The organism is Rhizobium sp. 10PS4 (genome assembly GCF_032464805.1).
In the GTDB taxonomy this organism is placed as follows: domain Bacteria; phylum Pseudomonadota; class Alphaproteobacteria; order Rhizobiales; family Rhizobiaceae; genus Rhizobium; species Rhizobium laguerreae.
Window position 1 is genome coordinate 395,234 of the sequence record NZ_JAWDIW010000004.1, and the last position, 55,221, is coordinate 450,454.

General features: G+C 58.9%; 59 protein-coding genes (1 of these 59 running past the window's edge). 30 read left to right on the top strand and 29 right to left on the bottom strand.

All coding sequences use genetic code 11. The features are described 5' to 3' along the window. The first annotated feature begins 48 nt into the window (after positions 1-48). On the top strand, positions 49-825 hold the full coding sequence (locus RWJ89_RS10055; protein ID WP_020049619.1) for an SDR family oxidoreductase: 777 nt from the start codon (positions 49-51) through the stop codon (positions 823-825). 7 nt (positions 826-832) lie between these two features. Here the strand turns inward: RWJ89_RS10055 and RWJ89_RS10060 are convergent, their stop codons facing one another. From RWJ89_RS10060 to ilvA, 3 genes are all read right to left on the bottom strand, one after another. Then, entirely contained in the window at positions 833-2,104 is a 1,272-nt protein-coding gene (locus RWJ89_RS10060; protein WP_316030895.1) for a GGDEF domain-containing protein, read from the bottom strand. A 235-nt stretch (positions 2,105-2,339) separates the two neighbouring features. Next, complete coding sequence (locus tag RWJ89_RS10065; protein ID WP_077981226.1) at positions 2,340-2,666, bottom strand: HlyU family transcriptional regulator; 327 nt, start codon at positions 2,664-2,666, stop codon at positions 2,340-2,342. A 37-nt stretch (positions 2,667-2,703) separates the two neighbouring features. Then, a complete protein-coding gene (ilvA, locus tag RWJ89_RS10070; RefSeq protein WP_131663825.1) occupies positions 2,704-3,954 on the bottom strand; it encodes a threonine ammonia-lyase in 1,251 nt (416 codons plus the stop codon). A 183-nt stretch (positions 3,955-4,137) separates the two neighbouring features. Between ilvA and RWJ89_RS10075 the strand changes: the two genes are divergently transcribed. Then, positions 4,138-4,512 (top strand): VanZ family protein, encoded by a 375-nt coding sequence (locus tag RWJ89_RS10075; protein ID WP_065279668.1) that lies wholly within the window; start codon positions 4,138-4,140, stop codon positions 4,510-4,512. 542 nt (positions 4,513-5,054) lie between these two features. On the opposite strand, the gene RWJ89_RS10080 is transcribed toward RWJ89_RS10075, so the two are convergent. From RWJ89_RS10080 to wrbA, 3 genes are all read right to left on the bottom strand, one after another. After that, the gene (locus tag RWJ89_RS10080; RefSeq protein ID WP_316029787.1) at positions 5,055-5,381 is read right to left on the bottom strand and encodes a type II toxin-antitoxin system RelE/ParE family toxin; all 327 of its coding nucleotides are present in this window, start codon (positions 5,379-5,381) and stop codon (positions 5,055-5,057) included. Further along, entirely contained in the window at positions 5,368-5,658 is a 291-nt protein-coding gene (locus RWJ89_RS10085) for a ribbon-helix-helix domain-containing protein (protein ID WP_026265193.1), read from the bottom strand. The genes RWJ89_RS10080 and RWJ89_RS10085 overlap by 14 nt, the downstream gene beginning before the upstream one ends. 662 nt (positions 5,659-6,320) lie before the next feature. Further along, positions 6,321-6,917 carry an NAD(P)H:quinone oxidoreductase type IV gene (gene wrbA, locus RWJ89_RS10090; RefSeq protein WP_316030882.1) on the bottom strand — a complete coding sequence of 199 codons (597 nt, stop codon included), beginning with the start codon at positions 6,915-6,917 and terminating at the stop codon, positions 6,321-6,323. Between the two features lie 286 nt (positions 6,918-7,203). On the opposite strand from wrbA, the gene RWJ89_RS10095 reads away from it, so the two are divergent. The 4 genes from RWJ89_RS10095 to RWJ89_RS10110 all read left to right on the top strand — a co-directional run bounded on the left by RWJ89_RS10095 (position 7,204) and on the right by RWJ89_RS10110 (position 10,393). Beyond that, positions 7,204-7,980, top strand: a complete 777-nt coding sequence (locus RWJ89_RS10095) for a competence/damage-inducible protein A (protein WP_168256552.1) — start codon at positions 7,204-7,206, stop codon at positions 7,978-7,980. 109 nt (positions 7,981-8,089) lie between these two features. Next, positions 8,090-8,932 (top strand): universal stress protein, encoded by an 843-nt coding sequence (locus RWJ89_RS10100; RefSeq protein WP_131663822.1) that lies wholly within the window; start codon positions 8,090-8,092, stop codon positions 8,930-8,932. A gap of 181 nt (positions 8,933-9,113) precedes the next feature. Beyond that, positions 9,114-9,608 (top strand): xanthine phosphoribosyltransferase, encoded by a 495-nt coding sequence (gpt, locus tag RWJ89_RS10105; protein ID WP_011651569.1) that lies wholly within the window; start codon positions 9,114-9,116, stop codon positions 9,606-9,608. A gap of 194 nt (positions 9,609-9,802) precedes the next feature. After that, positions 9,803-10,393 carry a hypothetical protein gene (locus RWJ89_RS10110; RefSeq protein WP_316030883.1) on the top strand — a complete coding sequence of 197 codons (591 nt, stop codon included), beginning with the start codon at positions 9,803-9,805 and terminating at the stop codon, positions 10,391-10,393. A 235-nt stretch (positions 10,394-10,628) separates the two neighbouring features. On the opposite strand, the gene RWJ89_RS10115 is transcribed toward RWJ89_RS10110, so the two are convergent. Next, on the bottom strand, positions 10,629-10,910 hold the full coding sequence (locus RWJ89_RS10115) for a hypothetical protein (RefSeq protein WP_316030884.1): 282 nt from the start codon (positions 10,908-10,910) through the stop codon (positions 10,629-10,631). Between the two features lie 122 nt (positions 10,911-11,032). Between RWJ89_RS10115 and RWJ89_RS10120 the strand changes: the two genes are divergently transcribed. Both RWJ89_RS10120 and RWJ89_RS10125 read left to right on the top strand, forming a co-directional pair. Continuing rightward, on the top strand, positions 11,033-14,848 hold the full coding sequence (locus tag RWJ89_RS10120; RefSeq protein WP_222278514.1) for a vitamin B12-dependent ribonucleotide reductase: 3,816 nt from the start codon (positions 11,033-11,035) through the stop codon (positions 14,846-14,848). Positions 14,849-15,158: 310 nt separating this feature from the next. Then, positions 15,159-15,407 carry a hypothetical protein gene (locus tag RWJ89_RS10125; protein WP_094087646.1) on the top strand — a complete coding sequence of 83 codons (249 nt, stop codon included), beginning with the start codon at positions 15,159-15,161 and terminating at the stop codon, positions 15,405-15,407. Positions 15,408-15,619: 212 nt separating this feature from the next. Here the strand turns inward: RWJ89_RS10125 and RWJ89_RS10130 are convergent, their stop codons facing one another. From RWJ89_RS10130 to hppD, 8 genes are all read right to left on the bottom strand, one after another. After that, positions 15,620-17,353, bottom strand: a complete 1,734-nt coding sequence (locus RWJ89_RS10130; RefSeq protein ID WP_316030885.1) for a DUF2326 domain-containing protein — start codon at positions 17,351-17,353, stop codon at positions 15,620-15,622. Further along, complete coding sequence (locus tag RWJ89_RS10135; RefSeq protein ID WP_205920951.1) at positions 17,350-17,592, bottom strand: ABC-three component system middle component 6; 243 nt, start codon at positions 17,590-17,592, stop codon at positions 17,350-17,352. Before RWJ89_RS10135 ends, RWJ89_RS10130 begins: the two co-directional genes overlap by 4 nt. Next, the gene (locus RWJ89_RS10140) at positions 17,592-18,491 is read right to left on the bottom strand and encodes an ABC-three component system protein (protein WP_168293047.1); all 900 of its coding nucleotides are present in this window, start codon (positions 18,489-18,491) and stop codon (positions 17,592-17,594) included. The genes RWJ89_RS10135 and RWJ89_RS10140 overlap by 1 nt, the downstream gene beginning before the upstream one ends. Positions 18,492-18,894: 403 nt before the next feature. Beyond that, the gene (locus RWJ89_RS10145; protein WP_316030886.1) at positions 18,895-20,220 is read right to left on the bottom strand and encodes a hypothetical protein; all 1,326 of its coding nucleotides are present in this window, start codon (positions 20,218-20,220) and stop codon (positions 18,895-18,897) included. A 363-nt stretch (positions 20,221-20,583) separates the two neighbouring features. Continuing rightward, positions 20,584-21,216, bottom strand: coding sequence for a maleylacetoacetate isomerase (gene maiA / locus RWJ89_RS10150; RefSeq protein ID WP_316030887.1), 633 nt, complete (start codon positions 21,214-21,216; stop codon positions 20,584-20,586). Beyond that, entirely contained in the window at positions 21,213-22,238 is a 1,026-nt protein-coding gene (locus tag RWJ89_RS10155) for a fumarylacetoacetate hydrolase family protein (protein WP_316030888.1), read from the bottom strand. The genes maiA and RWJ89_RS10155 overlap by 4 nt, the downstream gene beginning before the upstream one ends. Positions 22,239-22,278: 40 nt before the next feature. Then, positions 22,279-23,640, bottom strand: a complete 1,362-nt coding sequence (gene hmgA / locus RWJ89_RS10160) for a homogentisate 1,2-dioxygenase (RefSeq protein ID WP_168258284.1) — start codon at positions 23,638-23,640, stop codon at positions 22,279-22,281. Between the two features lie 61 nt (positions 23,641-23,701). Further along, positions 23,702-24,811: a 4-hydroxyphenylpyruvate dioxygenase gene (hppD, locus tag RWJ89_RS10165; protein ID WP_168258283.1), complete on the bottom strand. Its 1,110-nt coding sequence runs from the start codon at positions 24,809-24,811 to the stop codon at positions 23,702-23,704. Between the two features lie 130 nt (positions 24,812-24,941). Here hppD and RWJ89_RS10170 point away from each other — a divergent pair, with 130 nt between their 5' ends. Further along, positions 24,942-25,442 (top strand): Lrp/AsnC family transcriptional regulator, encoded by a 501-nt coding sequence (locus RWJ89_RS10170; protein WP_168258282.1) that lies wholly within the window; start codon positions 24,942-24,944, stop codon positions 25,440-25,442. Positions 25,443-25,461: 19 nt separating this feature from the next. Here RWJ89_RS10170 and RWJ89_RS10175 read toward each other — a convergent pair whose 3' ends face one another. After that, complete coding sequence (locus tag RWJ89_RS10175; RefSeq protein ID WP_003547665.1) at positions 25,462-25,923, bottom strand: Lrp/AsnC family transcriptional regulator; 462 nt, start codon at positions 25,921-25,923, stop codon at positions 25,462-25,464. A gap of 123 nt (positions 25,924-26,046) precedes the next feature. Here RWJ89_RS10175 and RWJ89_RS10180 point away from each other — a divergent pair, with 123 nt between their 5' ends. Then, positions 26,047-26,838: a phenylalanine 4-monooxygenase gene (locus RWJ89_RS10180; RefSeq protein WP_168258281.1), complete on the top strand. Its 792-nt coding sequence runs from the start codon at positions 26,047-26,049 to the stop codon at positions 26,836-26,838. A 60-nt stretch (positions 26,839-26,898) separates the two neighbouring features. On the opposite strand, the gene RWJ89_RS10185 is transcribed toward RWJ89_RS10180, so the two are convergent. Then, complete coding sequence (locus RWJ89_RS10185; RefSeq protein ID WP_168258280.1) at positions 26,899-28,680, bottom strand: peroxidase family protein; 1,782 nt, start codon at positions 28,678-28,680, stop codon at positions 26,899-26,901. 686 nt (positions 28,681-29,366) lie between these two features. Here RWJ89_RS10185 and RWJ89_RS10190 point away from each other — a divergent pair. Both RWJ89_RS10190 and RWJ89_RS10195 read left to right on the top strand, forming a co-directional pair. Next, positions 29,367-30,722 (top strand): S8 family peptidase, encoded by a 1,356-nt coding sequence (locus RWJ89_RS10190; RefSeq protein WP_316030889.1) that lies wholly within the window; start codon positions 29,367-29,369, stop codon positions 30,720-30,722. Continuing rightward, positions 30,719-30,949 (top strand): hypothetical protein, encoded by a 231-nt coding sequence (locus tag RWJ89_RS10195; RefSeq protein WP_168258278.1) that lies wholly within the window; start codon positions 30,719-30,721, stop codon positions 30,947-30,949. Before RWJ89_RS10190 ends, RWJ89_RS10195 begins: the two co-directional genes overlap by 4 nt. 96 nt (positions 30,950-31,045) lie before the next feature. Here RWJ89_RS10195 and RWJ89_RS10200 read toward each other — a convergent pair whose 3' ends face one another. Both RWJ89_RS10200 and RWJ89_RS10205 read right to left on the bottom strand, forming a co-directional pair. After that, on the bottom strand, positions 31,046-31,750 hold the full coding sequence (locus RWJ89_RS10200; RefSeq protein ID WP_168281634.1) for a type 1 glutamine amidotransferase domain-containing protein: 705 nt from the start codon (positions 31,748-31,750) through the stop codon (positions 31,046-31,048). Between the two features lie 79 nt (positions 31,751-31,829). Next, on the bottom strand, positions 31,830-32,336 hold the full coding sequence (locus RWJ89_RS10205) for a YybH family protein (protein ID WP_077981242.1): 507 nt from the start codon (positions 32,334-32,336) through the stop codon (positions 31,830-31,832). Positions 32,337-32,684: 348 nt separating this feature from the next. On the opposite strand from RWJ89_RS10205, the gene RWJ89_RS10210 reads away from it, so the two are divergent. The 7 genes from RWJ89_RS10210 (at position 32,685) to RWJ89_RS10240 (ending at position 38,980) form a co-directional block, all read left to right on the top strand. Further along, a complete protein-coding gene (locus RWJ89_RS10210) occupies positions 32,685-33,410 on the top strand; it encodes an SDR family NAD(P)-dependent oxidoreductase (RefSeq protein WP_168257900.1) in 726 nt (241 codons plus the stop codon). Beyond that, the gene (locus RWJ89_RS10215; RefSeq protein ID WP_131640290.1) at positions 33,404-33,874 is read left to right on the top strand and encodes a RidA family protein; all 471 of its coding nucleotides are present in this window, start codon (positions 33,404-33,406) and stop codon (positions 33,872-33,874) included. The genes RWJ89_RS10210 and RWJ89_RS10215 overlap by 7 nt, the downstream gene beginning before the upstream one ends. A 40-nt stretch (positions 33,875-33,914) precedes the next feature. After that, positions 33,915-34,919, top strand: a complete 1,005-nt coding sequence (locus RWJ89_RS10220; protein ID WP_131661191.1) for an enoyl-CoA hydratase/isomerase family protein — start codon at positions 33,915-33,917, stop codon at positions 34,917-34,919. Between the two features lie 153 nt (positions 34,920-35,072). Next, positions 35,073-35,606: a hypothetical protein gene (locus RWJ89_RS10225; RefSeq protein ID WP_132609789.1), complete on the top strand. Its 534-nt coding sequence runs from the start codon at positions 35,073-35,075 to the stop codon at positions 35,604-35,606. A 33-nt stretch (positions 35,607-35,639) separates the two neighbouring features. Further along, entirely contained in the window at positions 35,640-36,263 is a 624-nt protein-coding gene (locus tag RWJ89_RS10230) for an isochorismatase family cysteine hydrolase (RefSeq protein ID WP_025394189.1), read from the top strand. A gap of 286 nt (positions 36,264-36,549) precedes the next feature. Then, entirely contained in the window at positions 36,550-37,218 is a 669-nt protein-coding gene (locus RWJ89_RS10235) for a VOC family protein (protein ID WP_077981247.1), read from the top strand. A 475-nt stretch (positions 37,219-37,693) separates the two neighbouring features. After that, positions 37,694-38,980, top strand: a complete 1,287-nt coding sequence (locus tag RWJ89_RS10240) for an epoxide hydrolase family protein (RefSeq protein WP_168281632.1) — start codon at positions 37,694-37,696, stop codon at positions 38,978-38,980. A gap of 128 nt (positions 38,981-39,108) precedes the next feature. Here the strand turns inward: RWJ89_RS10240 and RWJ89_RS10245 are convergent, their stop codons facing one another. Beyond that, complete coding sequence (locus tag RWJ89_RS10245; protein ID WP_168281630.1) at positions 39,109-41,955, bottom strand: ATP-binding protein; 2,847 nt, start codon at positions 41,953-41,955, stop codon at positions 39,109-39,111. 263 nt (positions 41,956-42,218) lie between these two features. Here RWJ89_RS10245 and RWJ89_RS10250 point away from each other — a divergent pair, with 263 nt between their 5' ends. Continuing rightward, entirely contained in the window at positions 42,219-42,872 is a 654-nt protein-coding gene (locus RWJ89_RS10250) for a response regulator transcription factor (RefSeq protein ID WP_168281628.1), read from the top strand. Positions 42,873-42,967: 95 nt separating this feature from the next. On the opposite strand, the gene RWJ89_RS10255 is transcribed toward RWJ89_RS10250, so the two are convergent. Further along, entirely contained in the window at positions 42,968-43,969 is a 1,002-nt protein-coding gene (locus RWJ89_RS10255; RefSeq protein ID WP_168281627.1) for a L,D-transpeptidase family protein, read from the bottom strand. Between the two features lie 118 nt (positions 43,970-44,087). Between RWJ89_RS10255 and RWJ89_RS10260 the strand changes: the two genes are divergently transcribed. After that, positions 44,088-44,981: a LysR family transcriptional regulator gene (locus RWJ89_RS10260; protein ID WP_168281625.1), complete on the top strand. Its 894-nt coding sequence runs from the start codon at positions 44,088-44,090 to the stop codon at positions 44,979-44,981. A gap of 101 nt (positions 44,982-45,082) precedes the next feature. Here the strand turns inward: RWJ89_RS10260 and RWJ89_RS10265 are convergent, their stop codons facing one another. From RWJ89_RS10265 to RWJ89_RS10285, 5 genes are all read right to left on the bottom strand, one after another. Further along, on the bottom strand, positions 45,083-45,397 hold the full coding sequence (locus RWJ89_RS10265; protein WP_025394182.1) for a hypothetical protein: 315 nt from the start codon (positions 45,395-45,397) through the stop codon (positions 45,083-45,085). A gap of 122 nt (positions 45,398-45,519) precedes the next feature. Next, complete coding sequence (locus tag RWJ89_RS10270; protein ID WP_168281621.1) at positions 45,520-46,104, bottom strand: BA14K family protein; 585 nt, start codon at positions 46,102-46,104, stop codon at positions 45,520-45,522. Continuing rightward, positions 46,101-46,268, bottom strand: coding sequence for a hypothetical protein (locus tag RWJ89_RS10275; protein WP_165503774.1), 168 nt, complete (start codon positions 46,266-46,268; stop codon positions 46,101-46,103). The genes RWJ89_RS10270 and RWJ89_RS10275 overlap by 4 nt, the downstream gene beginning before the upstream one ends. 50 nt (positions 46,269-46,318) lie before the next feature. Further along, positions 46,319-47,188 carry a DUF1236 domain-containing protein gene (locus tag RWJ89_RS10280; protein WP_316030890.1) on the bottom strand — a complete coding sequence of 290 codons (870 nt, stop codon included), beginning with the start codon at positions 47,186-47,188 and terminating at the stop codon, positions 46,319-46,321. Positions 47,189-47,304: 116 nt separating this feature from the next. Beyond that, complete coding sequence (locus RWJ89_RS10285; protein ID WP_025394179.1) at positions 47,305-47,703, bottom strand: DUF1236 domain-containing protein; 399 nt, start codon at positions 47,701-47,703, stop codon at positions 47,305-47,307. Between the two features lie 196 nt (positions 47,704-47,899). Between RWJ89_RS10285 and RWJ89_RS10290 the strand changes: the two genes are divergently transcribed. Further along, entirely contained in the window at positions 47,900-48,166 is a 267-nt protein-coding gene (locus RWJ89_RS10290) for a hypothetical protein (RefSeq protein WP_168281618.1), read from the top strand. A 91-nt stretch (positions 48,167-48,257) separates the two neighbouring features. Here the strand turns inward: RWJ89_RS10290 and RWJ89_RS10295 are convergent, their stop codons facing one another. After that, the gene (locus tag RWJ89_RS10295) at positions 48,258-49,106 is read right to left on the bottom strand and encodes a class I SAM-dependent methyltransferase (RefSeq protein ID WP_316030891.1); all 849 of its coding nucleotides are present in this window, start codon (positions 49,104-49,106) and stop codon (positions 48,258-48,260) included. Between the two features lie 163 nt (positions 49,107-49,269). On the opposite strand from RWJ89_RS10295, the gene RWJ89_RS10300 reads away from it, so the two are divergent. The 3 genes from RWJ89_RS10300 (at position 49,270) to RWJ89_RS10310 (ending at position 51,523) form a co-directional block, all read left to right on the top strand. Next, positions 49,270-49,446 (top strand): hypothetical protein, encoded by a 177-nt coding sequence (locus RWJ89_RS10300; protein ID WP_316030892.1) that lies wholly within the window; start codon positions 49,270-49,272, stop codon positions 49,444-49,446. 62 nt (positions 49,447-49,508) lie between these two features. After that, positions 49,509-50,897: a sensor histidine kinase gene (locus RWJ89_RS10305; RefSeq protein WP_222061449.1), complete on the top strand. Its 1,389-nt coding sequence runs from the start codon at positions 49,509-49,511 to the stop codon at positions 50,895-50,897. A gap of 2 nt (positions 50,898-50,899) precedes the next feature. Beyond that, on the top strand, positions 50,900-51,523 hold the full coding sequence (locus RWJ89_RS10310; RefSeq protein ID WP_020049578.1) for a response regulator: 624 nt from the start codon (positions 50,900-50,902) through the stop codon (positions 51,521-51,523). Between the two features lie 27 nt (positions 51,524-51,550). Here the strand turns inward: RWJ89_RS10310 and RWJ89_RS10315 are convergent, their stop codons facing one another. After that, a complete protein-coding gene (locus RWJ89_RS10315; RefSeq protein WP_168274277.1) occupies positions 51,551-52,045 on the bottom strand; it encodes a hypothetical protein in 495 nt (164 codons plus the stop codon). A 291-nt stretch (positions 52,046-52,336) separates the two neighbouring features. Between RWJ89_RS10315 and RWJ89_RS10320 the strand changes: the two genes are divergently transcribed. The 5 genes from RWJ89_RS10320 to RWJ89_RS10340 all read left to right on the top strand — a co-directional run bounded on the left by RWJ89_RS10320 (position 52,337) and on the right by RWJ89_RS10340 (position 54,571). After that, complete coding sequence (locus tag RWJ89_RS10320) at positions 52,337-52,834, top strand: hypothetical protein (protein ID WP_025394173.1); 498 nt, start codon at positions 52,337-52,339, stop codon at positions 52,832-52,834. A 10-nt stretch (positions 52,835-52,844) separates the two neighbouring features. After that, positions 52,845-53,246, top strand: coding sequence for a GFA family protein (locus RWJ89_RS10325; protein ID WP_168344988.1), 402 nt, complete (start codon positions 52,845-52,847; stop codon positions 53,244-53,246). A 36-nt stretch (positions 53,247-53,282) separates the two neighbouring features. Continuing rightward, a complete protein-coding gene (gene xth / locus RWJ89_RS10330) occupies positions 53,283-54,077 on the top strand; it encodes an exodeoxyribonuclease III (RefSeq protein ID WP_168344989.1) in 795 nt (264 codons plus the stop codon). A 75-nt stretch (positions 54,078-54,152) separates the two neighbouring features. After that, on the top strand, positions 54,153-54,383 hold the full coding sequence (locus RWJ89_RS10335; RefSeq protein ID WP_077981258.1) for a hypothetical protein: 231 nt from the start codon (positions 54,153-54,155) through the stop codon (positions 54,381-54,383). Between the two features lie 5 nt (positions 54,384-54,388). Beyond that, positions 54,389-54,571, top strand: coding sequence for a hypothetical protein (locus RWJ89_RS10340; protein WP_131640303.1), 183 nt, complete (start codon positions 54,389-54,391; stop codon positions 54,569-54,571). 31 nt (positions 54,572-54,602) lie between these two features. Here RWJ89_RS10340 and RWJ89_RS10345 read toward each other — a convergent pair whose 3' ends face one another. Then, positions 54,603-55,221, bottom strand: partial view of an FAD-dependent oxidoreductase gene (locus tag RWJ89_RS10345; protein WP_222061446.1) — the 3' end only. It continues 1,466 nt past the right edge of the window; 619 of the gene's 2,085 nt are visible here — the last part of the coding sequence; the start codon falls outside the window, past its right edge — the gene reads right to left on this strand; its stop codon occupies positions 54,603-54,605.

Consider the following 55,221-nt stretch of genomic DNA (forward strand, 5'->3'; position numbering starts at 1 on the left):
TAACGATCATAATCCAGATCGTTGCCAATTCCAAGAGGAGCATGAATCATGCGTCTAAGAAACAAGGTCGCCCTGATCACCGGCGGAAACAGCGGCATCGGTCTTGCCACCGCCAAGGTCTTCATCGACGAGGGTGCCAAGGTGGTGATCACCGGCCGCAACCCGGACACGCTGGCGGCTGCCGAAAAGGCGCTCGGTGCCGGCGTGCTGGCGCTGAAGGTCGATGTCACCGATGCCGCCGCAACCGAGAGGGCCTTTGCGGAAGCCGCCGGAAAGGTCGGCAAGTTCGACATCGTCTTCGCCAATGCCGGCATCGGCGGCGCGACGCCGCTCGGCGAGACATCACTAGCGCAGTTCAACCAGATCATCAGCACCAATCTCACGGCAGTTTTCTTCACGGTGCAATCGGCCCTGCCGCATCTCAATGACGGCGCTTCGGTGATCCTCAACGGTTCTGTGCATGCCGTGCTCGGCGCTCCCGGCTGGTCGGCCTATGCGGCGACCAAGGCGGCAGTCCGGGCGATGACGCGCAATATGGCATCCGAGCTCGCGCCGCGCGGCATCCGCGTCAATCAGGTAACGCCCGGCGGCACCAAGACGCCGATCTGGTCGCCGATGGCCCAGACGGAAGACGCCATGTCGGCGCTCGAGGCCCGCATCGGCGGCATGAGCCCGCTCGGCCGCATGAGCGAGGCCGACGAAATCGCCAAGGCAGCGCTCTATCTGGCCTCGGATGATTCGGCCAATGTCACTGGCATCGAGATCACTGTCGACGGCGGCATGACGAGCGCCCCCTCCGGTGCCAAGATCTTCCGCGCCGCCTGAATGAGTTTCAGCTGAGCTTGACCACGCCGGAGCGGCCGACGACGCAGTTGCGGCCGCTCTTCTTGGCTGCGTAGAGCCTGCCGTCGGCAGCCGTCAGCACGGCGGTGAAATCAACGCCGTCCTCGTCGGCAGTCGCAACGCCGATGCTGACCGTGATCGGCCTGTCATCCGGCGTCTTGACGCTGGTTGCGATCGTCCAGCGCAGGCGCTCGGCAAGCAGCAGACCTTCCTCATGGTCGGTACCTGGACAGACGGCAACGAATTCCTCGCCGCCGAAGCGGAAGACGCGATCGCTCGAACGCAACGTCGTGCCCAATCGGGCGGCGATCGCCTTCAGCACCTCGTCGCCCTGGAGATGGCCGTAGCCGTCGTTGACATCCTTGAAGTGATCGGCGTCGAGAATGAGAACGGTGGCGTATAGCCCCTGCTTCAGCGCCTCACGCAGCATCAGCGGCGCTTCAACCTCCATGCGCGTCCGATCATAGACGCCGGTGAGCATATCGCGGCCGGTGCGTTCCAGAAGATCGTTGTAGCGCTCGCGGAACGTCAGGTCGCCGAACACGTCGCTGATCGAACGTGCGGACCCGGCTGCTCCGCCGCGGCGAATTCGATATTCATAGAATGCGAACATCGCCGCGTAGAGGCAGACGGCAAGCATTTTCGCCTTCCACCCGCCCCAGAATGCGGCGATCGGCACATCCAGAAAATAATGCAGCGCGGCGAAGAAGCCGATCTGGTCGAAGGTCAGCAGCACGAAGCCCGAAATCAGGAAACGCAGGACGACGCGGCGGCGGGAGAAATCGCCGAGTTTTTCGTAAAGCAGGATGATGCCGAGCGAATCGACATAGAGCAGCGCCGTGCCCCAGACCATCAGCCAGCCCATCTCCTTGAGGAAATCGACGTCGGGCGTGTGGTTCGTCGACATCTGCAGCGGCTGGTGCAGCTGCAGCACCCAGGCGATGCCGACGGTGAGCAGGTTGCCGAGAAACAGGCCGTAGATCGGCTGGCGCACTGTCGCGGCATCCTCCTGCAGGTAAAGCATCAGGATCATCATCAGCTTGCCGGAGAAGAAGACGGATGAGCCCGGCGACACATCCCCGAACGGCAGCGAGACATAGAAGACCGCCGCCAGATAGGTCTCCATGAAATGCATGACGCCGAGCGCCGTCAGGAAAACCCCGAGACCAAGCCGGTGACGGAAATGCAGAAGCGTCACCATCAGCACGAAATAGGCGATGGCTTCGACGACGAAGAGAGCGAGGTTGAGTGTCTCCATTATGAGACCTCGGCTCCGGACGTTCGGCCTCCTGCTGGCGCGGCGATCGCGACAGCGAATCCTTTGGTCAATCGTCCGAAACAGTCAAACACGGGGGTGTCCTGCAAATCCTGCAGGCGATACCTTTCACCGCAATCCTTTAAGATTGCGTGAGTGAGAAGGCTCGCACCGGAGGGCACACGGGTCACACACAGGAATAGTTGCAGCCGGTATCAAGGACCTATGCCCCGATCCCGATTCAGACCTGACGAAGCTTCTCGCCGTCGCCAAAGAGCGACGAACCATGCTGATCGATAATCTGCTGCGCTTTGCGCACGGTGCATTCGATCGCGTCATCGGAGGAGGAAAACAGATCGGCGCGGATGAAATTGCGCACCAGCACCTCGTCGCCAATCTTCTTTTCGATCCGGCCGGCAAGACGATACTGACCGCCTTCCTTGCGCGGCTCGGCATAGATCGTGCAATCGCCGTAAAGCTGCGGCTCGCCGGAAGGGCCTGCCGCCTCCGCAGCCGGTTTGCCGCCGCCAGAGAACATCGAAAAGATATTTGAAATGAACGAAGCCATGCTCCGCCTTTAGCACGGCGATATCGCTGTCGCCAAGTCAAATGATCAGATTGGCGAGGATCTCGTTTTCGGTGATATCCTCGTAACCCATGCCGGCTGCTTCGAAATTTCCGATCAGCCGGGCGAAATTCTCCGGCGCCTTGGTTTCGATGCCAATCAGGATCGAGCCGAAGTTACGCGCCGATTTCTTCAGATATTCGAAACGGGCGATATCGTCGTCGGGGCCGAGCAGATTGAGGAAATCCCGAAGCGCGCCCGGGCGCTGGGCGAGCCGCAGGATGAAGTATTTCTTCAGCCCTGCGTAACGCATGGCTCTTTCCTTTACGTCAGGCAGACGCTCGAAATCGAAATTGCCGCCGGAGACGACGGCGACGATAGTCTTGCCGCGGATCGCCTGGCCGTCCATCGCGGCGATCGCCGTCAACGACAAGGCACCCGCCGGCTCCAGCACGACGCCCTCGACATTCAGCATCTCCTGAATGGTGACGCAGATGGCGTTCTCCGGCATCAGTTGCACTTGGCTTGCCGGGAAATCGCGAAGAGCCGCAAAATTCAGGTCGCCGATGCGGGCGACGGCAGCGCCATCGACGAAATTGTCGACCTTGGCAAGCGTCGTGACCTTGCCCGCCTCAAGGCTGCGCTTAAGGCTCGGCGCGCCGGCTGGTTCGGTGAAGACGAAAGCAGATTTCGGCACGGTGCCGTCGAGATAACCGGTAATGCCGGCGGCAAGGCCGCCGCCGCCAACCGGCAGGACGACCATGTCGGGCACGGTTCCTTCCGGCAACTGCTGCATGATTTCGGCGGCGACGGTTGCCTGGCCCTCGATGATGTCGGCGTGGTCGAAGGGCGGCACCATGACGCCACCGACCGCCTCCACATGTTCGCGGGCGGCCTGGTAGCACTGGTCGAAGAAGTCGCCGAACAGCCGGATGGTGATGAATTCGGCGCCGAACATGCGGGTTTTGTCGATCTTCTGCTGCGGTGTCGTCACCGGCATGAAGACGACGCCCGGCACGCCGAAATGGCGGCAGACGAAGGCAAAGCCCTGGGCGTGATTGCCAGCCGAGGCGCAGACGAAGGTCTTACCGGCAGCACCCTGCCCGATCGCCTTGCGGAAGAAATTGAAGGCGCCGCGGATCTTGTAGGAACGCACCGGCGACAGATCCTCGCGCTTCAGCCAGATATCGGCCCCGTAGCGCGCCGACAGATGATCATTGAGCTGCAGCGGCGTTGCCGGAAACAGGCTGCGCATTGCCTCTTCGGCGCTTTCGACATCAAGTCTCGTCACGGGCGTGGTCCATTCTCATGATTAGCCATCGCCGCTATGGCATAGGCCGACCGGCAAAAGAAAGCCCGTTTCGGCCATTTCCGGTTCCCGACCGGGAAAGTCTTTCTTAAGCCAATCGTAAAATTGACGGCAGATAAACTGAATTTTACTGTCAATGAAAATGCAGGCCACTAATATCAAGCCATGATGATCTTCAAATTTGCAAGGCCGCTCGCCTGGCTGCTGCTCGCCCTCATCCTCTTCGTCACGGTTTCGCCGATCGGGCTGAGGCCGGAAACGGTCACGACGGTCGATACCGACCGCGGGGGCGCCTATGTTCTCGTCGGCCTCGCCTTCGCGCTCGCCTATCCGAAACAGTGGAAGATGGTGGCGGTGCTGCTGATTGCCGGTGCAGTCGCCATCGAATATCTGCAGTATCTCACACCAACACGCCATCCACGCTTGCACGATGCCGGCATCAAGGCCGCGGGCGCAGCCCTCGGGCTGCTGGCTGGCTGGCTGATCAACAGGTGGCGCGAGACCAAAGCGCCAAATGCGCTTCCGCTCACAGAACGCTGATCACTATCAGGAACAGACAGCACTAATCCCAAAAATCGAATTCGGGATCTGTCCAGATCGAAAGTAAATAGAGCGTCCTTAGCGCGTCTTCTTAGACGCGCTAAGGACGCTCTAGAAACCCTGCAAATGCATTGCCCAGAAGAACAGCGGTATCGCGGCTATCGCAGTCCCCAGAACAAGTGCGACACTGGTCTTGAAGATGCGGATGCGCCGAACCTTAGTCCCACTCCAATCGTAAACCATCGTCTTACTCCCACAAGACAACCCTTACTCAACTGTCGCGGCGCCATCGTTACGCCGGAAATTCGCTTGTCAAGCGATAACTTACTTTTGTGCACAATATACAAGCAGATTCAATACAGGCATATTCAAACAGGATTATGAAAGTGGTGCGGGCGACCGGGGGCGAACCCGTACAGCCAAGGCCGAAATTTTAAAGCCACCGCCACTACCGCATCGTGCAGGGGCAACCTTTCGACTTCTCTGATACCGACGCCAAGGCGCTGGAAGAATGGCTCGAGCCGAGATCGTTCCAAAGCCCGTTAGGATTCATCCTCGTCATCGCGCGCCCGAAACAGGGCCTCATAGTCTCTGCCGCCGTAGAACACATTGACGATCTCAACCGCGTCGGTGACGTGATAGGCGATCACGGCGCAATGCTCAAACGGTACCGTTCGCAAGCCGGGCGCCAGATCATCCCGAGGACGACCGCCGTTCGGTGCATCGCCGATTTTGTGGCACCTCGCCATGAGGCGCTTCACGAAGCCATTGGCAATGACGTGGCTTCGACTCATATCGGCAATGTCGATATAAATTTGGCGAAGGTCGCTCAGTGCCTCAGGCCGATTGATGACCTTAGCGCGCCGCATTGCGGGACGCTTTTTCCTGACCTTTCATGAAGCGGTCCATTTCCACTTCCGCCTCTTCTGCCGTCAAACTCGGGCGCGGATCATCAAGGGAACGGCGAATACGAGCTCGCATTGCGTTGAGGCGTTCGGCATCCTCGAGCCGCTGGCGTTGCCACACCCGTACCGCATCACGCATCGCCTCACTCGTGGTCGCAAATTCACCGGCCTCGACAGTATCGCGAACGCTCCGCAACATATCGGCCGTGAGGGTAATGGTCACCTTTTCCGCGTTTCGCATCGTCATCCACTTTCCTTGACTTCTTATAAAGTATGATAAAATCATATTTTATACCAGAAAAATTGCGATGCCATCCGCATTAAAAGCGATGGTGACGAATACTCGGGATCTACGGCAATTTGCGTGATGGGCTGTGCCGAGATCGTTGGATGGCCTTATTTCCCTGACCATGCTGTAAATACCTCCAACAACCGATGGATAGCAGTTGAGAATACCCTCTCTCTTTGTTAGCAGAGGGAACCACGCGGACGTGGTGGAATCGGTAGACACAAGGGACTTAAAACAAAATTGAGTGCACCGGCGGAAACGCCGGCTGTAGAACTGCTCAAAGTCGGGGAAACCTGTCAGATGGCAATCCCGAGCCAAGCCCCGCCAAGGGAAGGTGTAGAGACTAGACGGGCAGCACCTAAGGCAAAGCTAGGGTGAAGGTATAGTCCAGACCACAAACGCCGAAAGGCGGCGGCGAAAGCCGTAGCGGTAAGAAAATCCCTCGGCCTAGGCTATGCGGGTTCGACCCCCGCCGTCCGCACCAGCCTACGCTCTGTGAGCTTCGGCTCGGCGAGCCGAAGAGAGCAACCGGTCGCCCGGCCAGTCCGGGCGGCAAACAGAAAAGGCGCGGCGAGCCCATGCCCGCCGCACCTTCATGATTTCAGTATCGAAGATCAGGCGAGCTTGGCAGCAAGCTTGGCGACGTGAGCGCCTTGGTATTTCGCGCCTTCCAGCTCGATCTCGGAAGGCTGGCGTGAGCCGTCGCCGTTGGTTATGGTGGAGGCGCCGTAGGGCGAGCCGCCCTTGACTTCCTCGGTGCCCATCTGGCCCTGGAAGGCATAAGGTAGACCGGCAACGACCATGCCCTGGTGCAGGAAGGTGGGGATGAAGCCGAGGATGGTCGATTCCTGGCCGCCGTGCTGAGTTGCCGAAGAGGTGAAGACCGAACCGAGCTTGCCGACGAGTTTGCCGGCGAACCAGAGGCCGCCCGTCTGATCCCAGAAATTGCGCATCTGCGAGGCGACCGTGCCGAAGCGGGTGCCGGCGCCGACAATGATCGCGTCATAGTCCGCCAGTTCGTCGACGGTGGCGATCGGAGCCGCCTGGTCGACCTTGTAATAGGAATCCTTGGCGACGTCTTCCGGAACCAGTTCCGGAACGCGCTTGACGGTGACCTCGGCGCCGGCCGACTTCGCGCCTTCGGCGACCGCATAGGCCATGGTTTCGATATGGCCGTAAGCCGAATAATAAAGGACGAGAACCTTCGCCATCTTCTATCTTCCTTGAAACATCGGGTTGAATTTCGTGCCCGACGCGATTTCTATCAGCGCGCCTGGGCGAACACAGCCCTGCCCTCAAGGACTCAGTGTTCACCACCCGGAGACGAAAATTCGCTTGCGGTTTTCATTTCGGCAAAAATGACGCATCGCCCGAGTTAAAGAGTTAGCGCATGATGTCGTCCGAAAACCGACTGCACTTTTCGGCATCATGCTCTGGTGTTTGCAAAGCGAGCGAACGGCGCTACCTATTCCCCAGCCTCACATCACGGAACATCCCATGAGCCAAGACATCGTCGTCACCGCCGCCATGCTCGCCATCGGCGACGAACTTCTCTCCGGCCGCACCAAGGATAAAAATATCGGCCATCTCGCCGATTTGCTGACGCTTTCCGGCATCGATCTCAAGGAGGTGCGCATCGTCGCCGACGACGAGGAGGCAATCGTCGAGGCGCTGAACGCGCTTCGCGGCAAATATGATTACGTCTTCACCTCAGGCGGCATCGGGCCGACGCATGACGACATCACCGCCGATGCCATTTCCAAGGCTTTCGGCGTGCCCTGCGAATATGACGAAGCGGCAATGACGCTGCTTGCCGAGATGTACCGCCGCCGCGAGATGGAATTCACCGAGGCGCGCCAGCGCATGGCGCGCATGCCGCGGGGCGCTGCGCATATCGCCAACCCGGTCTCGACGGCGCCTGGCTTCATCATCGGCAATGTCCATGTCATGGCCGGCGTGCCGCAGGTCTTCCAGGCGATGGTCGACAATGTGCTGCCAACGCTTCGAACCGGCACGCCGGTGCTCTCGCTCGCCATCGCCTGCCCTTACGGCGAAGGCGAGATCGGCACGCCGCTGACCGCGATCCAGAAGGCACATCCGGAAACCAGCATCGGTTCCTACCCACGCTATATCGGCCAGAAATTTTCGACCGAGATCGTCGTACGCGGCCGCTCGCAGGCGGCAATCGATGCTGCCGGCGCCGAGGTGCAGGCGATGATCGACGCCATCCGCCAAAGGAAGTATATCGCCGAAAACCATTCCGCCGAGGCTTGAGGGCAACGCCGGGACTCAAAGGCCGTCCTTGATCCCGCTCAAGGAACAGGAGAACGGTCCGGCGCATTCCTTCCCTCGCGCAAACCATTTCAGCGCAAGGAGAATTGATATGTCTTACAAAACCATTCTGGCCATTCTCGATACATCGGACAATAGCGGCGCGGTTGCCGATTTCGCCTTTGCCATCGCCGCTGAAAGCGGCGCCCATGTGATCGGCTTGCATGCCGAAATCATCTCCGCCGTGCCGCTGGTGGCGCCGATGGAAATCCCCGATCCCGTTGCCGTGCAGGCGCTGCAGGACATGGCGCATAGCGAAACGATTGCCGTCGAGCGCATCTTCAGGGCGAAAGCGGAGGCGGCTGGCGCCTCCTTCGAATGGCGCAGCTTTGCCACCTCCACCGGATACGGCTCCGCACCGCTGATCGAAAGTGCGCGCAGCGCCGACCTCCTGATCGCCTCGCAGGCCGACCCGGCCAGACCTTCCGACAGCCACGTCGACGTCGACAGTTTCCTTTTCGAAACCGGCCGGCCGGTGCTGATGATCCCCTATACCATTCGCCAGCCGAAGCCGATCAAGCGCGTGCTGATCGCCTGGAACGGATCGAAAGAGGTGGCGCGCGCAACCTTCGACGCGCTGCCGATCCTCAAAGCCGCTGACGAGGTGGAGATCTTTTCGGTCGATCCGGCCGACACGGCGCTGCAATCGCCGCTGACCGCCGGCGCCGACATCGCCGCGACGCTGGCACGTCATGGCGTGAAGGCGACGCTTTCGACGGCCCAAAGTGTGGATAAGAGCGCATCGCATGTCATCGAGAACCGGCTTTCGGACAGCAGCATCGATCTTCTCGTCATGGGCGCCTATACGCATTCCTGGCTCTGGCAGATGATCTTCGGCGGCACGACCAAGACCCTGCTGCAATCGATGACGGCGCTGACGCTGTTATCGCGTTGATTGGCTGCTCTTGCCTTTTGCCGGCAAATCCCGCTAATTGCGGCGACCGATGACAGCTTCGAGCCTCGGCCCATCTCGCGCAGTTCCGGCTGCGCGATTTGCGTTTTGCCAATCGCCGCTTCAAGCCCCATCCGGTCGCCGGCCAACGGCGTGTCGTTTTTTCATGCCGCGGAGCAGCCCGATGTCCCTTCCCGATAAAGCCTTTCCCGTTTCCTGGGATCAGTTCCACCGCGATGCGCGCGCTCTTGCCTGGCGGCTTGCCGGCTTGAATCAGACGTTCAAGGCGATCGTCTGCATCACCCGCGGCGGCCTCGTTCCGGCCGCGATCATCTCGCGCGAACTGAACATCCGGCTGATCGAGACCGTCTGCGTCGCTTCCTATCATGACTATGTGAACCAGGGCGACATGGTGCTGCTCAAGGGAATAGCGCCCGAACTTATGGAGAATGGCGGCGAAACCGTGCTGGTCGTCGACGATCTGACAGATACCGGCAAGACCGCCGCACAGGTGCGCACCATGCTGCCGAGGGCACATTTCGCCTGCGTCTACGCCAAGCCGAAAGGCGTGCCGACCGTCGACACCTTTATCACCGAGGTCAGCCAGGATACCTGGATCTACTTCCCCTGGGACATGGGCTTCACCTATCAGGAGCCGATCGCCAAGGGCGCGGGCTGATCGCCACCGATCGCAGCGCGCAACCGTCGCTTTTACTATTTGAGATTGTTCCAGATTTTGTCAGCGAGCTTGCCTGAATCCGCTATCGGGATCTGCACATCTATTTTATCTTGTCCTAATAGACTTGGCGACGTGCGAATCATCTCAGGTTGCGCTTACAGCGTGCAACGAACGATGTGATATAAGGAAGCAGGATGGCGCGGTGGGGGCATAGTGGAACGGTTGTAACCGTCTGGCTGGCGGCATGTCTGTTTCCCCTGACACCCGTCCGCGCCGAGCCTGCCTATATTCCTCTCGTGCGCGATTATGTCGAGAAGCGAATCCGGCCCATCGTGGAAACGCCATTGGTGCTGAAAGCCATTGCTGAGCAGAACGCTGAATTCGGCGATGTCAGCGAAATGGATATGCGGGTGCTCGATGAGACCTACCGGTCGGAGATCAATCAGCACCACCTGCAGATGGTCAAGCTGCTGCTCGACAAATCCCTATCGCATTACCTCAAAGCCAAGCAGGACGCCTCGCAGGGCGCGATCATCGAATTTTTCATCACCGACAGCCACGGGCTGAATGTCGGGCAGAGCTCCATCACCGCCGACTATTGGCAGGGCGACGAGGAGAAATATCTCAGAACCTTCGCCAACGGCTCCCGCGAGATCTTCATCGACCGGGCGGAACGCAATGAATCCAGCCATAATCTCGAGACGCAGGCGAGCTTCGTCGTCATGGACGAAGAGAAAAGGCCGATCGGCGTCGCCATCGTCACCATCGCCATTGATGCGCTCTAACAGCATGTCGCGCAAAACTGTGCGGTTTTGCGATAACGACGCGCTTTAGGAGCGCTGATTTCACCGGCGAATCGGCATGCCCATTTGCGCCGGAAATGCCATCACAAGATTTGCCGCAGGACGCTTTTTTGCCATTCTAAGCTTTTCCTTAGCCGGCAACGCCTGCAAGCCATTGTAATTTCAGCGCTCCCCGGCTTTCCCCAATCTCCACAGGCGCATCCACAACATGTTGTGGTTAGCAATCAATTAAAAGCCAGCCCTTGACGGAATCAGCTGTTTCAAACTTTACTGCTTCTGATGTTGCGGCGGCGACAGGACCGGAGGTAACGAGCCCGGTTCCCTTTTGAAAATTAGGACGCGGAATCAGGGCGATGGACCGGCAACGGTTCAGGCCTGACAGGATTTCTGCGCGGTTTTCAGCCTCCAAAAAAAGTGACATTGGGGCTGGCGATAATAAGCTGTTAATACTATATTTAGTGTTTGCAGCCACCATCACCACAAGATACAGGAAGGACATCTCCGGATGACACCCCTGTCACAATACGGAAACGAGACTGGCTGCACGACGACAAAGTGCCGCCGGATAGAAATTTTGCGCCTGAGGTCGTGGGGACCGGGCGCCAACGCGAGGTCAAGACTATGCGCATCGAACGTCGTTTCACGAAGGCCGGCCAAGGCGCCTATGCGGATATCGAATTCCGCAAGGCGACGAGCGAGATCAAGAACCCTGATGGTTCGGTCGTGTTCCGCCTCGAGAATATCGACGTTCCGGCGCAGTTCTCCCAGGTCGCGACCGACGTGCTGGCGCAGAAGTATTTCCGCAAGGCCGGCGTTCCCACACGGCTGAAGAAGGTCGAGGAAAACGATGTTCCTTCCTTCCTGTGGCGCTCCGTTCCCGACGACGCTGCGCTGAAGAACCTGCCGAAGGACGAGCAGACCGGCTCCGAAATCGATGCGCGCCAGGTCTTCGACCGTCTTGCCGGCACCTGGACCTATTGGGGCTGGAAGGGCGGCTATTTCTCCTCCGAGGAAGATGCTTCGGCCTTCAAGGACGAGCTTGCCTATATGCTCGCCACCCAGCGCGTCGCCCCGAACTCGCCGCAATGGTTCAACACCGGCCTGCATTGGGCCTACGGCATCGATGGTCCCGGCCAGGGTCATTTCTACGTCGATCCCTTCACCGGCAAGCTGACCAAGTCCAAGTCGGCCTACGAACACCCGCAGCCGCATGCCTGCTTCATCCAATCTGTCGAGGACGATCTCGTCAACGAAGGCGGCATCATGGACCTCTGGGTGCGTGAAGCGCGCCTGTTCAAATACGGCTCCGGCACCGGCTCCAACTTCTCGATGCTGCGCGGCGAAGGCGAAAAGCTTTCCGGCGGCGGCCGTTCCTCCGGCCTGATGAGCTTCCTGAAGATCGGCGACCGCGCTGCTGGCGCCATCAAATCGGGCGGCACGACGCGCCGCGCCGCCAAGATGGTGGTCGTCGACATCGACCATCCCGATATCGAGGAATACATCAACTGGAAGGTCAAGGAAGAGCAGAAGGTCGCAGCTCTCGTCACCGGCTCCAAGGTCGTCGCCAAGCATCTGAAGGCGATCATGAAGGCCTGCTTCAACTGCGAAGGCGGCGATAACGGCGATTGCTACGACCCCAACAAGAACCCTGCCCTGAAGCGCGAAATCCGGGCCGCCAAGAAGGACCAGGTTCCCGAGAACTACGTCCAGCGCGTCATCCAGTTCGCCCGCCAGGGCTACAAGGATCTCCAATTCAAGACCTACGACACGGATTGGGATTCGGAAGCCTACCTCACGGTATCCGGCCAGAACTCCAACAACTCCGTCTCGATCAAGGACGACTTCCTGCGCGCCGTCGAGAATGATGGCGAATGGAACCTGACCGCCCGCAAGGACGGCCGGGTGATGAAGACGCTGAAGGCCCGCGATCTCTGGGAAACCATTTCCTACGCTGCCTGGGCCTCGGCCGATCCCGGCATCCATTTCAACACGACGATGAATGACTGGCACACTTCGCCGGCCGGCGGCCCGATCCGCGGCTCGAACCCGTGCTCGGAATACATGTTCCTCGACGACACGGCCTGTAACCTTGCCTCGCTGAACCTGCTGCAGTTCAAGGACAAGGCCACCAAGCGCATCAACATCGCCGATTACGAACATGCGGTTCGCCTCTGGACCGTCGTGCTCGAAGTCTCGGTGATGATGGCGCAGTTCCCGTCGAAGCGCATTGCCGAACTCTCCTACGAATACCGCACGCTCGGCCTCGGCTACGCCAATATCGGCGGCCTGCTGATGTCGACGGGCATTCCCTACGACTCCGCTGAAGCTCGCGCCATCGCAGGCTCGCTGACCGCGATCATGACCGGTATCTGCTATGCGACCTCAGCCGAAATGGCTGCCGAACTTGGGCCCTTCCCGAACTTCGCGCCGAACCGCGAGAGCATGCTCAAGGTCATTCGCAACCATCGCCGTGCCGCGCATGGCGAAAGCTCCGGCTATGAGGCGCTGTCGATCAACCCGGTCGCGCTGATCCATTCGGAAAACCCGGACCAGGATCTCGTCGCCCACGCCAAATCGGCCTGGGACAAGGCGCTCGAGCTCGGTGAACAGCATGGCTATCGCAATGCCCAGGTCTCGGTCATCGCGCCCACCGGCACGATCGGTCTCGTCATGGATTGCGACACGACAGGCATCGAGCCCGACTTCGCCCTCGTTAAGTTCAAGAAGCTCGCCGGCGGCGGCTATTTCAAGATCATCAACCGCGCCGTGCCCGACGCGCTGCGCACGCTCGGCTATTCGGAAAGCCAGATCGCCGAGATCGAGGCCTATGCCGTCGGCCACGGCAACCTGAACCAGGCGCCGGCTGTCAATCCATCGACGCTGAAGACCAAGGGCTTCACCGACGAGAAGGTGGAAGCCGTCAACGCCGCGCTGAAGAGCGCTTTCGACATCAAGTTCGTCTTCAACCAGTGGACGCTCGGCGCCGACTTCCTGAAGGAGACGCTGAAGGTTTCCGACGAACAGCTCGGCGACATGAGCTTCAGCCTGCTCGACCATATCGGCTTCTCGAAGAAGGACATCGAAGCCGCCAACATCCATGTCTGCGGTGCGATGACGCTGGAAGGCGCGCCCTTCCTCAAGAATGAGCACCTGCCGGTCTTCGATTGCGCCAATCCCTGCGGCAAGATCGGCAAGCGCTACCTCTCGGTGGAAAGCCATATCCGGATGATGGCGGCTGCCCAGCCCTTCATCTCAGGCGCGATTTCCAAGACGATCAACATGCCGAACGAGGCGACCGTCGAGGATTGCAAGAACGCCTACATGCTCTCCTGGAAGCTTGGCCTCAAGGCCAACGCGCTTTATCGCGACGGCTCGAAACTGTCGCAGCCGCTGAATTCCTCGCTGATCGAAGACGAGGACGACGAGGATGCGCTGGAGGAACTGCTGCAGGCGCCGCTGGCCGCCCAGGCCGTCACCATCACCGAAAAGATCATCGAGCGGGTGGTCGAACGAGTTTCGCGCGAACGTGAGAAGCTGCCGAACCGCCGCCAGGGCTATACCCAGAAGGCCGCCGTCGGCGGACATAAGGTCTATCTGCGGACCGGCGAATTCGGCGACGGCCGCATCGGCGAGATCTTCATCGACATGCACAAGGAAGGCGCTGCCTTCCGTGCGATGATGAACAATTTCGCCATCGCCATCTCGCTCGGCCTGCAATATGGCGTGCCGCTCGAGGAATATGTCGAGGCCTTCACCTTCACCAAGTTCGAGCCGGCCGGCATGGTCATCGGCAATGACGCGATCAAGAACGCCACGTCGATCCTCGACTATGTCTTCCGCGAACTTGCCGTCTCTTATCTCGGCCGCCATGACCTCGCGCATGTCGATACGTCGGATTTCTCGAACACGGCACTCGGCAAGGGCATCCAGGAAGGCAAGACCAACCTGCTCTCCACCGGCTGGACCCGCGGCTACAAGCCAACGCTGGTGCCCGGCACCGGCGGCGAACGCCAGGCAGGCGAACCCAAGGGTGCGGCCACCGCCGCCCCTGCCCGCGCCGCTTCCACCGGCACCGTGACCGCTTTTGCCGGTGCGGCTGCCCGCAAGCTGGAGCCGACGGTCGCCATAGCCACCTCCGAAATCGTCGCCTTCAAGCGCGATTACGAGGAGCGCGCCAAGGAACTGGCGGAAGAGATCGCCGAAGAGGTGACCGAGGAACTCACCAGCGACGCAACGGCCTTGTTCTCAGACAAGGCAGCAGCTGACGCGGCAACGGCAAAATCCGAAGCCAAGAAGCGCGAAGCCGAACGCCGCCAACGCTCGATCATGCAGGGCTATACCGGCAACATGTGCTCGGAGTGCCAGAACTTCACGATGGTGCGGAATGGCACCTGCGAGAAGTGCGACACGTGTGGTGCTACGAGCGGGTGCAGCTGAGTAGGCTTGTTGTCGGTGTGTTCGCATCCCATCCACAGAAGCACTGCCTGTTATGCACACAGTGATCTTGGCCAGGAGAACACCAAACCGATCAAGGCACTCCTACAGGTAGATCGGCCGCACCAGGGAAATACTGTTTTCGGCCAAACAGACAATGCTTCCGGGTGTCTCCATACCCGGAAGCTGAAGCTCCAAACCCCCTGCCATTCGTAGAGGCAGACGCTTCCGAGTTTCCCGACAGATGTGTCCCTAAGTGCATGCCCTGCGGCCTACCGCGCCACGATCAACAATCGCAATGGGAATGTATCCGATGTCGAACAACAAGAAGCAGACCTCCTCCGGGATCGCCAAGAAGGCCGCCTCGACCCTCGCAGATCCGAATGCGTCGGCCATTGCGAAGAGCCTCGCGGGCTCTGCGCTGGCGCAGGCTTCGACCGGTCGGCAGACCGGAGCCGCAATGGAAGATAAGGCATCTCGAGTATTGCGAAGCTCCAAATACAGCGATGAGACCAAAGAGCTCGCAGGATCGGTCCTCGCGCAGTCCAACAAGCCCCGCTAAGTCAAGCCTCCAACCTTCGCTAGGCTTCCATTTCGCGAAGACGGGCCCCCTGTCCTTGTTATTAAGTCCGTCGAACAGGCGTTAACGAACCTGTCAGCGGGCCCGTAAAGGGCCTTCGGTCCAGACGCACGCTTAATAGCGAGAAAACGATGGCCCAGCAGTTGGGTAACGCGAAGCGGAACTAAATGCGTGAGCTATGCCCCAGGTCTCGCCTAAAACCTAATCCCAAACAAACCGCCCTCATTGTCATCAGTCAGTCGCGTCGGGACTATGAAAGGGGTCGGATCGAAGATCGGCGCTGTGCCTTCAGCCTCTTCGTGTTTGATCTTATCCAAGTCGTCGGAATTCATCGCAACAATGTACTGAACGCCTAGCTCTTTCGCCTTTTCGTGGGCGAAACTCAGTGCCAACCCAATTTGGCGTCCATCGACCCCGTCAAAGATATGGCTATCGTGTACCAGAAAGCCCGGCGAGCGGTCTTGGCGTCTAGCGGCTTGCAGCAACACCCAATCGAAGCAAAACACCTGCATGTGACTTTTGCCGCCACTTTTCTTCCCGACGATATCAGTGTCGATCTCCAAACCACCAACGCCCTTTGAGCGGCCCAGGATCAAATTGCCGGGCGCGTCGTAGAGCCATCTAGACACCTCTGCGAAAGCCTGCACAGCGAACTTCCTAGCATCTTCACGCTCTCGAACATCGTGGCCGATCAGCTCGACCTGTTCGCTGATTTGCCGTTTGAGGCGGGCCTGTTCCTCAACGACATCCCGTAAGCGCGGAATCTGCTGGTTTAGATCTGCCATCTCGCTTTCGAACGCATGCAATTCCGATTGGAGCCGCGTCAGTCGATCGATCGCGACCCCAGAACGCAAAAGCGCTAGCTTCTCCTTCAACCCCTTTTGTAGGCGATCGATTTCCGCCCGACGCTCCTTGATCCGCTGCTCCGCTCTTCTCTTCTCGTCAGAGAGCTGCGTATGCCTATTCTCGGCGAGTTTGCGATGAAACTCTGCGACCTCATTGAAACGACGCTTAACCTGATCCGGAAAATAGAGTCCGACCTGCTCGTACATCGTTCGTAAATCAGCAAGGTTCGCGTCCTCAACCTCTTGTAACGCCAGATTGATGTTCTCAACGAGGTCAAGATCACGAAGGTTTGCTTCGTTCAGCTCGCGTATGTCACCAGCGAGATTGTTGGCAGCCTTCTCATGTTCGCGATATCCATCGACAACTTGCGAGGAAGCAATTTCACGGCGCTTCCTTGCAACCTCAACCTCAAGGATATCGAGGCGAGACTGCATTTTGTTCAAATCCAGGGCGCCGTTTGAAAAATACCCCTCTCGGATCATCCCAACGAGGTTGTCAGCCTTCTTTTTCTGCTCTTTGAGCAGCTGTAATTTCTGCACAAGCTTCCAGTCGAACCCAAGCAAGTAGGCAACGTTGATCTGGCTATCCCACGCGTTTTGGTCGGAGGAATTCAAAATCGGGCTGTTAAATGCCCCATTTCTTGCCTTGCGCACAAAGTAGGCAAACAACGCTCCGAATTTCGGTGCGAATGTGCCAGCAGATTCCTCATCACCTAATCCAAACCATCGCAGGGCAAGCTTGGACCGCAGGTCCTTAAATTCGATAGCCACACCGTCGAGAAATGCTTCGTCCCGGGCCTTACCTACATTCGCCTTTCGCTCGATCGAGAAAGAATGTCCCTCCTCACGAAATTTTGCCCCGAAAGTTCGACCGACCAAAACATCCTTGTGAAAATCGTCATCAGGATTTTTTCTATCCTGAACGAGAAAATGCAGGAGTTCGATCATGCTGGTCTTGCCGGTGCCATTGCGAGTGTCACGCGCACCGGACGTTTCATGTCTTTCGGCCAACAGTATATTGAGACCGGATTTGAACGCTAGGGCCCGGAAACTTTTGAGGTCACTGTAAATATCAGTGATCATTGGTTCAACTTCCTGAGGGTTCCCGCTTCGAACCGAAGGGCGCCCACTGAATAGAGGAAGTCGACCGCCAAAAGGAACCAATCAAAATGGATAGTGGTCACTCCATTTTCGCGCCGGCGCAACTGAATATCATAAAAGAGGGTCGACACTGTCTTAGGTCGGGTGAGTTCAGCAAGAACCTCAGCTCCGACGCCAACCAGCGAATTCTCGGTTTTGATATGTTTCGTTGGCAGAAGCATCACGACACCGGAACGTTTTCAAAAACATCGCATGAGTCGAAGAAGTAGGTCACGATGATATGCGAGGCGGCAACTTCCGCTGAAGTGGCGCCAATCCGAACATATTCGCAAAGCTTTCCAAGAATTTCATCTGGTTCGTATCCAAGACCTACTAGCTGCAGATATTTTTCTCTCATAGCGGTCTGAATAACGCTGACGTTCGACGGATTGTTCTGGCCATCGAGGAAGCGGCTTACGACATCAACGTTCGTCCGGGCCCTTTTTATGTCGAATTTTGAAGCCTCGCTCAAATGGTTGAACTCTACCTTTGCCTCGTCAGGGATTTCGCCGAACTCTAATGATCCAAAGTGCTTTCCGCGCTCGCTGATAATCCGCTTCAGAAGCGGACGGACATGCTCCATCTGAACCCCTTCGACATCAATTGCTGCCTTAGGATACAGATCAGCCATCTGCTGAAGAGACAATCTATCGTGCAGTTGATCTTTTAAGAATCGTCGTGACCCCGTTGAAATGGTCAGGCTAGGATACAGTTTGCGAAGCTCCTCGAGCTTATCACTAGCAGATGTTGGCAAACCATCCTCGTTGTTGTGGATGAATACCCACTCCTTCATCTGAGGCCAAAAGCCCAGGACGGCGGGAAAGGAATCCGAAATTTTCGTAGCGGCATAGTTTGCGAACTTATCGGGCGATTCAGGTGCATAACATTGATACACGGTTTCCGTTGAGATCCGTCGACCGTCGCTTTTCTTATCGCCCTTCTTCCCACCCGCCTTTACCAACTCAAAGTCGACCCCGAAAACGCATTCAGCCATGGCGGCGAACCATTTCTCGAAATCAGTTTTATTCAGGTCTTTGAAATTGAAATCAAAGAACAAATCGAAATCGGACTTTTTTTTCATTCTCGACTCTCGGTGCAACCGAATTATTACTAGGTAGACTGCCCGCAACGGTGGAATTTGTGAAGGCATCCATCCCAATATCTCTGTGGAGAGCGCTGCCTAGAGTTGTACAATCGACTTTTCCGAACCTTCTAACCGACAGTTACACTCGTTGGATTCGTTGAATCTGACCGCCAAGGTCGCGCCGATGTCCAGACCACCTATGCGTTTGGCAAGACCTGGTCTCGAGGATCAAGGTGCTTGACGGCTGCTAGCGCATCGACCCCAAATCGGAATCGATTTTCGGAAAGCAGGATGTGTCGATTGAAAGTGTTAGAGCGCCGTCGCTTTACGACGGTCACCACGATGACCGCCTCGCCCAAACAATTGCCGCACCTCGCCGGCGGACCGGCGATCCTTACTTCTAATATCTACGGGAATTGGCATCGCATTTGTGCCATTGCATATCCATTCCGGCTTCATCCTCATGGCCATAACACCAGTCAACGCGATTGAGCAGCGGACCGATCTGATCGCGCCGTTTGCAGGCCCGCTCCGTCTCGATGCCGTAGCGATCGGTGCTGCCGCGGCAGATGTCGTCCAGTCCTATCCACTGATGGATCAAACGATCCGGCGCCTTGGCCCCCTTGTCCGTGGCGATCACCTTTCCGGTCTCGGACTCGATCTGCAGGGAGGCCGTGTTCCACACGAAAGAGAATTCCGCCATCCCGGCGGACGTCTTACCTGTGTCCCTGTTTCCGGTAAACCACTCGACGATTCCCGACATTTCGCATTTTCCGGCGCAGCTGGCCGTCACGGAGCCCGGCTTGACGCTGTAGATGCGCTCCGGCCAGCGTTGGGCGAAGGCTGCCTTTTCCTTTAAGATGACGTCCTTGTCGACCAAGGTCCCGAAGAAGGAGACCTGGTCGGCATAGACGTTCTTCATGAAATCAAGCGCCGAAGCGCTGTCTTTCGACCATTCGTCATTGTATCGGTTGGCGAAATCAAGCGCCTCCGTGGTCAGGTCGCCGGGTGCGGATGCGGTGGCCTCCTCGGAAGCGCTTGGGTCCGATGGCGTGACGGCGGGTGCTGCGCTCAGCTCCGGCGCGGCGTCCGGCGATGGCGGCGCGATTGCCGGTGGCGAGGGCATGTTCTCGGGCGTGATGATGTTCCAGTCCCGCATTTCCGCAGAGGTAAGATATCGTATATCGTCACTGTCGATCGACAGGCTGAGCTGCAGCAGATTGGGGCTTACCCCCATATCGGTGAGATATCCGATGATCTCGCCGGTCAGCGATTGAACCGACGAGACTACCAATTTGTTGTCCATGCCGGCATCGTCGGATAGCGAAACCCGATGCACGCCGATGGAGCCCGGCTCGGCAAACCTTTCAACGCCACCGACGAAGGCGAAGGCGCAAGCCGATGCGCACTCGGCGGCTCTGATCTGGAACGTTCTTGCATTCAGCAGGCGGAGGGCCCGGCCGAACCTGATCGCGGCGACCACGTTTCCGCCGGGCGAGTCAAAGGTGACATAGTTCGGCTGGTACTGCGTATATTCGTCGACAAGCGTCATCGGATCGTCGGAACTCTCGAACACGCCTTTTATCGCCAGGGCGCGCTCTCCCGGCGCGCCGTCCAGACGTTGGTAGGAAATGGCCGCATGTGCCTCGGCGGCAAGGGCGACGAACGCCAGCAGCATCGATATGAACGAGACGGATTTCCGCATTCTTCTCCAGCCTTCGAGCACGTGTACTTCTCCTGTCGTCACTCGCAGCATATCTTGCGCACATTGCTGGGGGCTGATCATCGAATCCTGTGCGATGAGTTCGTGAGCCTTCAATGCGACCAAGCCCGTGGCAATCACGGGCCCGACGATCAACAGCTTTGACGAGAACATTTCAGACCTACCCCAAGCATCCAATCAATGCACAAAGGGCAATCTTCTGGCAAGCGGCACAATCAGAAGTGTTGATACAAGGTAAACGCCCATTCCTCGCCGCGATCGGAAAATCCCAGTCCACGCGATCCGATGCGTGCCGGCAATTTGATGCGAGAGCCGCAGGAAGAAGGGAACGCTTCTTCGGATTTCGTCCCGGGTCCCGATCCGCCGTTAGGGTTTCACGCGGTCGGGATGCGCCGCCTGGAAGGCCGGCAGGTCTGCGCATCTGGCGTCGATATCGACGATGCGCTTGAAAGCGGTCATATCCACGCCCCAGCGGCGGGCGTTGTAGACCTGGGGAACGAGACAGAGGTCGGCCATGGTTGGCGCGTCCCCAAAGCTGAACGCGCCATCGGCTTTGCCGATCATGGCTTCCAGTTTGCGCAGCCCGTCTGCGATGAAATACTTCATCCATTCCTCGCGGGCATCGGGCTTATCCGTCATGCTCATCAGATGCGACACGACATGCATGTTGCAGATCGGATGGATGTCCATGGCGACCGCATATGCGAGGGCGCGGACTTTCTGGCGATCGGCAATGTCCGGTGGCAGTAATCCGTATTCCGGCCGAAGCTCGGCCAGATATTCGATGATTGCCAGCGACTGGGTCAGGGTTCTTCCGTCGATCACCAATGTCGGCACCAGTCCCTGCGGGTTGAGCGCCAGATATTCCGGGGTCTTGTGCGCTCCTTCCAACAGGTTGATGGACACTGTCTGATAATCCACGCTCAAGAGATTGAGCGCGATGCGGACGCGATAGCTCGCCGATGATCTCCAGTAGTCGTAAAGAACGACCTCGTTCATCGCGGGTCGGCTCCCCGGTATTTTTCGACCGTCTGCTCGATCGCCCCGAAGATCGAATGGCCGGCCTTATCCTTCATCTCGATGCGGACCTGATCCCCGAACTTCATGAAGGGGGTTCTCGGCGAGCCGGCCTCGATCGTCTCGATCATCCTGATTTCGGCGATGCAGGAGTAGCCGTCCCCTCCCTCTTCCACCGGCTTGCCCGGGCCGCCGTCCAGCTTGTTGGAAACCGTTCCCGAGCCGATGATCGTTCCGGCTGCGAGATTGCGGGTTTTGGCGGCATGGGCGATCAGTTGGCCAAAATCGAACGTCATGTCGATCCCGGCGTTCGCCTTGCCGAATGGCTTGCCGTTCAAGCTCACCAGCAGCGGAAGATGCAGCTTGCCGCCATCCCAGGCCTCTCCGAGCTCGTCCGGCGTCACGGCGACCGGGGAAAATGCCGATGCCGGCTTGGACTGGAAAAAACCAAATCCTTTCGCCAACTCGTCCGGAATCAGACCGCGCAGCGACACGTCGTTGACGAGCATCACCAGGCGGACGGCGCCGCGTGCCGCTTCCGGGCTGGAACCCATGGCGACGTCGCCGGTGATAACGGCGACCTCGCCCTCCATGTCAATCCCATAAGCCTCGTCAGCCGCCACGATCGGATCGCGCGGCGCGAGAAAAGCGTCCGAACCGCCTTGATAGATCAGCGGATCGGTCCAGAAACTTGCCGGCATTTCGGCGCCGCGCGCCTTGCGCACCAGTTCGACATGGTTGACGTAAGCGGAACCGTCGGCCCATTGGTAGGCCCGCGGCAAAGGTGACGTTGCGTCATGTTCGTGAAACCGGATCGTCGGCTGGGCGCCGGTCTCGACGCCTTCGGCGATGAGTGCAAGCCTCGGAGCCACATGCTCCCAATCGTCGAGCGCTGCCTGCAATGTGCGGGCGACATGACCGACCTCGGAACAGCGGGTCAGGTCGCGGGAAACGACGACAAGCCGGCCGTCCCGCGTGGAGTCTTTTAACGTCGCAAGTTTCATGTCCGAATTCCACTGCCGGAGGATGTCTTTGCTTGATGCATCACTTGATACCAGGGGTTCCGTCGAACTTGCGTTCCAGGCCGTCCCAGCATTCGAGGTAGTCATCCTGCAGCGTTTCAAGCTCGGCTGCGTATTTCGTCAGTTGCTGCGGGTACCGGGTCTCGAACATGAAGGCCATGGTGTGATCGAGCTTCACGGGTTTGAGCTCGGTATTGGATGCCTTTTCGAAGGCGAGCGCGTCCGGCCCGTGGGGAAGCATCATGTTGTGCAGGCTCATGCCGCCCGGCACGAAGCCCTCCTCCTTGGCGTCATACTGGCCGTGGATCAGGCCCATGAATTCGCTCATGATGTTGCGATGGTACCAGGGCGGACGGAAGGTGTGCTCGGCGACCAGCCAGCGCGGCGGAAAAATCACGAAATCGACATTCGCCGTGCCCGCATCTTCGGTCGGCGCGGTCAGCACCGAAAAAATCGATGGATCGGGATGATCGAAGCGGATGGCACCAACGGGAGAAAACGTCCGCAAGTCGTATTTGAACGGGGCGTAGTTGCCGTGCCAGGCCACCACATCCAGCGGCGAATGGCCGATATCTGTGACATAGAATTTTCCGCACCACTTCACATGCACGCGGCAGGGCGTTTCCTTGTCCTCGAATGCGGCGACAGGTGTCTTGAAATCGCGCGGGTTTGCCAGGCAGTTGGCGCCGATCGGTCCGCGGTCCGGCAGCGTAAATTTCGCGCCGTAGTTCTCGCATATATAGCCACGCCAGACCGTCTGCTCGCCGCCCTTTAGAATCTTGAACATCATGCCGCGCGGGATGAGGCATATTTCCAGGGGCTCGACGTCCATGATGCCCATTTCGGTGAACACTCTGATGGCGCCGAGCTGCGGCACGATCAGCAGTTCACCATCGGCATTGAAGAAGTAATCGTCGACCATGTCCTCATTGAAGACATAGGCATGGGCGGACATGCCCACCTGGGTGGTAGCATCGCCTGCCGTGGTGACGGTCCGAACCCCTTCGAGGAATGTCAGCCTCTCCGCGGGTGCGGGGATCGGATCCCAGCGAAGCTGGCCGAGCGGAAGCGAATGTTCGTCGAGGCACGGCGCGGTTTTCCAGAGCGGATAGGACGCGTTGGAGAAGCGGCGGGTGTGACGCACGCTCGGGCGGATGCGGTAAAGCCAGGACCTTTCGTTGGTCCCGCGCGGCGCGGTGAACGGCGAGCCGGAAAGCTGCTCCGCATAAAGACCATAGTTGCATTTCTGCGGGCTGTTCTGGCCCTGCGGCAAGGCGCCGGGAAGCGACTCGGTTTCGAAGTCGTTGCCGAACCCCGGCATATATTTCAGCGTGTTTGCCGTTGCGGCTTCACCATCCGACGCCTGGATCGATGTCTGGTCCATGCTCACTCCTCCCCGAAAACTCCAGCGTCGCGCGTCTGACAGATGCGCGACGCTTTAGAGTTTACTCCGCTGCAGTCCCGATGACACCACGCTTGATCTGATCGGCCTCGATCGACTCGAAAAGCGCCCGGAAATTGCCTTCGCCGAAGCCTTCGTCGCCCTTGCGCTGGATGAATTCGAAGAAGATCGGGCCGATGACGGTCTTGGAGAAGATCTGCAGCAGGATTTTCGTCATGCCGCCATTCACCACACCTTCGCCATCGATGAGGATGCCGTGCTTCTTCATGCGTTCGACGGGTTCACTATGGCCGTTCACGCGTTCATAGGACATGTCGTAGTAGGTCTCCGGAGGACCCGGCATGAAGCGCAGGCCGTTATCGGCAAGCCTGTCGGTGGCGTCGTAAATATCCTCCGTTCCAACGGCGATATGCTGGATGCCCTCGCCCTTATACTTCTTCAGATATTCCTCGATCTGGCTGGTGTCGTCCTTCGATTCATTCAGCGGAATGCGGATTTTGCCACAGGGCGAGGTGATGGCGCGGCTCACCAGACCGGTGATGCGCCCATCGATATCGAAGAAGTGGATCTGCTTGAAATTGAACAGGTTGCGGTAAAAATCCCACCACTTGTCCATGTTGCCGCGGAAGACGTTGTGCGTCAGGTGGTCGAGATAATAGAAGCCGATGCCCTGGGGATGCGGGTTGCGCTCGCCGAGCCAATCGAACTCGGCTTCGTAAGCCGATCCCTTGGCACCATAGGTCTCGATGAAATAGAGCAGCGAGCCGCCGATGCCGACAATCGCCGGGACATCGAGCATCTTGTCGTCCCCTTCATAGGGAACAGCACCCTTTGACACCGCGTGGTCGAACGCGTGCTTGGCGTCGACGACGCGCCAGGCCATCGATGGGGCGCAGGGACCATGATTTGCGACGAAACGCGCGGCATGACTGCCGGGTTCGGCGTTGAGCACATAGTTGATATCGCCTTGGCGCCAGACGGTGATGTCTTTCGTCTTGTGCCTGGCGACCGCAACATAGCCCATGCGCGTGAAGAGTTCGCGCAGCGTCTCGGGCTCAGGATGGGCGAACTCGACGAATTCGAAGCCGTCGGTGCCAGCCGGATTGTCGGCGGTAATTTCCGAAGGCGGCGCATCATGCGGGAAAGGACCCATTTTCTTTCCTCCAGAGGAGATTGCATTTGATATGCAAAGTGTGGCCCAAAACGCGTGCAAAGTTCTTGCATTCTTCATGCTCCGGGAAGAGATTATGCACGATCCGTGAGTGTATTGGAGATTTCGTGCAATGGATGAGCCGCTCGACAAATTGGATTTGCGCCTGCTCCAGGAACTTCAAAAGGATGGCAGGTTGACGAACAACGAATTGGGCGAGCGGATTGCGCTTTCACCGTCGCAATGCTCGCGCCGGCGCACAAGACTGGAGGCTGAAGGATATATCCGCAGCTACCGGGCTTACCTCGATCGGCAGAAGCTGGGCCTCGATATGCTGGTGGTCATTTCCGTGACACTTGCCACCCACAACAGAGACAATGCCCGCCGCTTTTCGCAGCTGATCAACGGACTGCCGGAAGTTCTCGAAGCCTATGCCTTGACCGGTGAAATGGACTATCACCTGACGGTCGCGACCCGCGGGCTCGCCGACCTCTCGAAGTTCGTCAACGACGTTCTGTTGCCCCACGAGTCGGTGCAGCACGTGAAGACGTCGATCGTCCTCGACACGCTGAAGACATTCGAAGGCTTTCCGGTGCTGATGCCGGGTCACTGGCATGGCGACAGCACGCGGTAATCCGGGCTGTAAGCGTCAGTCAGAGCGGCAGTTCGGTTGAGAATTTCAGCTCGCGCAGCACAAAGCTCGAGACGACCGTGCGCACATGGGGGTTGCGCATGAGATAGCGGGTCATGAAGGCTTCGTAGCTTTCCACGTCGCTTGCCCTTATCTTCAGCATGTAGTCGAAGGCGCCTGATAGGGCGTAGCATTCCATGATTTCCGGCCGCTCCAGCACCACCGAAGCGAAAGAAGCGACCGCCTCTTCGTGGTGATCCTCCAGCGTCACATGCGCGATGACGCAGAGCTTGAGATCGAGTTTGCCAGGATCGAGCAGCGTCACACGCTTGCGGATGACGCCGTCGGCTTCCAGCTCCTGGATCTTCCGCCATGCAGAGCTCTGCGACATGCCGGCCTTTTCCGCCAGGTCGGCCAGCGAAAGGCTGCCGTCGGCCTGGACGAGTTGCAGAAGCTTGCGGCGAAAATTCCCAGGTTCTTTCATTTTTGGTGCCACTTTCGGGAATATTTGCCACCATTATGGCGATAGCCAGCATGAAAGAAAAGAAAATCCTCCAATCTCGGATCATAATGGCAGCAAAAGCGCCGTTCTCGGGAGGATCAGCCTATGACCAAGGAAAGCAGCTACACCGCCAAACTGCCCGGCCCGGATGGTCTCTATGACTACACCCCGGATGAAGATGCGATATGGGGTGAACTCTACCGGCGTCAGATGAAACTGCTCGCCGATACCGCCTGCCGCGAATATCTGGACGGCGTCAAAATGCTGGGGCTGAAGCCGGATAAGGTTCCTCAGCTTCTCGACGTCAACAGACGCCTGAACGAGACCACCGGCTTCGGTGTCGAAGGCGTGCCGGCGCTCATTCCGCCGTCGCGCTTTTATGAACTTCTCTCGCAAGGCAAATTCCCGCTCGCAACCTTCCTGCGCCGTCGCGAACATATCGACTATATCGAGGAACCGGACCTGTTCCACGAGGTTTTCGGCCATTGCCCCATGCTCACCAACCAGAGCTATGCCAATTTCGTCCGGCATTTCGGCGAAACGGCCGTCCGCCTCGGCAAGGGTTATTCATGGCATCTGTTCCGGATCTTCTGGTTCACCGTCGAATTCGGGCTGATCAATACGCCGCAGGGACGCCGCTGCTTCGGCGCAGGCATCGTCTCATCGCCCAGCGAAGCGAAGGCGGCAATGGAAGGCAAGGCGTGCGAATTCCGGCCGTTCAATCTGCTGAGCGTGCTCCGGACGCCCTACCGGATCGATATCCTCCAGCCGATCTACTATGTCATCGACAGCTTCGCCGATCTGGAAGCGATCGTGGAGCAGGATATCGAGGCCACGATCCTCAAGGCAAAATCGCTGGGCGATTTCGCCCCCGCTTTCGAAGCCAAAGCTTCGTGAATCGCGGATGATAGGCGATTTGCCTCGCCGCGGTGCGGCGAGGCAACAGTCTTGCGAGCACTACTGCATGACCGCCGCGAACCGCATCCACTTGACGATCGAGTCGATCGGCGTGTTGTCCGGCATCTTGAGAGGGCTCTGACTGGGCGTGAACCCACGCGATAGAGCCGAGTCCGGATCCGCCAGCAGCACGCCCACGAAGGTCGACGCCACGAGACAGCTCCCGACTTCGCCCAATCGATTTCCGCCTGCAGCCTCGGCTTCGGCCAGAATGTAGAACCAGAGCGGCGTACGTTCGTGGAAACGCGATGCAGTACCGGCGAGGAAGTTCTTCAGATCGGGCTTCGCGGCAAACAGCGCTGAGACATCTTGGATCGGCGAGGACTGCACCGCGCCAATTTGCTTGAGATGCTTGTGCAAAGCCTGACCCGTCGGGAGCCTGAGATTGTAGCCCCGACGAAGGTTCCGCCTTGCCAGGTTCTTGAACAACTCCTTAAGCTGTTGGTCGGCCTGGTCCTCCCCCTCCTTGAACAGCGTATGCAATGGCGGAGCAAGTTCCGTATCGATCCTCCTGGCAAGACGGGCGGGCTCCCCATCGCTCGCATCATGGGGATCGGCTCCCGTAAAGCGCGTCCAGTCGATTATCCAGTTCTTGGGCAGCTTCTTCTCGTCATCCAGCCTGCCGCCGCCGCCAGTGAATTCGAATAGCAACTGCAAGGTGGCGCGCTTCAGAAAACCGGTGCCCGGCCGCCCAAAGTTCTTGTTGTAGTCATAGAAGGCTCTGACCATGGAATGACCGAACCGATAGGCTGCGGTGGAGAACTCCAACGGCAGAGCATTGCCGAGCCGGGTATTCTGCCTCCGGGCATCGAACTCGGCTCTGAATTTGAAGAAATGAGATGCCCGATCCTGGACGACGCGGTCCACCACAACCGGATCGCAAACGCCTTTGAGGTATCCTTCTACAATCAACCATTGATAGTGAAGTCTTGTCAGAGCCTGCGCTGAGCTGAAATCGGCGATCCAGCCGGTGTCATGCGATGCGAGATAGTCGACGGCCTTGTTATGAAACCGGAGAAAGCTCAGATGGAACTGCGCGACGACGAGATTTTCATCGTTGCGATTGTCCCCGATTATCGCCCGCTGGGGCAAGGTATCAGAGAATTTCTGAAACGCCTCGGGAGTCATCGCGGCCTCAGCCAGACGTAAAGCCGCCTCCCGGACAGACGACTGGACCTGGCCATAACGAGGAAGGTCGCGATGTTCGTCGAGGTTGTCTGGAAGCGGCCCAGGATCGACGGCTGTCCCGACACGCATTTTGTTTTTCAGCGTGGGGTGGCGAAGGCCGGAGATCACTTTGACAACATCTGCATCGATCCCCTCACCGACGGCAGATCCGCCGTAGACACTATCCAGATCGAAGCGGGGCGAGCGAGCATTCCTGAACTGGCTCTCCACTGTCGACGAGGCGACAGGCGGGTGTGCGTTGACCATGCTCGAGATCGCCCCTTCGCGATCAGTTCGGGCCGTCAGCTCGTGATCCAGGAATTGTCCCCAATATGTGAACACAGGCGGGAGCGTGGAATCTTCCGTCGGATCCTCGCTCGTCGGCGTCGCGACAACATCGATCATCATTTCGCCGAGTTCATCGAGCTCCCCAAGCGTTTCCGCCGTGTTGGGAAGGTAATTCTCCGGCGCATCTAATGGCGGAACGAAATAACCGAAGTCAGCTTCTTCATCGACCGCGACGTCACCCGTCGCTGGCCGCCCGGCCCGAACGCTCGGCCCTGGAACTGCGCGCTCTTTCTCCGCACCCCCGTGCGATTGAAAAACGATTGCCATTGGCAACACCCTCCGTTTTCCAGCCCGCGGGATAATTCATACACCTAGAACGCGAAGTCAACTAATCATATTGGGCTATTATTCATCTTAAAGTTGGTAAATTACCGGTAAAGCTCAGTCGACGTCTGTGCGGATTCAGCGCACTCGTTTTGTGCGCATCGTATTCCCTGCCCCGCGGTTGGCGCCTCGTTGTAAGCGGTGCCATTGCCGGTATCGCTGGCGCTTTTCGCCGCAAGTCCGTTATTGCAAGGCAGTATCGATAATCGGACAGAGCTACCTCAGGCACAAAAATAGCGAGGAAATACAATGGGGAGGAGATGTAGAAGTATAGGCTACCTGAAAAGCAATGAAACGCCGGCGAACGACCGCTAGAATTTTCATTTGCTAACTCAACAATAAGATGTATATTTGCCGCCGAGATTTCGGCCAGGGGAAGTACATCCCGAAATCGACCTACAAGGTACAATTTATTATGCTTGCTTGACGAATGCTCCGGTTTTCGGTTGGCGAAGCCTTGAGTTCTGGCGGCAAGTCAGCGGAAACACATCTGGCCAATCCGCATCGATCCACCAGCAGCTCAGCCGCTGTCCCGAACGCGAGTTTCGGTTCGATTAACGGGCAGCCGCACCGAGCTTGCGGCTTTTGTATTGCTTTCAAACCGTGAAAGATGGGGGAGAGTTGGTATCATGGCGAAATCAACACGAGGCAGGGTCAACGCACCAGGCGACGGCACATCGGGTCTTGGCATGGTGGTGCGATTTACACCCAAAGCAAGGAACGAGGGTGTACAGCAACTCGAAAAAGGCGGCTTCCGCGTCGCGTCGTCCAAAGATTTTCGCAGCGCCGTGGCGGTGCCAAATGATTTCGATGGCGCTGATGTTCAGTACTTTGAACGTTTCGGAATCGCAATTGTGCGCCGGGACGGCGAGAGACTGAAGCCCATGTTGCAAAACGCCATGCAGCAAAAGGTCGTTAGCGCGGCTCGACCGGAGCGATCCTATCGTGCCCTCGGCGGCCCGCTGACGAAGCGGCTAGACGGCGCACAGGCAACGGTGGGCGGCGTTGCAACCTCCTTGGACCGTGACTACCTGCTCGGCTATCGTGACGCTGTGAACGAACTGGTCGATCGCTTATTGGGCAAAAAGGCGGCAGAGGGGCTTGTCGCCCGGGCTGCCTTTGAGGAGACCAGCAACACCTGGGGACTGCAGGCTGTCAGGGCTATCGAAGGTGAGCTGAGCGGGGCCGGCATCAAGGTAGCAGTACTGGATACCGGATTTGACGAAACTCATCAGGATTTTGTCGGCCGTTCGGTCACCAAGAAGCTCTTTGCGACACGTAGTTCCGATGGCGATGTTCACGGTCACGGAACGCATTGCATTGGGACGGCATGCGGTCCGTTGCGACCGACCAGCGGCCCACGTTACGGCATCGCCCATGAGGCGGAAATCTACGCTGGGAAGGTGCTGGGCGACGATGGCTTCGGCACTGACCGGTCGATCATTGCCGGCATGGAATGGGCGCTGGATGAAGGTTGCCATGTTATTTCGATGTCGTTAGGCGCTGCAACGCAAATTGGAGATGCGCCGAGTGACGACTACGAGCAAATTGGGCAGGTATGTTTAGACGCAGGAACCTTAGTTGTTGCCGCTGCCGGGAACGAAAGTTCCCGTCCTCAACAGATTAACCCAGTTGGTTCTCCGGCGAACGCGTCCACGATCCTCGGAGTTGGCGCCGTGGATCGCTCCTTCGCGCCGGCGTCGTTCTCGTGCGGCGGTTTGAATCCTGGTCAGGAAGTGGACATTGCCGCTCCTGGCGTCGATATATTTTCGAGCTTACCCGATGACAAGTATGACCGATGGGATGGTACCAGCATGGCGACCCCACATGTCGCCGGCGTCGCGGCTCTTATTGCTCAGTCTGATCCGAAGTTTCGCGGATGGGCGCTATGGGCGCGCTTGATTCAGCTTACAAAGCCTCTATCTTCCCCTGCTAGGGATGTTGGCAAGGGCCTGCTCCAGGCAAGAGGATGCGGCGAGGTATGACGACCGATAAGATTGAAGTTACCATTCGGATCGACAAAAACGAGGCCCGCAGTTTGGGAGAGGTCGTCGGCGACTTGAAGTCGCAAGGCCTCGAACAGGTGCAAAGCCACGAGCGCTTCATGATTGTCAACGGCAGTGTCAATCCTGACGCGCTCGATGCGCTTCGCGCGGTAAAGGGAGTCGCTTCAGTTCGGCAAGATGCCGCATACAAGACTCAAGTGAACTGATCATGCAGGCGGCACGGCCTATGCGCAGGCGCTGAGCAGGAAGTCCCGTTTGCGACCACGCATGCTGAGTTTGTCAGCTGGCCACCCGGCTGTGACTTATGCGGCGCTCGAACCGACAGCAGACGGCTGGGCGAGCAGTTTGACCAGGGCTTTCGCACCGGCAGTCGAAGAGGCCGGGTTCTGTCCGGTGATCAACCGGCCGTCCGTGATGGTAAAGCTCTGCCAGTTCGGCGCTTTTTCATAAAGTCCGCCGAGACGCTTCAATTCATCTTCGACCAGGAACGGCACGACGTCGGTGAGTTGAACCTCTTCCTCTTCGCTGTTCGCGAACCCTGTGACGCGTTTTCCCTTGACGATCGGCGCGCCCTTATATGTCACCCGATGCAGCACGGCAGGTGCATGGCAGACGGCGGCAACGGGCTTGCCGGAATTGTAGAAGGATTCGATCAGGGAGATTGAATCCGGGTTGTCGACCAGATCCCACATCGGTCCGTGGCCGCCCGGATAGAACACCGCGTCGAAATCCTCCGAGCGCATGTCCGCCAGCTTCAAGGTGCTGGCGAAATCCTTCTGCGCCGCTGCGTCCTGCTTGAAGCGCGTCATCGCCTCCGTCTGGTTTTCCGGCAGATCGCTCTTCGGGTCGACCGGCGGCTGGCCGCCCTTGGGCGAGGCGAGGACGAGTTCAACGCCGGCATCGCGAAAGACATAATAGGGCGCAGCTCCTTCTTCGAGCCAGAAGCCCGTCTTTCGGCCGGTGCTGCCAAGAATGTCATGGGACGTAAACACCATCAGGATCTTCATCTGTCGCTCCTTCTTGTTCGACTGCAGTCGGAACCGGCTGCGTGAGGAGAAGTATGGCAAGTTTCCGCTCGCACCACAGTTACACCTTGGTATCGGCGATACCTTGGTATTGGCTGCCTTTCGCCCTGCCCCCAAAAATCAAACGTTGGTAGTCTGCAAGCATCTCGGGGTCTTCGACGGAACCGTGGTGGTGGAGTTGTCGCCAGGCGTCGTTCGTTCGAACGAACCAGCGTGTCGTACGAAAGGCGACATCGAGCCTCTCCTCGGGTGTCTCGCATCGGCCTCTTTCGCGGCCGACAAAGAGGTGCCAGTCTTCTCCGCCCTGGCTGGTGAAGTCGTGGAATACCACCTGCACCTTCGCCTGACCTTCGAAAAGCCTGGAATACCCCTCGGCAATCGCGCCCCAGCCACGTCGGATTCCGCCGATGGGATTGTCCATGCTCGGAGCGTCGCCCTCGACCCAGACGGCTTCCAGCGCCGTCATGTCGGCAGCGTTGAACGCCCTGTAGAACTCGATCAGCGCGTCTAGAGGACCGTCGCCGGTCTTCGCCTCGTTTCCCGTTATCTCTCGGAGATGCGTCTGCATGTCAGAACCTCTTTCCGCTTGGTTTTAAAGAAGCGCCGGCTCGAGCCGGCTTGCTGAGGATGCGGAAAGGAAAAAGCGGATTCCATTAGACGATGGTGTCGCCAACGCGCGGATTCGGCTTCCTCCAGTGATCAACGCTCGGTCCCGCCATCCGACCCAAAGGTATCGGCGACACCTTCGTACAATAGGCGGCGACCGTTTTTGGCGAGATGTTCCTGACAGAACGGCAACGGAGACGTCGAAGCCGTTCCCGGCTGAAGGCCGGATCGACACACAATTCGCGATCGAGGCAGCGCCCGGCCATGGTGGTGGGCGGCTGGTCGGTGCGTACCAATAACGGAGGCGGAAATGAGCCTGCACAAGACAGTGGTGATCACCGGCGCATCCCAAGGGATCGGCGCCGGCCTCGTGAAGACCTTCCTCGATAAGGGATACAATGTCGTCGGGACATCGAGACGCATCAGCGAGACGACCGCGTTCGAGCGCAATGACAGGCTGGCGTTGATCGACGGCGACGTCGCCGATCCGGAGACCGCCGAGCGTGCGGCGCAGCGGGCCGTCGAGCGGTTCGGGTCGATCGACGCGCTGGTCAACAACGCCGGCATCTTCGTCACCAAGCCTTTCCTCGACTACACGATCGATGACTTTCGGCGCCTCACAGCCACCAATGTCGAAGGCTTCCTTCACTTCACCAAGTGCGTTGTCAGGCAGATGCTTCGTCAGAAGTCGGGAGGAAGCGTCGTCACCATCACGTCGTCGCTGACGGATCATCCCATCGCCGGTGTGACGGCGTCTGTGCCGATGATCACGAAAGGCGGCCTCAATGCCATCACCAAGAGCCTGGCGCTGGAATTCGCCAGGGATAACATCCGGGTCAATGCGGTGTCGCCAGGTGTGGTCGATACGCCGCTACATGCGACGAACCCAAAAGATTATCTCAAGTCGCTTTCGCCGATGGGAACGATCACGGCCGTCCAGGAGATCGTCGACGGCGTCGTGTATCTGACCGAGTCAGCGAATATTACCGGGGAGGTGCTGCACGTCGACAACGGCGCACATTTGGGAAAATGGTAGGCCGCGACCCCGAGGGGCGCCTGCAGGAACTGGGGATCGTGCTGCCTCCCCCGCCGACGCCCTTCGGCGCCTATGTCGAGGCGATCCAGTCAGGGCCGCTGCTGTTCCTGAGCGGCATGCTTCCGGTGGTTGGCCATGATCCCGTCTACTTCGGACGGGTCGGCGAGGAGCTTTCGACCCTTGAAGGCTATGATGCCGCGCGCATCGCCTGCCTCAGCGGCATCGCGGCCGCGAGGTCGCATCTGGGATCGTTGAACTCCGTTCGTCGCATTTCCAAGCTCGGCGTCTATATCGCGACATCCGACACGTTCCGCGAACATCCGAAGGTGGCAGACGGCGCCTCCGAGCTTCTGCTCGACATGTTCGGAGCGGAAAGGATTCCGCCGCGCATCGTTCTGGGCGTCACCAGCATCCCGCTCGGAATGCCCGTCGAAATCGAACTCATTCTTGAAATCGAACCCTAGCGAAGGATTTCGCTGACCAAGCCCAGACATGGAGACAATCATGACACCCACATCATCGAAAAGGTTGCGGTCCCGGCTTGCTCTCGCCGTCGTCGCCGCGTCATCCACGTTTCTGACAGCCGCTGCGGTCCTGATGCTGCCAGCACTTGCGCTCTCCGGCCAGTCGCCGGTCAAGCCGGACAGCACGGTACAATCAAAGCCCGGGTCCGAAACGGCACACGAATCCCAGATCAAAGTGGACAAGCGGACGCCGGCCTATTGGCGGGTGACATTCGACAACCCTCCGTTCAATATTTTCGGTCCGGAGACCATTCCGCAGCTCGAGAAGATTATCGCCGACATCGAGACTGATCCGAACCTCAGGGTCGTCGTGTTCGACAGCAACGTGCCGGGCTTCTTTCTGACTCACTACAATTTCACGCCGCCTCTGGAGGAGTCGACTAGCCTTCCCTCAGGGCGCACGGGTCTTCATCCGCTTCCCGACATGCTGGTGCGATTGAGCAAGGCGCCGGTCGTATCGATCGCCTTGATCCGTGGGCGCGCCACCGGGGTCGGAAGCGAGCTCGCCCTGGCAAGCGACATGCGTTTTGCGAGCCGGGAAAAGGCCATTCTGTCACAATGGGAGGTCGGCGCCGGCTTCGTGCCGGGCGGCGGTCCTATGGCACGGCTTCCCAGGCTGATGGGCCGAGGGCGCGCGCTTGAAGTCCTGCTCGGATCCGACGACATCAACGGCGAACTGGCCGAGCAATATGGTTACGTGAACCGTTCGTTCGCAGACGACAAGCTCGATCCCTTCGTCGACTCGCTTGCAGCGCGCATCTCCGGATTTGACCGGGGAGCCATCGCGGATACGAAACGGCTGGTCGATTTCGCCAGCCTGCCGACCGACCCGGAAATCGGTGCCGGCTGGGACGCCTTCATTTCCTCGGTCCAGCGTCCCGTGGCGCAAAAGAACATCGGCCGGTTGATGGAGATGGGCCTGCAGACGAACCCAGACATCGAGTCGAGGCTCGGCCATTACACGCAGACTTTGGCCGATAAGTAGGCTGAAGAGGCGCCCCATGTGAACCAGCAAGTCGCACGGCGCCTACCGCAATATTCGGTAACGGTTTCCCTGTGACGACACAGAATCCACTACGCGGGATTGCACGCCTTGTCGTGCCAGCCCGCCCATCACGATGAACAATGGAGAGATGACATGCACAGCGTTGAGAACCAGATCGTCGATTCAAGCTTTTCCGCCATCATCAATGCGCCGATCGAGAAGATCGACATCCCCCGTTGGTGCTTCACATTGCCCGAGAAGGACTACCAGGAATGCTCTCCAGCCCACATCGCCGCCGGCTTCACCACGGCGCCGGACGGCAGACGGATGTCGATCAATGTCGAGACCATCGGCGGCAGCCTGATGGTCCAGCATTACGTCGAGACGCTCGGTGAGAAGGATCACCTGATCCTCGACTCCCACTCGGACGTTTTCACCCCGTCGGGGCGCACGACCATCCACGTGACCTGGGAGTTGAGCGCCAAGCGGATCGACGAGGCGAGATGCGAGTTCACCAACCGCGTCAGGTCCTATGCGACGGACGAGATGCTCACCTTCCTCGACCGCCAGGGGATTCCATTCGACATCTTCCGGACGCAGCGCCAGCCGATGTCCATCGCTCACAATAAGGGCGAGACGCCGCTCTTCGCCGCGAATATCGAGCGCGCCGCGCTCCGCAATAGCTGACCGTCTAAATCTAGTTGCCGCACGGAGAGCACCATGAAATCCCTGTCATACGATCCAAACAACACCGGCCTGGTGGTGGTCGACCCCTATAACGACTTTATCTCTGAGGGCGGAAAGATCTGGCCTCGGATCAAGGAGGTGGCGGAAGCGAACAACTGCGTGCCACATATGCAGGAGGTCTTGACCGCAGCGCGCGCTGCAAAGCTTCCCATCTTTTTCGCCATGCATCACCGGTACCGAGAAGGCGATTATGAGAACTGGAAATTCGTGGCGCCGATCCAGCGCGCGGCGTGGCACCGCCGAAGTTTCGAATCCGGGACCTGGGGCGGAGAATTCCGTGCCGAATTCGTTCCGGCCAAAGGCGAGATCGTTGCGTCCGAACACTGGTGCTCAAGCGGATTTGCCAACACCGATCTCGATTTGCAGCTGAAGCGGCACGGGATCGAGAGGATCATCGTCATCGGACTGGTTGCTCACACCTGCATCGAAGCCACGGTCCGCTTTGCCGCCGAACTCGGCTACGACGTCACGGTGGTGAGGGACGCCGTTGCGGACTACTCGGACGAGATGATGCATGCGGCGTTGGAAATCAACATGCCCAATTACGCCAGCGCCATCGTGAATACGAGCGATCTTGTTGAAGCGCTTGCAGCGTAACAAGCGCGTTGCGAGGCGCCAAAGCGGCCCTCTGCGGACACATTCCGCCGGGGGCGAGCGCACGCCTTAGGGGTGAACAAAGGGTCTTGGTCTGCTCTGTCGGACAAACGGAGGCGTTTTTGCGTGCGGGCGTCACAGGCGTCCGGCGCGGTCTTCATCGACCATCGCGGATTATCGCCGCAACAATATAACCGACACCATGGGACAATGGACGGCCGCACGGGGCTGGCGCATCGTCCGCAGCGTCACGGGCAATGCCCATCACGCTCATTACGGGAGATTGAAAATGTCTATCCAGGAACGCAATAGGACTGCCGCAGAGAAGGTGCATGACGTCGACATGAAGCTCGAAGTCGTGGTTATTCCGGTTTCCGACGTCGATCGAGCAAAGGCCTTCTACACCGGGCTTGGCTGGAGGCTGGACGCCGACGTTTCCGGCGCGAACGGTTTCCGGGTGGTTCAGGTGACACCGCCTGGCTCCCCGTGCTCTGTCATCTTCGGCAGTGGCGTCACCTCCGCCAAGCCGGGTTCAGCGCAAGGCCTTCATCTCATCGTTTCCGACATTGAGACGGCTCATGCGGCGCTGGCCGCCCGAGGCGCTGCAATGAGCGGTATCTTTCATGATGTCGGCGGCGTTTTCCATCATCAGGACGACGAGGGTCGTCTTGCCGGACCGCATCCAACTCGCGGCAGTTACTCATCTTTTGCATCGTTCAGCGACCCCGATGGAAACGGCTGGCTCTTCCAGGAGGTGACGGCCAGGCTGCCGGGCCGCATCGCCGCCACCGGCGCGGCATTTTCATCGGAGAGCGACCTTGCGAGCGCCTTGCGCCGCGCCGCTGCTGCCCATGGCGAACATGAGAAACGCACCGGCGGCAATCATGATGAGAACTGGCCAGACTGGTATGCGCAATACATGATCGCCGAGCGCTCAGGACGGCCGCTGCCCGATTGACGGCTCCATTTTGCACGGCCGGCATGTGCCATGAAGAGAGCTTCCGGCGCTGCGCACAGGAAAGGCCGCTGCAAGTGTTACGACCGAATCTGGATTGGGCCGCCATCTGCGATGATGGCGGCCTTCTCCTCTTTTGCCATGATCGAACTCCCCCGTTTCAACGGAACATCGGCCGCGGCCTCGCCCAGTTCGATCGGATTTTAGCCGACTGAACGAGCAAGAGATCCCCGCTTTGGCCACGACATCAATGATCTCGCCCTCACGACCTTCGCACCTTGAGCAGGAAAGAACCTGCCGCTTCAATGGAGCCGGCCCCGTTGCTCCGCCAATGTCGGCCTCGACAAGCTCTAAGGGTCTTTTTGCCATCCACATGCGGAGCCGATCCAATGGTATCGGCGACACCTTGGTGCAATAGAACCTCGTCTCCGCACATGAGAGCTTTGGCGCGTCGAAATTCTGAACCCAGGAGAGCCCCATGTCATCCATCTCATCCTCAGTCACTCGCCGCACGCTTTTGGCAACCGTCGCGGCCGCGGGCGCGCTCAGCGTCCTTCCAGCCTCGATCGCCCTGTCCAAAGCCGGTGGCGAGGAAATTCGTCCCTTCAAATACAAGGCGACTGATGCCCAACTCGACGATCTCCGCCGCCGCATCGAAGCAACGCGCTTTCCGGATCGCGAGATCGTCGATGACAATACCCAGGGCGTTCAATCCGCGACCATCGAAAAGCTCGCAAGGTATTGGGCAAAGGACTATGACTGGCGAAAGGTCGAGGCGAGGCTGAACGCCCTGCCCCAGTTTACGACGACAATCGACGGCGTCGAGATCCATTTCATCCATGTGAAGGCTGAGCGCGACGGCGCCCTGCCCATCATCGTGACACATGGATGGCCGGGGTCGATCATCGAGCAGATGAAGATTATCGAACCCCTTACCAATCCGACTGCACACGGCGGCTCGGCGTCAGATGCTTTCGACGTCGTCATTCCTTCGATCCCTGGCTATGGCTTCTCCGGAAAGCCAACCGAGAAAGGCTGGGATCCCATCCGGATCGCGCATGCCTGGATCGAACTCATGAAACGCCTCGGCTACTCGAAATATGTCGCTCAGGGCGGCGACTGGGGCGACGCCGTGACTGAGCAGATGGCATTGATCGCCCCGCCGGAGCTGGCCGGGATCCACGTCAATATGCCGGCCACCGTTCCGGACGACATCGCCGCCGCGCTGCGGCCGGGAGGCACCAAGCCTGCAGGACTGTCGGCCGACGAGGAACACGCCTACAACCAGCTCGATGACTTCTACAAGCATGGCCTCGGCTACGCGATCGAAATGGCAAACCGCCCGCAGACCTTGGTCGGCATTGCGGATTCACCCGTTGGCCTTGCCGCGTGGATGATCGATCACGACATCCGGAGCTACGAGCTGATTGCCCGCGTCTTCGACGGCGAGACGGAAGGCCTGACACGAGAGGATATCCTTGACAATGTGACCCTCTACTGGCTCACGAACACGGCCGTCTCGTCGGCACGCCTTTACTGGGAGAACAAGCTTGAATTCTTCGCTGTGAAGAATGTCAAGATTCCGGTGGCGGTCAGCGTATTTCCCGACGAAATCTATGCGGCGCCCCGGAGCTGGACGGAGCGGGCCTACCCGAACCTGATACACTACAACAGGCTCGCGAAGGGCGGGCACTTCGCAGCTTGGGAGCAGACGGCGGTGTTCTGCGAAGAGCTCCGCACTGCGTTCCGTTCAGTCAGAACGTAAACGCGTTTCGGCCGCCTGCCTGGTCGCCGGTTTTCCGGCGGCCTTGCTCCATGTGACATGGACGTGGGTCCATATCTGATTTCGGTTGCGACGCAGGGACTGTCGTGCAGCGATTTTCGGCCTTCGCTTCAGCCCAGACCGTCGATCAGCATCTTTGCTCGTGACAGTTTGACGCTGGAAAATCCTTCCGTGAACTGCTGGTAGATCGGAAGGAGGATATTGCGAGCCGATCCGCCTCCAGCATTGCGATCAAGGAATTCGACGAGGCTGATTCCTGCCGAAATCTGCCAGTAAATTCCGCCTTGCGCGGAGGCTTGCTGCATTGCCTGTTGGTACAAGTTTTGGACATCAGAGGCGTCGCTGATGTTCTGAATGGCTAATATCTCGCCCTTCCTTCTCAAAATCTCTGGCACCATCCACCGGTAACCTTTTTGCTCCGAGAAATGCAGAGCATTTCCTATTTCCTGAAGCGCCTCATTAAAACGACCGGCCGCCTGCAACGCAGACGCCAGCTCGCATAAGAAAAAAGGATAAAAAAGCAGGTACGCGGCTTCACGCATTTCACCAATGCCGGATTGAAGCGCGTCGATTCCATTCATAGGATCGCCCGATCGAGCCGCCAGACTTCCCTTCACGCATAGGCCAACCGCGTGAAAAGGGCGCAGGCCATGCTGCAATGCGTGGTCGAGCAACTCTTCGCCGTATTCCTTGGCTCGATGCACTTCGTCAAGGCTTAGTGAAACGAAGGCAGCCGACCATGCGAGAGCAACACATAAGACGAATGGCTGCCTTGTTTCGCGTGCTTCCCGGATCGACTCCTCAGCCGTTCGAACCGCCGCGTCCAACTGACCGCGTGAGATCAGGTTTACCGTATTGTGGGCCATGGAGGACGTCCGAACGTCGGCCCCCAGCCTCAGTATATCTTTGCGCCGATTGTCGAAGGGGAAATGCCTCGCCGCCCAATCAAGCCGCTCGCCAGCTTCCTGGTGCTCCGCCTGATAGGTTTGAGGGATTCCCACGAGCCATGCGGCCGTAGCCCGGGACTGTATGTCTCGTCCCTTGACGACTTGCTCGTATTCACGCGCAAACACCAGCGCGTCTTCCAATTCCATCGATCGGGCGGAGAACAGCCAAAGTGCGCATGTCACGCGCTGCTGGTAATCAAAGTCATCGAATGCCTTTGCCAGCGACAAGGCACCGGTCAGCAGGTCCCTGCCGCGATGGCTCATGCCTTGGGTGTAAATCAGCGCGAATCCGAGAGCGCATCGCAAGACCATCTCCGTGCGACTTCCGCTCTCCTCGCCGATCTGTTCGAGCGCTTTTTCCGCCCAGTCACCCGCCTCGGAAACGAGCGACGTGGCAGTCCAGAAGTCGCTCGTGGTGGCGGCGAGCCTTGCGCCCAGAATTCCGTCCCCATCGGGCGAGAGTGCCCATCTCAACGCGGCACGCAGATTGTCGATCTCCCGGCGATAGCGAGCAATATCTTCGATCGCAGCCTGAAGATGGCGCTCCTCCGAAAACGGCCGAAAGAACGACAGAAAGTACTTCGCCAGCCGACGCATGGCGCGTTGGTAGCTATCACGGACGCCGAGTTTTTCGCGCGCGTACACCCGCACGGTTTCGAGGAGACGCCAGCGAGGACCTGTTTCCGCTCCTTCGAATGTCACCAGAGACTTCGAGACGAGATTAGAAATAGCGAGAGCCGTTTCCGCCTCGGTCTCCCCACTGACCGCCACGGCGGCATCCAGCGTAAAGCCCGCCGGGAAGATCGCCAAACTGCAAAGCAGCTGGCGTTCGGCTTCCGGCAGCAATTCATAGCTCCAGTCCAGCGCCGCGCGGAGTGTCTGATGGCGAGGCAGAGCCGTCCTACGTCCGCCGGTCAGCAGGACAAAGCGATCGTCCAGTCGGCCGGCGATCTGTTGGAGACCGAGGGTCGCAGCGCGGGCGGCGGCAAATTCGATGGCGAGCGGAATTCCATCGAGATGCCGACATATCGTCGCGATGGCAGACAGCCTTTCCTCGCTTGGCGAAAAATCCCATAGCAAGGCCCGGGTGCGAGCGATGAAGAGCTGGACTGCACTATGTTCCAGAGCGTTGCCGAGATCCTCGCTCGCCGGAACCTCGAGCGGGGGCACGCGGTAAGCGAATTCGCCCTCGATACGGAGAAGCTCTCGGCTTGTCGCGAGCACCGATACGTTTTGGCAAGCGCGCACGATCGCCTCGACCATTGCGGCGGCTGCGTCGATGACGTGTTCGCAATTGTCGATCACCAACAACATCTTCCTCGTTCCGATGGCGCGCGCCACCAGCTCTGCGGAAATGTCGTCTCCCTGAAGATGCAAATCGAGGGCTTGAGCCAGCGTTGTGGGAACAAGGCTCGGATCCGACAGGGATACAAGTTCTACGAAGAAGGCGTCGCCGTCCAGCGATGGCAGCAAACGGCGGGCGATTTCCGACGCAAGCACGGTCTTTCCGATACCGCCGGGGCCGGTCAGCGTAACAACTCGATAGGCAGAAGTCAGGTTCAGGACTTGGGTAATCGTCGTCTCGCGGCCCACCAAATCAGACATCGAGGCCGGAATATTCGTAAAAAACGAATTCCTAGTTGACCGCGGGTGGATGGGAGGCGTCGGCGCCGGCGCGTGTGCTGATTTACGATGGCACGTCCACGCGCCGAGGATACGATAGCCTCGACCAGAAATGGTCTTCAGCAAATTCCTATCTTTTCCGAGCGCCTTACGAATTGCCGATATGTGAACCTGAATTGTATTGTCTTCGACGACGAGTCCGGGCCAAACGCGCTTCATAAGGTCGTCTTTGGATACAATACCACCTTCCGAAACCACGAGTGTTTCCAGAATTTCAAATGCCCGACTGCCGATGGGTACTGGCGCTCCCATGGCACGCAGCTCTCGCTTAGCGAGGTCAAGCTCCCAACCGCAGAACTCGAAAAGGCCTAGCTCGATCTGTCCCAAAGCACTCTCTCATCCGTCCAGGCAATGGTATTTAGGCCATAAAACCATAGAAACGCCCCCTATTCCAAGGGCACGGGCCGCGCACCAAAGCAGCGATTCAGATTTTTTCAGAATCTCTCATAGTACTTAAGTCCCATTTTGAATCGCTATCCACTAAAAGAAATTCCAGCAGCGATCGCGACAATCAACAGTCGGACGCGAGTACAATTCATTTCTAAGATCTTTGCCCACAGATTCTCGACACAATTTAAAGGAGAATGGCAATGTACACCGGCAACCACCCGCATGCCACAACGCGCAAGGCGCAGAAACTCTCACCGGAAGACGCAATCGTCGTCATCTTGAGTGACGACGATACTATCTCTTCGGCTTTAAACGCAAACATCTGCTTAAACGGTTGGCAGCCGCACCTTTATAAATCTAGAACGGAATTTCTGCCATGCCCAGGGGCGGACTTTCTAGGTTGCGTTGTTCTTGACGCGAGGCTGCCTGATCTCACCGCGTCTGATCTGACACATCTAATATGCGCGCATGCTATCCGTTGCCCGGTGATCGTCCTCACCGGCCATGGCGGTCAAGCGATGACCGTGAATGCAACGAAATTTCATGTCAGCTTCATACCACAGCCCTTCGACTTGAACGCTCTCACGGAAAAGATTGATGCGGCCATTCTGGCCACCGTGGAGATAGGTCGCCTCGAGGGAAACTACCGGACGCTTACGCCGCGAGAGCGGGAAGTCATGAAGTTCGTCGCCGAAGGGCTACTGAATAAGCAGGTGGCGTTCAAATTGAACATTAGCGAGATCACAGTGAAGGCTCATCGCGGTCAGGTCATGAGGAAGATGAACGCCCGAACGTTGCCGCATCTGGTGAACATGGCAGCGAAGCTCGATATCGGCGTGGGATCCCTGCATTAGTTTGTAGCCTGACAGGCGGTCGGGGATGCCGGGAAGCGCCCGACGTCCTATCGGCAGCAAACCCGAGAAGGGATCGGAATAGAAATATATTCCGTTCACTTCGGAGCGGCGGAACTGCCTTTGACGAAGTCCACCATGACGCCTGGCTTGACCATGCCAGCCAGCTCTTCGGCATCCCAGTTCGTCAGCCGCACGCAACCATGCGATCCAACCTTGTCGATGAGCTTCGGCTCAGGTGTCCCATGTATTCCATAGGTCGGTTCGGTCAGGTCGATCCAGACCGTACCAACAGGACCGTTCGGCCCTTTCGGGATCGTCAGGACCTTGTTGTTCTTTCCCTGCTTGAAGTTGCGCTTCGGGTCATATCTGTAGACCGGCATCCTCGCGACGCCCTTGACCTTGTGCTTGCCTGACGGCGCCGGATTGTCTTCGCTTCCGATTGTTGCGGGATAGACTGCAAGCAGCAATCCATCCGCCGCATAGGCGAGCACCTGCCCCGTCTTCCTGTCAGCCTCGATCCTCTTGACCTTTCCGTCCCTTGGAGGACCCGGGTTCACCACCCACACAGTGTCGCCGGGAGCAAACTGCGAAGCCGGGTTGAGCGCATGCACGAGATCGATACCCATGTGGAACCGCTCTGATAACTTCTCGGCAACGCTCGTATATCCCAAGCTCTGCATCTTTGCCTTCTCGCCATAGTCTTCAGGGATCTTCTCAACCAGACCCGCCGCATCCTCTGGCGAGACGACATAGCTATCAACGACAGGAGCATTGCCTTCAAGGCGGGAGGCGACCTCTGGATCCAGCCTCCCATCGACAGGAAGATTGTTCATCGCCTCGAAGCCGGCCACGGCCTTGTCGACATTTTCGCCGGGGAGGCCATCGATCACGCCGGGAGACGAGCCTGCGCGGTCGAGCAGGACCTGAAGACGGACGATCGCAGGGTCTGGATCTCCCGGCGCAAGCTTCTCAGTCCCGATGGACGCAAACGACGCGGTATTGATGTCTTCGGGTCGGAGCTCCCGCGCGGCTGCACCGCCAACGGAGAAGGCCAGAGCGAGCAGCGAGATCGGCAGGGCTGTTTTCATGGACGACAAATGGCCGGCGCCGCAACTTGTTCCAGTGCGAACCGGCCGGGCAGGTGTTCACGATGATTTCAATGTCCAGTCTCTGCAAATTCAGTACAACCGCCCTTTGATCCGAAGGAGATCGTGAATGCCCCGCGAGAGCGTCAACGACTTGATGGCCTTTCTGGCGGTCGCCCGGGAGAAGAACTTTACGCGAGCGGCTGCGAAATTGGGCGTATCTCAATCGGCGCTCAGCCACACTGTCCGCCAGCTCGAGACGCGGCTTGGAATCCGGCTTCTGACCCGTACCACGCGGGCCGTTTCGCTCACCGACGCAGGGGAGCAGTTGTTCCAAGGCGTGGGACCGCACTTCGACGAGATCGATGCTCAACTCGACGCTCTCACCGAGCTCCGGGACAGGCCCGCGGGGAACATTCGCATCACGGCATCCGATCACGCGATCAAATGGATCATCTGGCCGAAACTCCAGCGCTTCCTACCGAACAACCCTGACATCAAGGTGGAGCTGATACGCGAGAACGGGCTGTCTGACATCGTGACCGAGCGCTTCGACGGCGGCGTCCGGATGGGAGAGCAGGTGGCGAAAGACATGATCTCAACACGTATCGGGCCTGATTTCCCTTTTGCCGTCGTCGGCACGCCCTCATATTTCGACGGCAATGGGGTTCCGGAGCATCCGCAGGACCTCGTCCGCCATAACTGCATCAACGAGCGCCTGCCCACATATGGCGGCTTCTGGGCATGGGAGTTCGAAGACAACGGGAAAGAGATCAGGATCAGGGTGGAGGGACAGCTTGCCTTCAATAACTCCTATCAGAGTGTGGAAGCGGCGCTGGACGGACTTGGCCTGGCATACGTACCGGAAGACGTCGCGCTACCTCATATTGTGGAAGGCCGTCTGAGACGCGTGCTGGAGGCCTTTTCCCCACACTGGGATGGCTACCATCTATACTACCCCAGCAGAAGGCAGTCCTCTCCGGCTTTCGTGGCGCTCGTGGACGCCCTGCGCCATCGAGCTTGATAGCCATCTTGCTTTTCTTGGGCGCCCTTTGAGCAGGGAACGCTGACGCGCAGGGATCGCTTTCGGTGGGGCGCTAAATTGAACGCCCATCGGTGACCCTCTCAATGAATTATCTTTGACCGCTTCTCCGCATGCGAAATTCCATCGAGCGTCGCCATAAGCTTTTCGAACTCGCTCAAGACTCGATTGAACTCGGCGTCCTGCATGGCGGCGATTTCCGATATCGTCGAGGACACGGACTCAATCAGCGTGTCGATCCAAACGCAGCGCTCGGCCGGGACATGACCGAGGACCTGCTGCCTATGCGTCTTCAGCTCGCGCAGGATGCGAACGATAAGAGCGCCACGGTCCGCCCTGCTCAAGAACGGAAGCCTTGTCTGCGCCTGCTGGATTTCCGTTATCAGCGTCGTCGCCATCCCCGATCTCCGACGTTCGAATGCAACCAGTTATCACAACCACAGCGTTTCCAACATGGACTTTGGTCTGAGTGACCATATCGGTGCGGTTCAGTACTTTCTTCGCCACCACAGCCGATCGGTTAGTCGCTCGTTGCGACGAGATCTGAAGTGCCGCAGCTGCGCCTTGGTCCTTCCCATGGTTGATAAGTATTGTCCTCCGGACGATACGACCTGTAGCGAGCAGCGCACCGAGCCGCCGCCTGTGCATTCACCTTCGTGGCGACGCCCTCATCGGCTTCGGCGACGATCTTCTGGAATGGCGAAGAGCACTCGCGGATCCCGCCGCTATAGGATCGATAGCTATTGGTCGCAGGGTCGAAGGAACGGTAGCGTTGCGCGCACCAAGCAAGGTGCTCGGCAGAAAGCTTTGGCTGCGGTGTCTGGAGTTCGGCTGTTGACGGGCGATCGGAAACCGGCTTCGCCCTGGAGGTGGTGATAGCAGGCGCCTCGGTGACGTAGCTGGAGTAGAGAGGCGGAATTCGCTCGTATTGCTGCTGCCGGATATCGACTTTCACCGGTGCCGTCGTCCACAGATCGCGCGACGTCAGATCTTTAAAGGCATGAGGTTCCGAGTTCGCGACGACGTAGGACGCGACAGATGCGGCAGCCATGCAGGCCCCGACCGAGCTTAAGATCCCAAAGACGACGGATGCGATGGCTTTCATTGTCCTGACCCCTGCTGTTGAGCCTGCGGAACCCAGACGCGGCCGGCGGTGCTATCATGCCGGCCGCCGGTGGCGACAAGCACGGCGACAATGCCGGCGATTGCCAGCAGGATGGCGATCAGCGGCACGGCCAAACCTGCGGATTTCTCTTCGGAATAGATCACGTTCCCTCTCCTCGGCCCCGGCGGCGGCGGTCGCCGCCGGGCACCGGCCGTTATGCCGAGATGATGTAGACGATCGTGAATGCAGAGGGATCGACGATGACGATCCGGCCGTCCGCGAGGAGGAAGAAGCGGTAGGCCTTGTACTGCGGTACGATCTCCACGATCCGCGGCGGCAGCGGCTCGAGCCTGATCTTCTTCGGAATGGTCGTGCCGACCGAAACCGTGAAGTCCACCTCCCGAACCGGCTCGACGTGAACTTCTTTGACAACGGTACGGATTTCCGTCTGCTGCTCGACGGAGATGTTCACGTTGGTCGTGTTGTTCGTCTCGGTCTTCGTGGTTTTCTGAGTGCTGCTGTCGACGGATGTGTTGTTGGTCTTGCTGTTCGACTGGGTCTCAGTCGAGCCGCTGGAAGACTTCGCGTCGCCAGACTTCTGGGTCTCGCTGGAGCCGGTCGATGTGCCGGTGTTCTCGCTGCCGGCAGGCTTCTGGCTTTCCGTCGAGGACTGCCCCGACTTGGGAGACTTCGAAGCATCCGGGCTTCCGTCGGAGGTGTCCGTGCCTGCGGCACCGGAGCCGGTTTCGGTCGAGCTTCCGGACTGCGTCTTGGCACCGGGCTGAGTTGTCGTCTGACCCGAGGAGCCATCCGTGGAGGTTCCGGTCGACGCCCCCGACGAGTTTCCGTCGGAGCCGGAAGGTTGCTGCTGCGCATCCTGGCTACTCGATGCTCCTGCGCCACCCGAGGAGGTGGCGCCCCCCGCATCCGGTTGCTGGGTCGCACCACCGCTGGACTGGTTGTTTTGGGCAGCACCCTTCTTGGGAAGGATTGGTGCATCCTGCGCTGAGGCGGCCATGATACCGACCGGCGAAACGCCGATCGAGAGTGCCGTCATCAGCGCTGCGAGTGTCTTGGTCTTCATAACAATCTCTCTGCTTTTTTGGCCGCACGACGGCGCTTCCGTCTGTCGTGCGGCGCTTCTCAGGTTTTAAGATGATTTGCGGAGCAATGACGCGGCAGTGGCTGCGTCGCATCAGGTCACTTGATGACCTGGATCACCTTGCGGGACGACGGTTCGACGATGACACGTTCATCATTGACCACCGCATAAGCATAGGTCGGGTCATCCGGAATAGGCGTCACGACGACCGTCTCCGGCAGGGGCTGGCCGACGACAATCTTCTCCTTCACGACCACGCGCGCCGATGGTGCTGGAGCCTCGCGGACATAGGTGACGACCTTTTGCGGCGGCGGATCGATCGCCGTGCCAACAACGGCCCCGGCAACGCCACCGACAGCAGCACCGACGGGGCCACCGACGATCGCACCGGTAACCGCGCCACCCGCCGCACCATTAACGGTCGAGGACTGGGCGAATGCGACGCCCGACATGAGGCTCGCGGCAGTGGCCGCACCGACGATAAGCTTGGAGAGCATTTTCTCCTCCTTCTGTTTCGAGGCGGCCTTCGTGACCGCTGCAAAACCAACTAGCTGGAGGCAGGGTCGTTCCACGCCCCGGACCTCAGTCCGATGGCCTCGGCCTTTGGTCCTAAAACCCATTTCAATATCGGTCGCCGGCGCTAATTGCGGATCGAAGGCCCTGTCGTCGCGGGCATTGAGGAGACTGAAGGAGATGGCACGATCCAACCGTCGGGAGGCGGGACGCAGGCGCCTGGCGATGCGCCTGCCGCAGATGCGCAAGCTGATCATGGAAACCTGCGACCCGTGGCAGCTCGAGCTCTTCGAAGCCTACCAGATGGCCGTCGAAGCGCGTGACGCAGTTCGACGGCATCGGTTCAATTCGAACCTGGTGCGGGAATATGACGAGACCTGCTCGGAGATAGAACGGCACGTCATCCGAGCCATGCGCGAGCCTTCCTACGCGCAACGCACAAGCTGACCGCGGTGAGCCGTCATATCTCGGTGGGCAGGAACTTTTGGACATTCAAATATGGAGGAACCGCATGATTGCCGCCGTACGCTGACGAGAATTATGACACACGGCCGACGACAACCAATGCACTCATGCCGCCGCACGGATGCACTCCGTGGCGCGATTCCAGTTGCTCGGCCACTTCATCGACGATTTCCAAAATGCGCCCCGGTGCCCGCTTTTCGATCTCTCCTCTGAGCGGAGAGCCTTGACAGAAGGCTGCAGCGACATCGTGCGCGGCCGCGACGGAGGTCAACTCGATCCGCTCGCAGGAAACCGAATCAAATCCAGCCGAAGACATCTGTGTCTTGATCGTATGAGGGTCGAAATAGGAATATGGCAGGCGACTTAGAAAGTCCGGCGGGTCGGACCGAAAGAGGCCTGCCAGGCATTCGTCCACATATCTCGCGAAGTCGTTAGCAGAAAGCGAATCCCAGGTCGCAAACAGGAAACGACCGCCGCTCCGCAACACTCTTGCAGCTTCGCCATAGGCCTTCAGCTTATCCGGAAAGAACATCACCCCGAACTGGCAGACGACGAGATCGAACATCGAGGGCGCGAAGGGGAGATTTTGCGCGTCGGCGTGCATCCAGTGTGTCCGCGACATCGTCAACGATGGTGCGCCGACGTCGATCATCGGCTGGCTGAGGTCGGTGGCAACGAGTTCCGTTGCATGATCGAGTGTCGCCCGCAAAGCGCGTGTCAAAGCGCCGGTCCCCGCAGCAACCTCGAGAACGCTGCCCGGTTTCAACCGTTCGGCGACGATCGCCAGCTCCGACGCATAGGGTTCGAAGAGGATCGGGACGAGAAGGGTGTCGTAAAGGTTGGCAACGCCTTCCTCGAACGGCGCGAGAGAAGAGGCAGATGCTTCATAGGCGTTGCTTTCGATATCTATGGAAATCGTCACGTACAAGCCTCCAAACCTTGGTCTGTCGATCGTGAAATATGACTGAATCCGTTGATGTCTATGGGCGTCAGACCTTGGTCCCAGCCCTGTCGGACCGAAGTCCCTGGAGTGGAACGCGCGTCGGACTCGCGCCGTTTCGAACGATAGCGAAGGAGATCCGAACATGAATCAGAGTCATAGATCCCGAGTGAATGACGCCTGTAACGCGTCCGTCTTCGCACTTGTTATCGTTCTGGCCGCCCTTCTCTACTTCTTCGGCGCAGCCATGTCCGGCGATACCGTGGGGTTGACCCAGAGCATAAGAGGCGCCGAGGTGTTCGACACGAGGAATTTGCCCTGACGCTGTTTGGAAAACTCTGAAGACGCGGTAGGTTCATCGGCAAGTCTATTATCGGTATCAAAATGAATTGGCTTCGCCGCTGGAATGCCCGCTCACTCGCCTCCCAGTTCTTCATCGCGGGTGGGCTCATTTCGATTGCCGCCATGTTCGTGGTGGGCTTTTTCGTGAGCCACCTCATAGAGGAGACCGTCATCCACAATTCGGGCGCGGCGACAGCGCTTTATGTGGACAGCGTGATCGCGCCGCTCCTTCCCGATATGCAAACCGAGTCATTGCTTGATGAAGCGAGTGCTCAGGCTCTGGATGAGACGCTCGGTCAGGGTGCACTCGGCAAACGCCTTGTTTCGTTCAAGCTGTGGCGGAGCGACGGCACCATCCTCTATTCGAACGAGAAGGAGCTGGTGGGCAGGAAGTTTGCGGTCAGCGACAAGCTGCAGAGGGCATTCGCAGGGTCTCTCGTCGCGCGTTATGAAATCGCCAACGATCCGGAAAGCGACACAGAGCGCGCACTCGGCAAGCCGCTGATGGAGATCTATAACCCGGTGCTTCAGCCGTGGTCCGGACAGGCGGTCGCCGTTCTTGAGTTCTACGAGACAGCCGAAGGCCTGGGCGATAGTCTGGCGCGTGCAAGGCTCCGGAGCTGGGGCGCCGTCGCCGCCCTCACGGCGACCTTTTTCCTTGTTCTCTCCGTTCTGGTGTTCCGGGGTAGCCGCACGATCGAGGCGCAGCGCAAGGATCTCAAAGACCGGGTCACCGAACTCTCTGCGCTGCTGGCGGAAAACCGCGGACTTCAGCGGCGCCTGCAGCGCGCCTCCCAGCGTGCGGCGGCGCTGAACGAAACATATCTGCGCAGCATCGGTGCCGATCTGCATGACGGTCCGGCCCAGCACATCGCCTATGCCTCATTGCGCCTGGACAGCGACGTGTTGATCAATGCGTCCACCCAGCCCGAAGCGCGTGAGAAGGAGCTTGCCTGGATACGCTCGAGCCTTGCCGAAGCGATGACGGAGATCCGCAATATCTGCAGAGGCCTGGTGCTTCCACACATCGAAAAATCCTCGATCACCGAGATCGTCACGCGGGTCGTCGAAGCGCATCAACACAAGACCGAAACACCTGTCGAAACTGTTATCGACGAGGACGGACCGGAACTTCCTCCAGCCGTGAAGATCTGTATCTATCGCTTCGTTCAGGAAGCCTTGAACAACGCCTATCGCCACGGCGGCGGCGTTCAGCAGGCTGTCAGAGCCGTCTCGCACAAGGGTCATGTCCGTGTCGAGGTCAGCGATCACGGCGACGGCTTCGATCCGACCGAGGTGAGGCCAACGAGCCTCGGCCTCGTGGGTTTGCGCGAGCGCGTCGACAGCCTGGGAGGTTCCTTCGACATCAAGACAGGCGAAGGAGGAACGACCGTGACCATGATCTTTGAGCCAATGGAAGTGGGAGAGTAGGAATGACATCAATCACCATCGGCGTCGTGGATGATCATCCGCTTTTTCGCGAGGGTGTAACGCGCAGCCTATCCGAAATCAGCGGCTTTATCGTCGTTGGCGAGGGGGCCAGCAGCGATGATGCGGCGATGATCGCTTCGGACAACCGCCCCGACATCATGCTCCTCGATGTCTCGATGCCCGGCGGCGGGCTTTCTGCGATCAGTGACGTCCTTGCGCGGAGCCCCGCAACGAAAGTGCTGATGTTGACGGTATCCGAGGAGGTGGACACCTTACTGGGAGCTCTGCAACGGGGCGCGATGGGCTATGTTCTGAAAGGTGTTGGTTCACGTGGCCTCGCCGAAGCAATCCAAACCGTCCTGCGTGGCTCGCGATATATATCGCCGACGATGTCGGCGAAAGTCATGGAAAATTCCTTGAATGGCGGAACCTCCGACAAAAGCAGCCTGACGCCACGGGAACGCGAGGTGATGGATCTTGTCGCTCAAGGCCTGTCAAACAAGCATATCGGCTTGCGTCTCAACCTGCAGGAAAAGACTGTGAAACACCATATGACCCAAATCCTGAGCAAGCTCGGCGCCTCAAACCGGACCGAAGCGGCTCTACAGTGGCGCGAACGGCGCTGAGACGGATTATCACCCGCCTATCATGCGTCAGCGAAGAAAGCGGCTCATCCGGCGGGTATCGTTTGCCGTTGCTTGTCGACTGATGATCGTCCGGCCCTTCGAGTCCTTCATAATGTAGCGACCGCGTTGCAGGGTTTCAGTGATGCCGTTCGAATGACGGACGTCGATGGAGCCATCGGACGCCGCTGTCGCTCTCGCGCCCGATCTTGCTGACGATCCTGTGCTAGAGGAAGACGATCTTCCACCACCGGCGGAATTTCCACCATTGCCGTTTCCCGAACCGCTATTGCCGTTGCCGCTGCCGCCACCATTGCCATTCCCTCCCCCGTTGCCATTGCCATTACCGCCGCCGTTGCCATTCCCTCCACCATTACCGTTGTTGCCGTCCTTTGCCTGCGCAAAGTCCGCCGCCAGAACAGGAAGGGAACCGCCGAAATTCAAACTGACTGGTGATGCAGCAGCGATGAGAGCGACGGCCGCACTGCCGCCCAGCCTCAGAAAATCGCGTTTCCGGATACTCATGCCATAGCCTCATTCGTCCGTTCGTTGCCGCTTCCCATGCAATACGACGTATGAGACTTTTCGCTGTTCCGAGTAAAGAATGCAACCGACCTAGGTAGTAGGTGCGGCAAGACTTTGGTCCGCCGCTCGCCGATTGTAATGCTTGTTATCGGAAAAATGTCGCATGGTGGCACCTCAAGCGCACCTCTGCGAGGGGCTGTTCGTGCATCGCTGTTAAGCGCCGAAGCATTCTATGGAACTTCTCCGCTTTTCGCCGCTTTGTTTGTTCAAGGTGCAACAGAGGAAACTTCCATGGCAAACCCGAACGAATCCCCCGCAGTCCAGTCCATGCGAAAAGAACAGGCAGAGCAGCGGAAGCAGGCGCGAAAAGGCGAACTCGACAAAGCAATTGAGGATACTTTTCCTGCGTCCGACCCGGTGTCTGCCACTCACACTTCTATTCCCGCCGGACGCAGCGACGTCGAAGCGGCTGAGCGTGTGAAGCGGGAGCCGGATCCCGCTAGACTGGACGAGCAATATCCATTTGTCGATCAAGCTCTGAACTCGACGGGCGACACTGCCCGCTCCTCCGACGCCTCCGGCGTCGATCGCCAAGGAATGCGATCTCTTCAGAGAGAAGCAAGCCGCGTCGCTGAGTCCGCATCGGAACTGGCGTCCGGATCGGCTCGCCTGGCAAAGGCCGAAGCCCGCACATTCGTCCATGATCTCGAGGATCGCATACGCCGGCAGCCGCTGACGGCCGCGGCGATCGTGGCCGGTATCGCCTTCGTCTTTGGCGCGACGCGTTGAGGAGCCAGCCATGGCAGCGCGATGGACCGGCGGCTGTCTTTGCGGATCCTGCCGGTACGAATTCGCCGGTGATCCGCCGCATTCGGGTTACTGCCACTGTGACATGTGCAAGAAGGCGACCGGAGGCCCTTTCGCGGTCCTGGTCCAGGCGAGGATCGACGACCTTGCCTGGACGGCCGGTACGCCCAAATCGTACCGATCGTCGCCGATCGCCACGCGCGGCTTCTGCGGCAAGTGCGGAACACCACTCTATCTTCAGTACGATGGCGACGAACTGATCCGGGTGACCGTCGGCTCGCTCGACCGCCCGGAGAAAATCAACCCGGCGGGACACTATGGTGTGGAGAGCCGCCTAAAATGGGCCGATTGCGGACGGGGACTCCCTGAGGAGGACACTCAGGAGCGCTTTTAGATCTTGCCCGGCATCGCCCGGGCTTCCGGGGGGCTCATGAAAATCGCAACCTACAATGTCAACGGCATCAACGGGCGGCTGGAAATCCTGCTGCGCTGGCTCAAGGAGGACGCCCCTGATGTGGTCTGCCTCCAGGAACTGAAGACAGACGATGCCAGGTTTCCGCGAAAGGAGATCGAACAGGCCGGCTACGGCGCCATCTGGCACGGACAGAGATCCTGGAACGGGGTGGCCATCCTGGCGAAGGGTAAGACACCGATACTGACGCGTCGCGGTCTTCCTGGTGATCCTGACGATACCCACAGCCGGTATGTCGAAGCTGCCGTCGACGGCATCCTGATCGGATGCCTGTATCTTCCCAACGGCAATCCGTTTCCGGGCGCAAAGTTCGATTACAAGCTGCGCTGGTTCCGCCGTCTGCAGGAGTACGCCGCCGAACTCCTGGAGCTCGATGTACCTTCGATTCTGGCCGGCGATTTCAACGTCATGCCGACGGAGATCGACGTCTACAAGCCTGAGCGCTGGCTGGACGACGCCCTCTTCAGGCCGGAAGTGCGCAAAGCCTATGCTCATCTCGTCGCTCAGGGCTGGACCGATGCCGTCAGACATCTGCATCCGGGAGAGCACATCTACACCTTCTGGAAATACTGGCGGAACAGCTTCGAACGGGATGCAGGGCTTCGGATCGACCACTTCCTGCTCAGTCCGGCAGTCGCGCCGTTGCTTCGATCGGCAACCGTCAGGAGAAAGCCCCGCAGCTGGGCGCATACGAGCGACCACGCGCCCGTCATGATCGAGCTCGACTTTTCCGCAGCTGGAGCAGATCTGTAAGCCGCGATGTCGATCTCAGAGGAACCAGGGAACCTGCAATGTCGGTCGGAGTTAGCTGGTAAAGGAGATTGTCCAATGCCTACGAATTCCATCCCCAATTCCGCAAAGCTTCCGCCGAAGTCACTGAATGAGGACACTCAGGACGACGAATTGCCCGAGGCCAATGTCGATGACCAGCGTAAGCCGCCAATCAGCATGGGCAGCAGCCGCGAGGCGGGCGACGGTGTCACCGATACCGATCCGGAAACAGGCCGCGCCGACCGGAAGGACCGCATCCCTGCCCCGCAATTCTCCAACCGGAAGTAACCGCTATGGGCGAAAGCAAGAACTACCTGAACACCGACGAAATCCAGGCCGACGACCAGTTGTCGCCGAAGCCGGTCGAAGGAAAGGACCCGCCGCGGAACGTGCGCAAAAGCGAGGAAGCCGTCGCCGAAGGTTCTGACGAGACCGAACGCATCCGTGTTCCGCCGCCGGTGCCGAATCCCGATTGATCAACACACGCCGCGAGGGCGATGCGGAGCCTTATCCATCCGTGCCGCGGTCGTAGATACGGCCGGTCAACCAGGCCGGCCAGTCCCGCTCGAAGAAGGATCTGGCGCTCTCGTCAAAGCTGCGGTTCGGACGTGTGGAAAGCGTGATCTCATTGCCATCGAGCCGCACGATAATCTGCTGTTCCCGGTGCGCTTGGCGTTCCTTTCGGAAGCGATAGTCCTGTAACGGCCCTGAGTTCGCCAGCGGAAGAGATTCGCCCTCCGCATGGCATATCGCGCGCGCGCCACGGCTGCCGCCGCCGTTGCGAATGAAGAAATCAAGCGCGCTGAGCACGGCTTCCGAAGCAAGCGCCATATGCCGCCATTGCACGCCGCGAACCGCCTCCGCTGCTCGACCGTAGGCGACGCCGTTAGCGCGAATTTCAGCATTCAGCTTGCGTGCTTCAATCAGGGCACCGCTGACACTTTCCTGATCGCAGAGGATGCCGGCCTTGTCGCTCATTCGTGCCTGCACTTGCGAACGGATCGATTTGACGGTGAGCGGGCTCTCGGTCCGAAGGACGGCAAGGAGGTCGGCGATACCTGCCTCTGCTGTACCGGTTATGTCCCCCGTGGGGTACCGCTTTGCCCTGCAGGTCGCGCTGATGTGC

What these genes read in the sequence shown, in the direction of transcription:
- RWJ89_RS10235 (WP_077981247.1), top strand. Translation starts at nt 36,550, where the DNA reads ATGTCTATCCAGGAACGCAATAGGACTGCCGCAGAGAAGGTGCATGAC.
- RWJ89_RS10240 (WP_168281632.1), top strand. Translation starts at nt 37,694, where the DNA reads ATGTCATCCATCTCATCCTCAGTCACTCGCCGCACGCTTTTGGCAACC.
- RWJ89_RS10170 (WP_168258282.1), top strand. Translation starts at nt 24,942, where the DNA reads ATGGATGAGCCGCTCGACAAATTGGATTTGCGCCTGCTCCAGGAACTT.
- RWJ89_RS10135 (WP_205920951.1), bottom strand. Translation starts at nt 17,592, where the DNA reads ATGCTTCTGCCAACGAAACATATCAAAACCGAGAATTCGCTGGTTGGC.
- RWJ89_RS10260 (WP_168281625.1), top strand. Translation starts at nt 44,088, where the DNA reads ATGCCCCGCGAGAGCGTCAACGACTTGATGGCCTTTCTGGCGGTCGCC.
- RWJ89_RS10230 (WP_025394189.1), top strand. Translation starts at nt 35,640, where the DNA reads ATGAAATCCCTGTCATACGATCCAAACAACACCGGCCTGGTGGTGGTC.
- xth (WP_168344989.1), top strand. Translation starts at nt 53,283, where the DNA reads ATGAAAATCGCAACCTACAATGTCAACGGCATCAACGGGCGGCTGGAA.
- RWJ89_RS10065 (WP_077981226.1), bottom strand. Translation starts at nt 2,666, where the DNA reads ATGGCTTCGTTCATTTCAAATATCTTTTCGATGTTCTCTGGCGGCGGC.
- RWJ89_RS10340 (WP_131640303.1), top strand. Translation starts at nt 54,389, where the DNA reads ATGGGCGAAAGCAAGAACTACCTGAACACCGACGAAATCCAGGCCGAC.
- hppD (WP_168258283.1), bottom strand. Translation starts at nt 24,811, where the DNA reads ATGGGTCCTTTCCCGCATGATGCGCCGCCTTCGGAAATTACCGCCGAC.
- RWJ89_RS10310 (WP_020049578.1), top strand. Translation starts at nt 50,900, where the DNA reads ATGACATCAATCACCATCGGCGTCGTGGATGATCATCCGCTTTTTCGC.
- RWJ89_RS10335 (WP_077981258.1), top strand. Translation starts at nt 54,153, where the DNA reads ATGCCTACGAATTCCATCCCCAATTCCGCAAAGCTTCCGCCGAAGTCA.
- RWJ89_RS10210 (WP_168257900.1), top strand. Translation starts at nt 32,685, where the DNA reads ATGAGCCTGCACAAGACAGTGGTGATCACCGGCGCATCCCAAGGGATC.
- RWJ89_RS10325 (WP_168344988.1), top strand. Translation starts at nt 52,845, where the DNA reads ATGGCAGCGCGATGGACCGGCGGCTGTCTTTGCGGATCCTGCCGGTAC.
- RWJ89_RS10190 (WP_316030889.1), top strand. Translation starts at nt 29,367, where the DNA reads ATGGCGAAATCAACACGAGGCAGGGTCAACGCACCAGGCGACGGCACA.
- RWJ89_RS10290 (WP_168281618.1), top strand. Translation starts at nt 47,900, where the DNA reads ATGGCACGATCCAACCGTCGGGAGGCGGGACGCAGGCGCCTGGCGATG.
- RWJ89_RS10315 (WP_168274277.1), bottom strand. Translation starts at nt 52,045, where the DNA reads ATGAGTATCCGGAAACGCGATTTTCTGAGGCTGGGCGGCAGTGCGGCC.
- RWJ89_RS10225 (WP_132609789.1), top strand. Translation starts at nt 35,073, where the DNA reads ATGCACAGCGTTGAGAACCAGATCGTCGATTCAAGCTTTTCCGCCATC.
- RWJ89_RS10085 (WP_026265193.1), bottom strand. Translation starts at nt 5,658, where the DNA reads ATGCGAAACGCGGAAAAGGTGACCATTACCCTCACGGCCGATATGTTG.
- maiA (WP_316030887.1), bottom strand. Translation starts at nt 21,216, where the DNA reads ATGAACGAGGTCGTTCTTTACGACTACTGGAGATCATCGGCGAGCTAT.
- RWJ89_RS10250 (WP_168281628.1), top strand. Translation starts at nt 42,219, where the DNA reads ATGTACACCGGCAACCACCCGCATGCCACAACGCGCAAGGCGCAGAAA.
- RWJ89_RS10285 (WP_025394179.1), bottom strand. Translation starts at nt 47,703, where the DNA reads ATGCTCTCCAAGCTTATCGTCGGTGCGGCCACTGCCGCGAGCCTCATG.
- RWJ89_RS10130 (WP_316030885.1), bottom strand. Translation starts at nt 17,353, where the DNA reads ATGATCACTGATATTTACAGTGACCTCAAAAGTTTCCGGGCCCTAGCG.
- RWJ89_RS10300 (WP_316030892.1), top strand. Translation starts at nt 49,270, where the DNA reads ATGAATCAGAGTCATAGATCCCGAGTGAATGACGCCTGTAACGCGTCC.
- gpt (WP_011651569.1), top strand. Translation starts at nt 9,114, where the DNA reads ATGTCCCTTCCCGATAAAGCCTTTCCCGTTTCCTGGGATCAGTTCCAC.
- RWJ89_RS10265 (WP_025394182.1), bottom strand. Translation starts at nt 45,397, where the DNA reads ATGGCGACGACGCTGATAACGGAAATCCAGCAGGCGCAGACAAGGCTT.
- RWJ89_RS10305 (WP_222061449.1), top strand. Translation starts at nt 49,509, where the DNA reads ATGAATTGGCTTCGCCGCTGGAATGCCCGCTCACTCGCCTCCCAGTTC.
- RWJ89_RS10175 (WP_003547665.1), bottom strand. Translation starts at nt 25,923, where the DNA reads ATGAAAGAACCTGGGAATTTTCGCCGCAAGCTTCTGCAACTCGTCCAG.
- RWJ89_RS10195 (WP_168258278.1), top strand. Translation starts at nt 30,719, where the DNA reads ATGACGACCGATAAGATTGAAGTTACCATTCGGATCGACAAAAACGAG.
- RWJ89_RS10270 (WP_168281621.1), bottom strand. Translation starts at nt 46,104, where the DNA reads ATGAAAGCCATCGCATCCGTCGTCTTTGGGATCTTAAGCTCGGTCGGG.
- RWJ89_RS10155 (WP_316030888.1), bottom strand. Translation starts at nt 22,238, where the DNA reads ATGAAACTTGCGACGTTAAAAGACTCCACGCGGGACGGCCGGCTTGTC.
- hmgA (WP_168258284.1), bottom strand. Translation starts at nt 23,640, where the DNA reads ATGGACCAGACATCGATCCAGGCGTCGGATGGTGAAGCCGCAACGGCA.
- RWJ89_RS10120 (WP_222278514.1), top strand. Translation starts at nt 11,033, where the DNA reads ATGCGCATCGAACGTCGTTTCACGAAGGCCGGCCAAGGCGCCTATGCG.
- RWJ89_RS10100 (WP_131663822.1), top strand. Translation starts at nt 8,090, where the DNA reads ATGTCTTACAAAACCATTCTGGCCATTCTCGATACATCGGACAATAGC.
- RWJ89_RS10220 (WP_131661191.1), top strand. Translation starts at nt 33,915, where the DNA reads ATGACACCCACATCATCGAAAAGGTTGCGGTCCCGGCTTGCTCTCGCC.
- RWJ89_RS10115 (WP_316030884.1), bottom strand. Translation starts at nt 10,910, where the DNA reads ATGTCCTTCCTGTATCTTGTGGTGATGGTGGCTGCAAACACTAAATAT.
- RWJ89_RS10075 (WP_065279668.1), top strand. Translation starts at nt 4,138, where the DNA reads ATGATGATCTTCAAATTTGCAAGGCCGCTCGCCTGGCTGCTGCTCGCC.
- RWJ89_RS10320 (WP_025394173.1), top strand. Translation starts at nt 52,337, where the DNA reads ATGGCAAACCCGAACGAATCCCCCGCAGTCCAGTCCATGCGAAAAGAA.
- RWJ89_RS10140 (WP_168293047.1), bottom strand. Translation starts at nt 18,491, where the DNA reads ATGAAAAAAAAGTCCGATTTCGATTTGTTCTTTGATTTCAATTTCAAA.
- wrbA (WP_316030882.1), bottom strand. Translation starts at nt 6,917, where the DNA reads ATGGCGAAGGTTCTCGTCCTTTATTATTCGGCTTACGGCCATATCGAA.
- RWJ89_RS10095 (WP_168256552.1), top strand. Translation starts at nt 7,204, where the DNA reads ATGAGCCAAGACATCGTCGTCACCGCCGCCATGCTCGCCATCGGCGAC.
- RWJ89_RS10180 (WP_168258281.1), top strand. Translation starts at nt 26,047, where the DNA reads ATGACCAAGGAAAGCAGCTACACCGCCAAACTGCCCGGCCCGGATGGT.
- RWJ89_RS10205 (WP_077981242.1), bottom strand. Translation starts at nt 32,336, where the DNA reads ATGCAGACGCATCTCCGAGAGATAACGGGAAACGAGGCGAAGACCGGC.
- RWJ89_RS10055 (WP_020049619.1), top strand. Translation starts at nt 49, where the DNA reads ATGCGTCTAAGAAACAAGGTCGCCCTGATCACCGGCGGAAACAGCGGC.
- RWJ89_RS10080 (WP_316029787.1), bottom strand. Translation starts at nt 5,381, where the DNA reads ATGCGGCGCGCTAAGGTCATCAATCGGCCTGAGGCACTGAGCGACCTT.
- RWJ89_RS10125 (WP_094087646.1), top strand. Translation starts at nt 15,159, where the DNA reads ATGTCGAACAACAAGAAGCAGACCTCCTCCGGGATCGCCAAGAAGGCC.
- RWJ89_RS10280 (WP_316030890.1), bottom strand. Translation starts at nt 47,188, where the DNA reads ATGAAGACCAAGACACTCGCAGCGCTGATGACGGCACTCTCGATCGGC.
- RWJ89_RS10200 (WP_168281634.1), bottom strand. Translation starts at nt 31,750, where the DNA reads ATGAAGATCCTGATGGTGTTTACGTCCCATGACATTCTTGGCAGCACC.
- RWJ89_RS10110 (WP_316030883.1), top strand. Translation starts at nt 9,803, where the DNA reads ATGGCGCGGTGGGGGCATAGTGGAACGGTTGTAACCGTCTGGCTGGCG.
- RWJ89_RS10215 (WP_131640290.1), top strand. Translation starts at nt 33,404, where the DNA reads ATGGTAGGCCGCGACCCCGAGGGGCGCCTGCAGGAACTGGGGATCGTG.
- RWJ89_RS10185 (WP_168258280.1), bottom strand. Translation starts at nt 28,680, where the DNA reads ATGGCAATCGTTTTTCAATCGCACGGGGGTGCGGAGAAAGAGCGCGCA.